37 protein-coding genes, 2 tRNA genes and 2 rRNA genes are annotated in these 46,547 nt (G+C 38.8%); 13 read left to right on the top strand and 28 right to left on the bottom strand.

Going from position 1 to position 46,547, the window contains the following annotated elements:
• From BM739_RS18335 to BM739_RS18325, 3 genes are all read left to right on the top strand, one after another.
• Positions 1-180: tyrosine-type recombinase/integrase (locus tag BM739_RS18335; RefSeq protein ID WP_175609549.1), on the top strand; the 180-nt coding region annotated here is incomplete at its 5' end.
• 296 nt (positions 181-476) lie between these two features.
• Positions 477-713 (top strand): hypothetical protein, encoded by a 237-nt coding sequence (locus BM739_RS18330; protein ID WP_076543086.1) that lies wholly within the window; start codon positions 477-479, stop codon positions 711-713.
• Positions 714-766: 53 nt separating this feature from the next.
• Positions 767-1,171, top strand: a complete 405-nt coding sequence (locus tag BM739_RS18325) for a hypothetical protein (RefSeq protein ID WP_076543085.1) — start codon at positions 767-769, stop codon at positions 1,169-1,171.
• Between the two features lie 193 nt (positions 1,172-1,364).
• On the opposite strand, the gene BM739_RS18320 is transcribed toward BM739_RS18325, so the two are convergent.
• The 4 genes from BM739_RS18320 to BM739_RS18305 all read right to left on the bottom strand — a co-directional run bounded on the left by BM739_RS18320 (position 1,365) and on the right by BM739_RS18305 (position 6,108).
• On the bottom strand, positions 1,365-2,831 hold the full coding sequence (locus tag BM739_RS18320) for a hypothetical protein (protein ID WP_076543084.1): 1,467 nt from the start codon (positions 2,829-2,831) through the stop codon (positions 1,365-1,367).
• A gap of 69 nt (positions 2,832-2,900) precedes the next feature.
• Positions 2,901-4,190: a DUF3644 domain-containing protein gene (locus BM739_RS18315; protein ID WP_076543083.1), complete on the bottom strand. Its 1,290-nt coding sequence runs from the start codon at positions 4,188-4,190 to the stop codon at positions 2,901-2,903.
• 72 nt (positions 4,191-4,262) lie between these two features.
• Positions 4,263-5,756: a DUF4041 domain-containing protein gene (locus BM739_RS18310; RefSeq protein ID WP_076543082.1), complete on the bottom strand. Its 1,494-nt coding sequence runs from the start codon at positions 5,754-5,756 to the stop codon at positions 4,263-4,265.
• A 4-nt stretch (positions 5,757-5,760) separates the two neighbouring features.
• Positions 5,761-6,108: a hypothetical protein gene (locus BM739_RS18305; protein WP_076543081.1), complete on the bottom strand. Its 348-nt coding sequence runs from the start codon at positions 6,106-6,108 to the stop codon at positions 5,761-5,763.
• A gap of 404 nt (positions 6,109-6,512) precedes the next feature.
• Here BM739_RS18305 and BM739_RS18300 point away from each other — a divergent pair, with 404 nt between their 5' ends.
• Positions 6,513-6,902, top strand: a complete 390-nt coding sequence (locus BM739_RS18300) for a hypothetical protein (RefSeq protein ID WP_076543080.1) — start codon at positions 6,513-6,515, stop codon at positions 6,900-6,902.
• Positions 6,903-7,463: 561 nt separating this feature from the next.
• On the opposite strand, the gene BM739_RS18295 is transcribed toward BM739_RS18300, so the two are convergent.
• Entirely contained in the window at positions 7,464-8,360 is an 897-nt protein-coding gene (locus BM739_RS18295; protein ID WP_254843585.1) for a hypothetical protein, read from the bottom strand.
• A gap of 789 nt (positions 8,361-9,149) precedes the next feature.
• Between BM739_RS18295 and BM739_RS18290 the strand changes: the two genes are divergently transcribed.
• From BM739_RS18290 to BM739_RS18280, 4 genes are all read left to right on the top strand, one after another.
• Entirely contained in the window at positions 9,150-9,371 is a 222-nt protein-coding gene (locus BM739_RS18290) for a hypothetical protein (protein ID WP_076543079.1), read from the top strand.
• A 254-nt stretch (positions 9,372-9,625) separates the two neighbouring features.
• Positions 9,626-9,751 carry a hypothetical protein gene (locus BM739_RS20675; protein WP_303046104.1) on the top strand — a complete coding sequence of 42 codons (126 nt, stop codon included), beginning with the start codon at positions 9,626-9,628 and terminating at the stop codon, positions 9,749-9,751.
• Between the two features lie 387 nt (positions 9,752-10,138).
• Positions 10,139-10,354, top strand: a complete 216-nt coding sequence (locus tag BM739_RS18285; protein ID WP_076543078.1) for a DUF4224 domain-containing protein — start codon at positions 10,139-10,141, stop codon at positions 10,352-10,354.
• Positions 10,347-11,357, top strand: a complete 1,011-nt coding sequence (locus BM739_RS18280) for a tyrosine-type recombinase/integrase (RefSeq protein WP_076543077.1) — start codon at positions 10,347-10,349, stop codon at positions 11,355-11,357. The genes BM739_RS18285 and BM739_RS18280 overlap by 8 nt, the downstream gene beginning before the upstream one ends.
• A 396-nt stretch (positions 11,358-11,753) precedes the next feature.
• Here BM739_RS18280 and BM739_RS18275 read toward each other — a convergent pair whose 3' ends face one another.
• From BM739_RS18275 to BM739_RS18255, 5 genes are all read right to left on the bottom strand, one after another.
• A complete protein-coding gene (locus tag BM739_RS18275) occupies positions 11,754-12,680 on the bottom strand; it encodes an NYN domain-containing protein (RefSeq protein WP_076543076.1) in 927 nt (308 codons plus the stop codon).
• Between the two features lie 14 nt (positions 12,681-12,694).
• Positions 12,695-13,609 carry a viperin family antiviral radical SAM protein gene (locus BM739_RS18270; RefSeq protein WP_076543075.1) on the bottom strand — a complete coding sequence of 305 codons (915 nt, stop codon included), beginning with the start codon at positions 13,607-13,609 and terminating at the stop codon, positions 12,695-12,697.
• A gap of 76 nt (positions 13,610-13,685) precedes the next feature.
• Positions 13,686-14,336 (bottom strand): hypothetical protein, encoded by a 651-nt coding sequence (locus BM739_RS18265; protein WP_139326914.1) that lies wholly within the window; start codon positions 14,334-14,336, stop codon positions 13,686-13,688.
• Between the two features lie 10 nt (positions 14,337-14,346).
• Positions 14,347-14,736, bottom strand: a complete 390-nt coding sequence (locus BM739_RS18260) for a hypothetical protein (protein WP_076543073.1) — start codon at positions 14,734-14,736, stop codon at positions 14,347-14,349.
• Positions 14,726-15,283: a hypothetical protein gene (locus BM739_RS18255; protein ID WP_076543072.1), complete on the bottom strand. Its 558-nt coding sequence runs from the start codon at positions 15,281-15,283 to the stop codon at positions 14,726-14,728. Before BM739_RS18255 ends, BM739_RS18260 begins: the two co-directional genes overlap by 11 nt.
• A gap of 393 nt (positions 15,284-15,676) precedes the next feature.
• Here BM739_RS18255 and BM739_RS18250 point away from each other — a divergent pair, with 393 nt between their 5' ends.
• The 3 genes from BM739_RS18250 to BM739_RS18240 are packed head-to-tail and all read left to right on the top strand — an operon-like array spanning position 15,677 to position 21,474.
• Positions 15,677-16,258 carry a hypothetical protein gene (locus BM739_RS18250; protein WP_076543071.1) on the top strand — a complete coding sequence of 194 codons (582 nt, stop codon included), beginning with the start codon at positions 15,677-15,679 and terminating at the stop codon, positions 16,256-16,258.
• Positions 16,248-18,458: a hypothetical protein gene (locus tag BM739_RS18245; RefSeq protein ID WP_076543070.1), complete on the top strand. Its 2,211-nt coding sequence runs from the start codon at positions 16,248-16,250 to the stop codon at positions 18,456-18,458. Before BM739_RS18250 ends, BM739_RS18245 begins: the two co-directional genes overlap by 11 nt.
• On the top strand, positions 18,451-21,474 hold the full coding sequence (locus BM739_RS18240) for a site-specific integrase (RefSeq protein WP_076543069.1): 3,024 nt from the start codon (positions 18,451-18,453) through the stop codon (positions 21,472-21,474). Before BM739_RS18245 ends, BM739_RS18240 begins: the two co-directional genes overlap by 8 nt.
• 25 nt (positions 21,475-21,499) lie before the next feature.
• On the opposite strand, the gene BM739_RS18235 is transcribed toward BM739_RS18240, so the two are convergent.
• From BM739_RS18235 to BM739_RS18225, 3 genes are all read right to left on the bottom strand, one after another.
• The gene (locus BM739_RS18235; protein WP_076543068.1) at positions 21,500-21,874 is read right to left on the bottom strand and encodes a hypothetical protein; all 375 of its coding nucleotides are present in this window, start codon (positions 21,872-21,874) and stop codon (positions 21,500-21,502) included.
• 397 nt (positions 21,875-22,271) lie between these two features.
• Positions 22,272-23,447: a DUF3596 domain-containing protein gene (locus BM739_RS18230; RefSeq protein WP_076543067.1), complete on the bottom strand. Its 1,176-nt coding sequence runs from the start codon at positions 23,445-23,447 to the stop codon at positions 22,272-22,274.
• Between the two features lie 11 nt (positions 23,448-23,458).
• Entirely contained in the window at positions 23,459-23,665 is a 207-nt protein-coding gene (locus tag BM739_RS18225; protein ID WP_076543066.1) for a hypothetical protein, read from the bottom strand.
• A gap of 124 nt (positions 23,666-23,789) precedes the next feature.
• On the opposite strand from BM739_RS18225, the gene BM739_RS18220 reads away from it, so the two are divergent.
• Positions 23,790-23,996 carry a helix-turn-helix transcriptional regulator gene (locus BM739_RS18220; protein WP_247663573.1) on the top strand — a complete coding sequence of 69 codons (207 nt, stop codon included), beginning with the start codon at positions 23,790-23,792 and terminating at the stop codon, positions 23,994-23,996.
• A gap of 408 nt (positions 23,997-24,404) precedes the next feature.
• On the opposite strand, the gene BM739_RS18210 is transcribed toward BM739_RS18220, so the two are convergent.
• From BM739_RS18210 to BM739_RS18190, 5 genes are read right to left on the bottom strand one after another with little or no spacing between them, the layout of a single operon-like run.
• Positions 24,405-25,694: an LlaJI family restriction endonuclease gene (locus BM739_RS18210; protein WP_076543065.1), complete on the bottom strand. Its 1,290-nt coding sequence runs from the start codon at positions 25,692-25,694 to the stop codon at positions 24,405-24,407.
• Entirely contained in the window at positions 25,681-27,639 is a 1,959-nt protein-coding gene (locus tag BM739_RS18205; RefSeq protein WP_076543064.1) for an McrB family protein, read from the bottom strand. The genes BM739_RS18210 and BM739_RS18205 overlap by 14 nt, the downstream gene beginning before the upstream one ends.
• Before the next feature lie 53 nt (positions 27,640-27,692).
• Positions 27,693-28,616, bottom strand: a complete 924-nt coding sequence (locus BM739_RS18200) for a hypothetical protein (RefSeq protein WP_076543063.1) — start codon at positions 28,614-28,616, stop codon at positions 27,693-27,695.
• The gene (locus tag BM739_RS18195; protein WP_076543062.1) at positions 28,616-30,208 is read right to left on the bottom strand and encodes an ATP-binding protein; all 1,593 of its coding nucleotides are present in this window, start codon (positions 30,206-30,208) and stop codon (positions 28,616-28,618) included. Before BM739_RS18195 ends, BM739_RS18200 begins: the two co-directional genes overlap by 1 nt.
• Positions 30,205-32,055, bottom strand: coding sequence for a DEAD/DEAH box helicase (locus BM739_RS18190; RefSeq protein WP_076543061.1), 1,851 nt, complete (start codon positions 32,053-32,055; stop codon positions 30,205-30,207). Before BM739_RS18190 ends, BM739_RS18195 begins: the two co-directional genes overlap by 4 nt.
• Positions 32,056-32,161: 106 nt before the next feature.
• On the opposite strand from BM739_RS18190, the gene dcm reads away from it, so the two are divergent.
• Entirely contained in the window at positions 32,162-33,499 is a 1,338-nt protein-coding gene (dcm, locus tag BM739_RS18185; RefSeq protein WP_254843584.1) for a DNA (cytosine-5-)-methyltransferase, read from the top strand.
• Positions 33,500-33,699: 200 nt separating this feature from the next.
• Here the strand turns inward: dcm and BM739_RS18180 are convergent, their stop codons facing one another.
• The 10 genes from BM739_RS18180 to BM739_RS18130 form a co-directional block, all read right to left on the bottom strand.
• Complete coding sequence (locus tag BM739_RS18180) at positions 33,700-35,196, bottom strand: hypothetical protein (protein WP_076543059.1); 1,497 nt, start codon at positions 35,194-35,196, stop codon at positions 33,700-33,702.
• Complete coding sequence (locus BM739_RS18175; RefSeq protein WP_076543058.1) at positions 35,196-36,725, bottom strand: DUF5710 domain-containing protein; 1,530 nt, start codon at positions 36,723-36,725, stop codon at positions 35,196-35,198. Before BM739_RS18175 ends, BM739_RS18180 begins: the two co-directional genes overlap by 1 nt.
• The gene (gene drmB / locus BM739_RS18170; protein ID WP_076543057.1) at positions 36,725-38,521 is read right to left on the bottom strand and encodes a DUF1998 domain-containing protein; all 1,797 of its coding nucleotides are present in this window, start codon (positions 38,519-38,521) and stop codon (positions 36,725-36,727) included. The genes BM739_RS18175 and drmB overlap by 1 nt, the downstream gene beginning before the upstream one ends.
• Position 38,522: 1 nt before the next feature.
• A complete protein-coding gene (locus tag BM739_RS18165; protein ID WP_076543056.1) occupies positions 38,523-41,672 on the bottom strand; it encodes a helicase-related protein in 3,150 nt (1,049 codons plus the stop codon).
• Positions 41,673-41,845: 173 nt separating this feature from the next.
• Positions 41,846-42,496: a HEPN domain-containing protein gene (locus tag BM739_RS18160; protein WP_076543055.1), complete on the bottom strand. Its 651-nt coding sequence runs from the start codon at positions 42,494-42,496 to the stop codon at positions 41,846-41,848.
• Between the two features lie 1,125 nt (positions 42,497-43,621).
• Entirely contained in the window at positions 43,622-43,927 is a 306-nt protein-coding gene (locus tag BM739_RS18155) for a bifunctional 2-polyprenyl-6-hydroxyphenol methylase/3-demethylubiquinol 3-O-methyltransferase UbiG (RefSeq protein ID WP_139326913.1), read from the bottom strand.
• 484 nt (positions 43,928-44,411) lie between these two features.
• Positions 44,412-44,488: transfer RNA gene (locus BM739_RS18150), tRNA-Trp, on the bottom strand.
• A 1,266-nt stretch (positions 44,489-45,754) separates the two neighbouring features.
• Positions 45,755-45,831 (bottom strand) — tRNA-Asp (locus BM739_RS18140).
• Positions 45,832-45,940: 109 nt separating this feature from the next.
• A 5S ribosomal RNA gene (gene rrf / locus BM739_RS18135) occupies positions 45,941-46,056 on the bottom strand.
• Between the two features lie 219 nt (positions 46,057-46,275).
• Positions 46,276-46,547, bottom strand: a 23S ribosomal RNA gene (locus BM739_RS18130); the annotation flags it as partial.

Genomic DNA, 46,547 nt, shown 5'->3' with positions numbered 1-46,547 from the left:
AAGCGCGTTACCGCCCATACTTTCCGCCATTCATTTGCAACATCTTTATTACTCAAAGGGCATGACATTCGTACCATCCAAGAGTTATTGGGACACAGTGATGTCAAAACAACCGAGATATATACCCATGTGATTGGTGGCCATCATACTGGGGTCATAAGCCCTCTTGATAGTCTTTAAGGCATACTACAAGACAAGTTACTAGGGCCTTATCTTTTGCTTTCCGCATTAGTAAATATAAGGCAAGCACAGAAAAAAAAAGTTCGAATGAGTAATTGCTCTAAATGATAAAGGGGCAWAAAYAAGCTAGGTAWGYTCTAAAATAGTGGCCAGTTTTCATTAACCATTACAATACGAGCCCGTAAACAAATAATAAATTGAAAAGGATTTTGCAGAAATAAAACGTACTTCCTCATAATTCCTCCAAGCTGTTTCTAGTTAATAAGGACAACACATCCGCATTAACGAGAAAAATCATGAACCAACATAAGCAGTTTACTCAAAAGACGAATAAGTTAGCTCTTCTGCTAGAAAAGCTCACAGCAGTGGTGAACTCAGAAGCACTGTATCAGGACATTAGTATTTATGAGGATGATATAGAGCTGGAAATACTTAACTTTCAAATTAAGCAGCACTTGAGTCGTCAAGGGGTGCAAGAATCGGACATTAAACTGGCAACTGATTTTGTTAATCAGTACATAAACAATAAGTAGTTTCCCAGTGAGGTTCTTAGTTAATGACGAGGACATAAACACTAGGAATTACTATGAACAAGTCAGAAACACAGCTAATTAGAGTCTATAAACGTCAATCAAAAAGTCCATGGGATGATCACAGCACAGTATTGCTGTTGGCAGACCACCAACTTGAGAACGATGAGATTCAACTGAGCTTTAATAACTACATTTATTTACATCGAAATGTAGCAGGCCAAAATATTGGCATCAGTATCAGCAAATCGCTGCTTGAAGAGCATGCTGAACTTGATAGTCAATATCTGATAGGTATTGATGCATATATGATGCTATTGATTTACATCGACGATATTGCCGCTTTTTGTGAACGGTTCAGAAATGAATTTATGAGTATTTTTGGGGTAAATCCGCATTATTACTTCGAAACAGCTGAGCAATGTTGGTCTGATTTGATTATTGCTGCTGACGCACTGTAATCGCCATCTAGCGAACCCTTTGGGTTCGCTTTCTTATGCCTTAAGTTTTGGCTAAACCCTCAATGCGGCTTATTAAGCAACTGGACAAAAGCGAGTTAGTTAATTTGTTTAATAGTGAAATCGTCCAAATTAATTTTCGATGAAAAGAGTGCGTTCAACTACAAATCAATGGCCAAGTTCGCTATACACTACATTAAGCTTTGCGGTGCCTTTCCAAATAACCGTTAGCATCATCAACCTTGCACTTTAGCTCTGCTAGTCTTTCATTAAACCACATATATTCATTTAGGTAGGGTAGATACTCTTTCTTCAACAGCTCGACACACCAAGGCAAATCATACAGCTTGTAAAGGGAAGCTAAATCATGAAAAAAAGTGTGATACCCCATTTTATAGAGCATCTTAATTGTTGCTGTAACTATATGATGTCCAATACCATATGAACCAACAAACGAGGTTATTTCAAAATCATCACGCTTTGAAGCACTAAAAATTTCTTTCTTAACCTTCTTAAATATTTCAAAAATAAATGTTTCATGCCGAGCATCATAGATTGAAAAAAGTTCTAAAATTTCATTCTCAGAAAGAAGTTCAATCAACCGACTTATTGCATTTCGTTCTTTCAACATATCATCCATTACGGTACATACATCTATCTCCTCAAGACTGTAATCACCCTCAGAATTATAATAATCTTTGAATGAATCTAATGACCAAAATTCAAAAACTACATTACAAAAAGTCATAAATGAATCAATGGTTAGATATTCGAATCCTACTTCTTTTCTTACAATGCTACTCAGATATTGATTTGAGCCAACAATGTTTAATAACTCCCCATATTCTCTATTAGACATAGGGTAGCTAGCCTTAACAGCATCACGATATTCATGCAGTTTAATTTCACCATTTAGTGACAAGGAATTGATAAGCATACATACATTGATGATATCAAAGTAGGATAAGGAATTAGTTTGCTTCGTCCAGCCGTACTCGTATTTAACTTCTTGGATGAGTGATTCTAAAAAATCAAATATCTCAACTAATGGCTCAAATCTATGCTTTAAAATCACAAAGTTAATCAGTGGAGTGTTAGCCAAATGTACCTGACTATCGTTACTGGCAGGGTAACGAAAAGTTTGACCTGTCGGGTCTATATTAGCGATATCATCAACATAACTATCAAGAATCGAAATAACCTCATCAAACCGACTATCTATAATGGGAGCATATTCTTTAATAAGTACCCAAAGACTATTAATATTGTGAGTTATTACTTGGTCAATCTTAGGGAAAATCTCCAAATATCCCTTTAAAGCTGGCTCAGCATCAAATTTAGCCTCTCTATACACTGTAAGTCTATGAGTCCGTTTGGTTGATAACAGTTCTAAATCAGTCCAGAACTTTTTTAATCTAAGCTCAACCGAGTGCCTCATATTAAAACAAACAGGATAAACAAGATAATCTACAGAGTGTTTAAACTCTTGACTCTTTAGAGCAGTTTTAATGAGCAAAAGAGATGCATTAGCATACCCTTTAGCATAATCGGTATTGGATCTCGGCTTTCCTTCTGGCGCAAAGCTGCCATTAAAACCAACCGTAGCATTTAACCTGCTAATGGCTCCGCTAGAAAATGTGTTGTTCTCATATCGTTCTTTCATTTACTACCAACGACCTCTCTAGCTATATTAATCTGAAACTGAGACTAAATATGGAAATAGATTGTCAGCCTACTTTCGGTTGAAATTTGCTTTTGCTTCCGTCAAAAATTTCTCATTTTCAGTAACCCGCTTAACTATCTCACGAACAGCTAATGGCGAGAAGATGTGCTTATCGGCAATGGATTGGTAATAGTGATAATCGTTGTTGTCTATTTTCCACTTGAGTTTCTGTAGGCAGGATTGGAAACAATTGCGGTTAAAACTAGGTTTACCACCCTTTTTTGCAACAAGGCAGCGATTCAACTTTGTTTCATCAAAATTCCCTTCCAACTCAGCTATAATATCTTTGATTGCTTTATCTTGAGTTAAAGGATGCGACTCTTCAGGGTTAACTGTTTTGTTGATAATTAGGGCATTTTTTAGATTCTGTAAATCTTCTTTATTCCCGCTTGCATTGGCAATAATCGTTTGCCCATCCTTGGCATACACTAGAGAGACGTTAATGGGTATTGCAAACTCAATGTCGTTAGAGTTTTTAATATCCTCTTCAGCGGCCATAGCCAGCTCCAGAATGTCGTCTGCCGCTAAGCCATAATTTGTTTTGAGAACAGAAGCAGGAGGGAGTTTGAAATCGCCTACCAAAGAAAGCATGCCGCTATGTTGCGCATGAAGGAAGGGGGTGTCACTAAACTGCTCAAACTTTGCCGAGTAGTTCAAGACTCCCGACTGGAATATTCTAGACGCTAAGCCTTGTAATTCTGGCATCAGCAGATGAACAGCGTTGTCCCTCCAGCCTGTTATTATCTCAATATTCTTTCTAATTGAATCGTTACCTTTAAATAGCCGTTCCAAAGCAACTCTTAAGGATATTGTCTCTCTAATGCCTTTTCTTGAGGGAGGCTTATAAATGCTGTCTTCACCATCTATTTCAATTAGCATAGCCTTTATCAACTGCTCCCAAGACATTGAGAACAGCACAACGAAACCATCCAGTTTATTTTCCAATGATGGTCTGTTGTAAAGCTCAAGAGCTAACATCATGTTGTCACGAGACTTCTTGAGCAAAGCTTTAGCAAGGCTAGATTTACATTTATGCCCTAGTTCTTGATAATGTTTACTTTGCGACAACCTTTTTTTGAACTCAACAAACTTGATATCAAGGGTATTTACAGCTTCAAATTCATCATCTGCTAATTTAACCACAAACTGCGTTATTTGCCCTTTCCCAAAGTAGGTTTTAAAGGTATCAGGCTTCCAATTAGTGGCTCTAATTACTTCAGCTTTATTAAACTTTTTTGCTGACTTTTGCTTATCTCGTAGAAATTCGAAGAAATTTTCCTGAGCTGTATTTTTACCCACATTTACATCCTTGTTTACATAAATAATTGAAGCCTTCATCTTTTACGCTGAAGGCTTTTTTGCTAATAGATATTATGCAGCTAACCGCTCTTGTAGACGAAGGCTTTCATAATAGTCTTCAGCCAAAGCCGTCATTTTAAACTCTGTATCCATACCACTAAGATTGTCAACGGCCTCTTTTATAGAGTTTAGGTCTACCTGAAAAAATTCTTTTCTCAGATTTACTGCATTGACACGCTGTGAGGTAAATTCACGATGAAGAGCCGCCTCAAGCGCTGGAGCATCTTCAGCATATATCATTGCATGAACATCAAATGTAAAAGGTACACTCGCCCCCCCTAGCTCTTTGACACGATCCATCGGCTCCAAACGCCTTGTGAGACCAATCTTGTAAACGTCCTCCCCAAATGATCCGATATTGCTAATAACATATACGTACCCCTTTCGAGTCTGTTCCGCCATACTTTTAGCTCGTTCTCCCCTAGTCTCAGCCTCAAGCAATTGTCGCTCAAGCTCTGCTATACGTTGTTCAGCGATAAATCTTTCGCTTTCTGAAGCACCCATCAATTCTTCTCGTGCTTTCTCTAACATATTCCTATAAATTTTTTCTTCTTTTTCGGATTCTGCAATTGCACGTTCATATTCTTTGATTGCGCGCTGCTCCTCTCTAATTCGTTCTTTAATGAGATTTTGCTCAGCTATTTCTTCCTGCTTTTTCAATGTATATTGATATTGAAGCTTGCACTCTTCAAATTTCAATTCCACATAATTTATATTAAAACCACATTCAAGTGTCGCAGCAGACTTCTCAAGAGTGTTCGCTAGCTTTTCTATACGTTCCAAAGTTCGCCCAAAGCTGCTTGGGCTAACTTTCCCAATAAGGAAATCACACTCAGTATTGAAAGCAGTTAACATTAGCTTCACTTGACCGTCTAAGATTTTTCGATTGAACGCTTTATCTTTTGAAATAACCGTCACCTCTGGATAAGTTACCGCATCTTTTCCTTTAATCATTTCTTTCTGCTGAAGCCTGACATCCTTAATTTCCTCAGCAAACCTAATAGAGGTTTCATAGAGATAATCTGGCATTTCAAAATGGCCAAATGACGTATACTCATCCAAGCGAGAATATAAATCCAACATAGCCATCAACTCTTTTCTATCTTCGCCAAGTTTAGATATATTTAGCTTAAGATTTTTTTCAATAACCTCGAGCTTGGCAGTATTTGATGTATGCAATTGAACATTCTCAAACATCCGCCTTTCATTTACCTTCAGCTTTTGTAGTTCAGCAGTCTCAATTCGTACATGTTCAAGCTCTTTGCTATCGGCCTCTAACTCATTTCGAACAAACTCTAATTCGTCTTCTATTTGAGCTAAAGCTTCATCAAGACTCTCATATTCATCTAATTTTGCATTAACACTACTTTTAAATTCGTCCAGCTCTTCATTGACCCTATTTTTGTGTTCGTTCAATTCTTTATTGAAGTGGACTTTAGCGATTAAATAGCTAACAACTATGGCTAAAAGAGCAATAGCTACAACTATTAATATGTTGTTATCCATATGACTACCTTAGTACAGCATTGACAAATTGTTTACGTAAGGCTGCTCTTTCAGAGCACCTCTCAGCATATTCTTCTTGGGCATCAATAAGAGAATCTTTGAACTGTTGCTTTGCTTGAGCAGTATTTAACTTTTCCGCTTGCCTAGCTTGGCTAACCCGATCTTTTTCCTGTCGTAATACATCTCGCTCACGCTCCCTTAATTGCTTTTGATACTCTCTCTCAGCTTTAGCCTCTTCTCTAGCTATTGCTTTTTGCCTACGTTCAGCTTCTCTAGCAGCTTGCTTTCCAGCCTTATCAATAGCTTTAGCTACTTTAATTACAGCTCTTAAACCACCACCTCTTCTTGCCACAGCCCCTCCCCATTAATGCCTTTAGTAAAAAATATATATAAGCATAATTACCTATTCAATTTCTACCTTTCAAGTAGCAAAATCAACCATTTAAATATAAAAAACATTGATTAAACTGGCTGACTTAACTTGACCTTTAAGACATCAAGTTCAATGAGTGTACTATCCAATGAAAATTAGCCACCGTTATAGGGCATGTATAGCTTATTTATGGGCAAAAGTGGGCTAAGCCCCCTGACCCATTCAAGGACAGAAAACTTCTAAGCAAGTGGCCCAATTCACCCAACTACTACAAGATTAATATTCTGGTATCCAGAACTGAATTAACCCAAGCATGCACTACATTCCATAATTATCCCATTGAGCACCTAGTTATTAGCGAGGACAATAACTAGGAGTCAATTATGGACCAATCTCAAGTATTTCGTTTATACCCTAAATCTAGCAACCGTATCACTGAAAACTACTCTCTATTACTACTGGCAAATGTTGACAGTGATAATGGAACTGCAAAATTATGGTTTGAACGATACATTTATCTACATTTAGATAAAGAAGGGCACATGCTTGGCATCAGTATTAGTGAATCGCTCTTATATAAGCACGCCAATTCAGGCGTTCAATACTTAACAGGAGTGGATATGATAAAAATAATACTAATGTATAAAGATGAGATTACTGCCTTTTGTGAGATGTACAGCCTTGAGTTTCAGACAATGTTCGGCTTATGCCCGACAGATTATTTTGAATTCGCAGCGCCACTTTGGGCAGAATACGTTAATGCATTAAATTAATGTCATTAGCAACCAACTCGCGGACCTGTATAGGTTCGCTTTTTTTAGGGGGAAGAATTCTAAAAAACATCAAAGTAGACTATAAATTGTCCTCCTTTTAAGTCATGAGGTGTATTGCATACGACTTAAACGACTAACCATAAAATCACGTCAACAAAAATCATGCTCATTGCATGATTTTTTACTTCAACTACCAAAATTATCCATAGTTGTTTGTATGTATATATAAGGCCCTACAACTACAGCAAAAAAGCCATAAAAACTGAAAATGCCTCGTCTCGAAGCCTAGCTATTGTTAGCTCACCATGCGGAAATCTGAGAACATATCGGTATAAGAGCTATATCGTTATAAAATTTTTTCAACTAAAGATGTTTAAAATATTTGGGGTGTTAGGACCGCAACAATAGCGGGAAAAAGGCATAGCGCCTTTTTTTCCGTTTGGGCGCCAAAGTAAAATGGCGTAGGTGAACCATCGTATTGTGGTTTATTGATGTGACTTAACACAGATGTGATGCTAGAAGCCTTCGTTTTAAAGGCACCTTTCGGCGCCTTTCTTGATATTATTGATAGAAAATCTTTTCTAATTCACTGCAAAAAACCGTTCTGTAAATCATTCTGCTTTGTAATAACTCGACGTCGGATTCTGTTAGTAATGGCTGGCGGGTCTTTTTATCGATTCTGGTACTCATCTCATTAAACAGTTGCTCATGTAATCGTTTTATATCGCTGAATATCTGCTGTGATTGCGAGAACAACATCACTTTATCGTAATAGCCATGATTGAGGCCGTGCAGCCATTTCAATAGAATAGTTTGCCTTGCCGCCTTACTCTTAAATGAATGCTCCATTTCAATCGCTGTAACGCTGCCAGACACTTCCAGCACAATACCGTCGACGTTTCTCACATCATAAGACTTAAATAGCCTTTTAAACTCCGGCTCAGTCACTACAGAGTGCCAAAACACATTGTCTTCACCATCCTTACTTTTATTATGTACGCCTCGTAGCTGGATATACTGCATCATCAAATCATGCATCACGGTATTCAAGTTAACTCTTAATGACGGGTTATCGCCTGAGCGAAAATACACGGCCACTGACAGTAACTCCTCAGCATATTTAGCCCCTGCATAATCGAGCACATAGACGCGATTATCTAAGGATCGATGAGTGATGACCATATTGACTAACTTCTCCTTCATGAGCTTGTTTAAATGCTCTAAGGCTTGTCGTTGAGAAATACCGTAAAGCCAGGCAATAATCGTCGGAGACGTCACCCCAAATCGGGCGACTATTTTGATGGTGAGTTCCCTTCGAGCTTTGCCCGTTTGATTATTGTTAGCGCCGCAGAAATAACGCATATGAATAAACAGATAAGGCTGAAACTTTTCAGCCTTATCCCCTGCCTCATAAACGCTTACGTTAATTGCATTCTGTAACGCTTGATGTGTGTGCATAGTGATATCCGTATTCTTTGAATTATTGATATCAATAAGTAGTGTCAGGCACTGCAAATTATCACCACATGTCTCGTAATTCATGCCGTTAAACTGATTTATTCCTGTCGGGATGAAAATAGCGATGAACATCGCTACCAAGCCAGGCCTTGCCTGATGAGCAACTTGCTTTGCAAATCACTCATATGTCATGAAGCGCCCGCCCACTCTGATGACTCGTCATCATCGCTGGCTTACGAACTCCGTTCTAGCACTTCAAGACATAAGCCGCGCATGCACCGAGCTACGCTCTGTACTAACCGCATTTCTGCCGCTGCCGATAGAGGGATGTGTTCCACATTTGTCCCCTCCGTCGCCGCTTAGCTTTTCTACCGAAAAGACTTGGGGTTTAGCCATGAATTTGTCCCAAATTAACGCCTAAATTTTGCTAGGGCAAAACTAAAATACGGTTAGTACAGACCAGCTGTACATGCGCGTGCTCCTTTGGGCGCTGACTTCGTCAACGCCCAAATACGCGCTTTGAAAGCTTGTTATCACAAGCCGTTTTGTCGCAAAAAATCGTGCCGACTTTTGCTGTTTAATGCCGAATTCTATCGAATAAAAGCGTACGAACAATGAGAAGTAATTAATTTTTTTGTGCGAAAAAGTGAAGATAATAGAAAAGGAAATAAGCAGAATTTAACAAACTTTTTGTTGCTGAGCGTTGCAGTCAAACAAGTTTGCTTTTTAGCATTTTTTCATTAACTTGTATAGAGAACTAAAAATAAAATCGATGAAAAAGGATAACTCATGACTAAATTAAACAGTGCTCAACCCATTGTAAATATCGACGGCACACCGATGATTTCAGGCTCACAAGTAGATATTAATGGTAATCCATACGGCGTAACCGAAACGACAACGAATCTCGGTTTTGATGACTCATTCTCATCCTGTGACTCTAGCTTTGAAAGTAGTTTTGATAGCAGCTTTGATTCTAGTTTCGACAATGATTTTGATAGTGGATTTTAATCATATGTCAGAACAATTATTAGCGAAACTAACACCCTATATTTTCATGTTGGTCGTCTCAATCATTTGTGGCTACCTGTATTTCACACTCAATAACAGCATCTACCTTGTACCGATAGTTGTTATGCATTTGAAATTTCAATGGGGTTTATATGTCTATGACAAAAAATACGATGAGCTAGTCAGTCCACCAAGCTGTTGGACTAAGTGCCAATATGTGTTTTTTAAATTTATCTAAACAATGGAGACATGAGATGGAATTTATCGTACCACTAGTTTTACTGATTGTTGGCTGTATATTTCTCGCACGCAGAGCATTAGCAGCGCATAGAGATGAAGCAAATAAAGATAAGGTAAATAAAAATAACAACAATAATTAAAACAGTTGGTAACAGATAGAAGGGTGACACTTTGATTTAAGTTAAATACTGAATTTAATATCACACCTTCTACAAAATCGATCCTTTCTGTAAACAGATCTTCTTGAGCCAATCACACATCAGCATTGAATTTAGTAAAAAACACGGCTGTTCTCAGCAATGAAAAGACATCCATATATAGGCAATGTAAAAATATTTTTTATTTTTTATTTTTTTTATTTTCACTTTATATCCACATGAAACTTAAAGTCTAAATTTCAACACGTTACAACTTAAAAGCAAAAAATATTTATTAGAATTCGGGCATAATCTTTTTTTATGGATTACGACAACAACTGAAATACTAGCTTCAACTTCAGCACCGTCAGTAATTGAAAAGGAGAAAAAATGTCACTACTAACTACAGAAGAACTTCAGAAACTCTCAGGTTTAACACAAGCAGCAGCCCAAGTTAAATGGCTTAAACGTCAAGGCATCAAGCATTACGTTCGGAATGATGGACGGCCATCTGTTACTTGGAAATTTGTAAACACACCTCACGAATCTGGGGTTCACAGTCAAAATAAAACCCTTCAACCAAATTTTGGAGCCATAAATGCGTAAACCTAAAATCTCTGGCTTGCCACCATCTGTTTATGTACATAAGCGTTCAGGAGTGCCTGAGAGCTTCATACTTAAACGACTTAACTCAACAAAGGTGCTATGTAAAATAACAGCAACACCAGCTGAAGTATGGGAGGCCTACGAACGCGAACTGCAAACCACGAGTTTAGACTACACCGTCAGTCGCCTAGCAATTGATTATTTAGGCAGCCAGAACTTTAATGACCTTGCAGCAAGAACGCAGAAAGACCGCAAAATAGAGATTAACAATTTGGTGAAAGTATTTGGTGAAATGAAACCTGATAATGTTGAGCCACGCCATCTACGTCAATATATGGATTCACGTGGGGAAAATAGTAAAACACAAGCAAATCATGAATTATCTGCAGCCAGTGTAGTGTTTGCTTGGGGCTACGAGCGTGGACGATGCAAAACAAATCCGGCCAAAGGAATTAAAAAATTTAAAATAAAGCCCCGTGACAGATACATCACCGATACTGAATACAATGCGCTAATGGCATGTACAGAAGCGCGCCTACGTATCGCCATCGAGATAAGTTACCTATGTGCAGCAAGACAAGGCGACGTACTTCAGCTCACTTGGGAGCAAATATATGACGATGGAATTTTTATTCAGCAAGGAAAAACAGGTAAAAAACAGATAAAAGAATGGTCTAACAGACTAAGAGCAGTAATTGATGAAGCAAAGCTATTGCACAAAGAGTTTGCCAGTACCTATGTCATCAATAAAAACAATGGTGGGAATCTTACTGCAGAAGGGTTACGTAGTGCATGGAAGCGAGCAATGCTAAAAATGGAACAAGATTACCCAAATATCGAACGTACGTTTACATTTCATGATATTAAAGCTAAAGGTATCTCTGACTTTGAAGGTACATTGTCACAAAAACAACAATTCTCAGGTCACAAGACTATGGCGCAATTGAACACATATGACCGCAAAGTGACTGTAGTGCCGACAATTGGCAGCAGTACGAAGTGAATATAAATTCGAAAATGAAAGTTTCATTTTCTACGCTATATTCTACAGAATTGAAAACGGCTCGCATATTTCTATGCAAGCCGTTGTTTTATTTGGCAGGGGTAGCAAGACTCGAACTCGCAACCATCGGTTTTGGAGACCGCTTAAAGACCAAATGCTGTTAATCGACATAAATTGAACACCATCAACATCAATCAACTTTTCCTTTTAAAACATAATGATAACCCAAACAAAATAGAGTTATAGAAATATCCAATTTACACCATTTAATGACTACTTGGTCACCACGAGTCATATTTTGGTCACCACATTTAGTGTAAAAAATATACTAGATAAATTTAACAAAGCTACATATCTACTTCGATGCGACCAAATAGTTAAAATTCAATAACTACTTTAACCATTCGAGACCAGAGTTACTAACCTTGCTTTCGGACATTTATTACTATCCCTATTCACTGTTGGAGCTGCATACTTTGCAGCCAAAAAACTAACCTCTGTTCCAACCTTCACATCCCGGCCATTCCACTCAATGATATCTTCAGCTTTAAAATAAAAATCGCCACTAGATGTCTCAATGAATCCACAATTTTTATTACCAAGCCAACTCCTAATCTTTCCATTAGTTATTTCACAACCTTCTTGTACATTGGAAGTTAAAGAAATAAAGCAGCGATCATTGCTTTCATTCACTACCTCAAACAAATGTTCGCAACCTTTAATTAACCTTTTCAAACTAGTGTAATGATAAGTTCTAGGGTCAAAAGAAGAGTCTAAACTTTTCAACATACTCCCTAAATCCCCTAAATACACAGGCTCGTTAGTATCAGCACAACGGTGAAATGCATTCAGCAATAAAGTATCTAAATCACTTTTATCTATGCTTTCCTGAGTTGACAATAAATTTTTCGATAAAACAAAATTATGACAAGCCTTACGAAAACGTTCAGGGGTATTTTCACGACCAATAGCCATCACATGTAACCCATACTCTCTCACTCTTTGGGCAAGGCTATAAAAACCACCATCGCTTGACACTATGCATACTGCATTTATACGGCTATTCTTTCCAATTAGCTCGATAGCATCCATCACTAATGCATGGTCTGCGGCGTCTTTTCCATAATGAAATTGCTGTTTAGGGCTTGAAGCTGTTTTATGAAGCAAACTTTGCCAACTTTTCTGATTAGGCATTGTCCAGTCCGCGTAAATCCACTTGATAGCAACTGTTCCATACCTCTCTACTTCATTAAGCATTGACTCATATTGATTCTGTGAAGCATTCTCTGCATCAACTAAAACTGCAAAAGTTAAGTCCGACATATAAACCTCCCTGTTTACTTTGTATTAGATGGTGTGTGTTGCGCAGATAGGTAGCGATGAGAAAAAGCATCAAAATTAAAATCAATTTGTGCGAAAGCAACTTCAACACCAACATCTAATATGGGCAAACTTTGGACATGCCCCCCTCCACTAGTCGTATTTTGGTAAAAGCAGCCTTCAGGGTTAATCATAAGATAAGACTGCCACATTGCATCGTTATCCTCTTCAACGATAAATTTAGACAACGATTGATGTCGAGTTACATAGGCATAGTATTGTTCGTCGGTGATAGTGCAGTTTTGATCTTGTACTGGAAGAACTCTTAGCAGTTTCCATTTATCTGGCTGAATCTGTTCAATTGCACCCAACAAGTTTTCACGCCAATTAAACGCATTAACAACGGTATTAACCTTTACTTTTCCTTGGGGGTTTAACATACGAAAATCATGACAAGTTTCGATCAATTTTTCAGGGGAAAACCAATCTCCCGTCCTATCTATTCGTCCTATGGATGACGCTAAAAGATAGTCGCCAGTATCAAAGCTAATACCTAACATATCAATGTGAGGAGCTATTTTATGAAGCATATGAGTATTTAAGAAATGACCATTTGTAATAATAGAAGTGTTAAAACCAAGAGATTTAGCATAAACAAGAGCATCAATGAATCGTCGCCCCAACATGAGTGGCTCACCTCCTGCAAAGTTGATTCTCACAGTATAATATTCTAGCTTTTGGTTTAATGGGTTTTCAGATAAGAAATGAGCCGCTAATTGGCCAAGTAGATCATTCACTTTTAAATTGTCGTGATGTAATTCAGATGAATTAACGTTGTCTTCCCAAGAAGCATAACAATAACCGCAGCTATAATTGCACGCCTCAGTCATATGGAAGTTGATAACGAGCTCTTGAACTTTAGTATGTGACATCTTTGAATCTCCGTTTGTTGTGAACAAACTCAGATTCACTTAGTGCACTGCACTAACAAGTAAAAATCTAATATTTTTACATTTTTTTCATTTGGTCGAGTAAGTCGTCAAATTCATTAGCTTGTTGTAATTCAATCTCGATTGATTGTTTAAGAGCTTTTATTCCTAATACTGAATCATCTAGATACTCACATAATTGCTTAGCCTTAATAAAATCCCTCTGAAGATAAGCCATTAATATTGAATCTGTCGAGGTTAGCGTTGAAGAATTAATCAATAGCGCATGTAAAATGCCAGTATTATCTCCTAGTGCGACCTGAGGGAGTGTAGAAAACGGGTTGGGCAATCTTGTTTTATAAAGATCCACATCTGAAGCAAAAGTATCAATGAATATCTGAACTTGATTACTTTGTAATGCTATTCCAGAGATATTATTATTTCCGCACAAAAGTTTTTCAATAGTCTTAGAGCACTCATTTCTGTAGCCCCTATCATCAAAAATTCGCTTAACTACTTGTGTGTCAGAAAATATCGCATCCAAAAGAAGAGCATTATGCAGAACGTCCAATTGGCTTAAATCTTTTATGTATACTTTCGCTCGTTGGACCCCTTCCTCTCTCACTGTTTGGATCAGTTGATTTCGAACAAAAGAATTAGCTTTATTCTTTAAAAAAATACTTTCCGTCGCGACACTAATTCCAAATAATTTATAAATAGCATCAGGCACAGTGATTCCACTAACCATTACAATAAACCTTCTCTAATAAAACCGAAGAGCTTGTACCGACTTGCATAGCATTGGAGCCAAAAGAAATGCTGGCTAGTGCTTCGGCCATCGGATACCAGTTAGTTTGTTTATAGCCACTGTAACGACAAGAGGAATTCTGCTTTATGTATTGCTGAAGAACACCTATACAATACCCAGCTCTAAGCGCTTCAGATGTCGATGTACTAATTGATGCTAATAATCTCTTTTCATCCCGCTTTTGAAAAATAGTAACGGCTTCCTGACAAGCCTGGACTAAGATCTCTGCATCATCGCCAAACAGAGAGTTTTTAGCTTGCAGTGGAGTCGTATAAAAAAGGAATACAATCGTTGTAATTAAAAAGCTATGTTTAAATACCATTTGGTTTTAGCTCCGTGTTTGAATCACTTTCGATATCCGTTTCCTCAGGAGTACCAACTGCAGCAAAGTTTTCGTCATCAGTAATACCTACCTGACGCTGAGTTTCAGTAGGGACTAACCCATAGAGCGTTACAATCAAAACTACTGAATTAAAGAGGAGAATCCAGTCATTGCTGTTTTCAAAATATGCAAAAGTAAGGTTGCCCTGTTCTTGTAAAAGGAAGTAGAAAAAGCAATATTCTATAAAGCCCAAAAACAAACTAGCTAAAGTCAGTAAAATGCATATTTTTTTTGTTGCAGCCCAATAACTTTCTCCGCAATCTCGAGTTTTCTTAACAAAACGCCAAAGGGCACCAAAGAAGAGAGCAATTAATGAAATTTCTAATAAATCAAGATCAGCTAGCCCTTCACTGTACTCAAAAAATGAAAATGGAAATAAAACTATGGATGTCATACCGATTAAGGCAATAAAAGCATAACCAACCATATGAATTAGCCACGCTACTACACGGGTAAAAAATAAATCCACTTTCGAAAAAAATGTCATTTCATCATCCTTGTTTGATACTTATATCACTGAAATATAATGTTTTATAATTCTAAACAAGACCCTGAGTTCCGTCTATAAATTATTTTGATATTCGAATAAAAATAAAGTGCATTCATACCTAAACTCCCTACCATTGCTTTTACAACTCAAGTAACAAAAATCACTGAAATAATGTCTGTAAATTTTTAAGTTTATAGATATAAATCCAACATAATTTAAAGCTAAAACCTTAAAAATAACAATTTACTTATGTGGTACTAAATAAGTCCACTTTTCACTAAAAAATCATAAGCTCATGATAACAAAGGAAATAAATAACAAAACACCTTGACTTTAATTCATGTTCTAAGCAATCTATTAAATGTCGGTTCATAAAATAATGAGGCTTTGATGACTAATTTTTTATCCAATAAGAACAGGAAAAAAATTTCCAAAATCAAGATTCATTCTGCTGCTATTCCAGCATTTGATTTTGTTAAATCTCTGCAATTCCTATTTTCTGACGCCATTAGAAAAGACTTGTTCAATGTAAAGCTGTTGAGCGAGGGTATTATCCTTCGAGCCAAGCTTGTTGAAACTGAACTTCAAATTTTTTCTGGCTTTGAATCAACCATATTTGATTTGTACAATCTAGACCTGTCTACACTTACCATAATCACCGATAAAGATATTTCTGACGAAGGCATTGCACTTTTTGCCTGGAAGGGGGTGATATCTAATACTCTATTAAATTCAATTTCAAGTGAGCATTTGGATCTAGTCCAGTCAAATATCAAAAACAAGATTCCTGCTGAAGTTGCCAACCAATTTTATGGCCAGCAACATCTAACTCAGCAGTTGCTAGCTAACATGACTGGTAAAACTAAAGATACGATTGCGAAGCAAAAGTCTCGTCACAATGCTTCTCATGCAGAAAAACATATTTCTATTTTTGAGCAGTTGATTAATGAGGATAGTGATAATGAGCTCTGACCTTTCAAGATTTGATACAGAAACAATTAAGCATGCTGTAAATAATGCATTCCCTGAAGAGTTAATTGATTATCATGCCACCATCGCCGTTGAGATAATTAACCTAACGAGGGTCTTAAGTCATCAATATCAAAGAGAATTCCCTGAATTAACGGCGATAAAATCATTAGCTAAAATTAAAATAACAAATCCATTTACGTCTACTGAAATACATAAACAAAGCCTCACATCTTTATACCGGGAATTGACCAGCAAAAAGCAATTAGAACAATATTATTTCACAGCTTTTATATCCAGTGTCATGCTCTCCCCTTCGCAAGACCAAAAGCAGTTTGAACAATATAAGGCTATTACACTCTTTGTTTGTGCAAAACTATACATGATGGGACGTCATGAGTCGGCTATCAAATCTGTTTGCAATGAAATAAGACAGTGGTCTTTAGGTAAAAGAAATGAGCTATCTAATAACCTTCCCGATGTCATTACTATCGAAATGATAAAATTGCTTGAAGCTCTCGACTCCAAACGCAAAGAAAAACTTGAATACAGCAATAAATCTAGAATTGGACGACAAATTTCCAATATATACGTCCCTTACAATGATTGCCATACTGGTAGTGAAGGTATTTTACGTAAGACCACACTTCGAGATCCTGGAGCTACACCCACAAGACTTATTGCCACGCCAGTTGAAAATGAAGACGGGGATATTATAACTGAAATCAAACAGGTCAAAGTTAGTAATGAAGGGTGGGCACTTGAAGAAGCTGCATCAGATCAGAAGAAGTCCCTTCTTATATCAATGAAAAAGCCAAGTAAAAATGGTTATGCTGTACAAAAATTAATGGCCCAAGCAACAAGCAATAGATTACTAAAAACCAAAATGCGACTCCCTTGTGATATTTATCAAGCCACGAATTTTGAAATTAGTACATTACTGAAATACTGTATGGACCACACTATAGTTTGTGAAAAAACACGATCCTTTATTTTAGCATCTTTGACCTTAGGTACATCATTGCAACATATTAGCCAACGAGATTACAACCTCTCAAAAAACACTCTGGAATTTGAACATATACTACCAACCCAATCTCAACGTAAACGCATAATTAAATTAATATCCCCGATTCAAACGCTACTTGTTATTCAATTACCAAACGACATCAAAACTCATTTATTGAATGATTTAGAGCAATCAACATTAGATAAAATATCCAATCTACTAAAGCACATCAACAAGCAGCATAGAACAAATTTAAGCACACAAAAGATCTCGAATTATTTAGCTCAAAAACTAAAGCAAGAAGCAATTGATCCAACTATTATCGCATTAATTCAAGGCCAAACAGCTGATGAGATCCCAGCACTTTCATATACACACTTAGCAGAACAAACAGTAAACAAAACATACCAGCGTTTTTTAAAGTTCTTAGAGAACTCCTCAATAAAATTTGAATATATATTGAAGTTTGACTATTCAATAGAGCATGAGAAAAACAAAGTGATTGGAAGTCCGCTCGTTATAGGCGATGAAATTCTGGCTAAATTTTTTAACACCATAGAACAAAATATATCCGACATTTCTGATCTTTATTCTCATAGTCGACATAACCTCATCACTTACTATGTACTTTTCACTCTTGCAATATCTTCTGGTTACCGCCCTGTGACTGGCTGGCTTGGAAAAATCACTGATTATAATTTATTAAATCACACCTTATGGATCTCTGATAAAGAAATGCATCAGTCCATATCAGGTAGAGTGATCAAAATCCCTGAGATTGCAGTTAGTATTTTAGAGCACTACAAGCAATACTTGAAAGCTGGGAAAGTTGAATTTATGAACCGAAAAATAGCGCTATCACAACGCTATGATCATGCAATCACTGGCGAGGAGCATTTGTTTTTCTTTATCACTGATAACAAAATAGAAGAGGTAACACCTAAGACAATGACAGATCATTTTGATCGTGTACTCCCTCTACCATTGAATTGGCATCGCCACTATATTAGGTCGTTACTTGTTCGTGAGGAAATAAATCCAGAATTAATCGCAGCTTGGATGGGACACTCTGAGTTAAATGAACCAGCATTTACACGGTTTTGTTCATACTCCATCAATGACTTAAGTATCATTAGCGATTATATAAACAAAAAATTGGCCTCTGTAAATTGTAGGGGTATCAACTTTGTCTAAATCCATTGGTGTAGAGAAACGTAATAAAGACAGAGAGCGTCATAGACGTAATCTAAAAATTAAGGCAGATAAACTTGTTGAAAAACACTTTCCAAGTGGTGCAGCATTTCCCCCCCTTCAGGATTTTAATCTTACATGGGGGCGACTAATTGAGGATTTACCGACTGTATTTACATCAATAAGAGATCTAAAGTCAGGCTTTAATCGATGTAATTCAGTCGTAACTAAACGAGCAGAACCTAACAATATCAACCTAACAATGCCATCTTTTATGGTAACGCAAAAAGCCGAAAAAACGATACACTCTCAGGCATTAATACAAGATGGGTTAGTATTTCAAAAACTCTATAACCGCTGGTTTACAGAGCTATCTTTAAATGGCCATTGCGATAGTATTGCTAAGGCTTATCGGTCTATTATCTTTTCATTTATTTGCCACTCAGGTTGCCTTAATCATCATTTAATAAGAGCCTTATCTGCGCAGTTAAACACCCAGCTCAATATTTCAACTATCGATAATTTACCCTTTATCAGCCTCATAATTGATGAACATGGTTACCATACAAATGTTACAACCGAAGAATGCAAAACAACGGAGATGATCTGGTATTTATCTCCAATAACAATTAGCTGTATTAAGCATTTTCTGCAGCTAAAACAGCATAATCCAAATATTCACTGGCAAGCCCCCTTAGACAATAAAACTATTCATGCTTTGCTTATCGATGAGTATGAGGACAAGGAGCTTCTCCCAACAAACCTAAAAAGGTTGGTAAAGTCAGCAATATCTATTATACAATTTTTGCCTAATGTCAGAATAAATCAAGCAATGCTTGAATATGCAATGGGAAGAAACAAAGCTTATAGTCTACCTAAAGACAATTTAGCGAGGTTAGTTACAACACCTATTGTAACTAACCCAAAACTTAACTTTTATAGTCCAGTTAGAAGCATCGAACCTAAAGGGTTACGCGATACAATACCTACTTTGCCATGTTCAAAATTCTTTCAAATACTGTCCCAGACCTTAAAAGAAACAGGTAATAAAAAACTGACATCAAAATCGTTAAAGCAACATTTAAACACGCTAGAAAGTACACTTGAGATATCAATTGCTCAGGAAGTACTATTAAAATGGTATATCCATAAACTAAAAACATGTAAGCCATCAACCATACGTACCTATCACTCCACCCTATCAAGAAAGTGGCTTTATACAACAGAATCAATTGATTTAACAGACGCTGATGAGCAAGATTTTCAAGACCTATACAATGAACTGATTGAGCTTACCAAAGGCTTAGCAACCAAAACTCAACTTGCTTGTCGCTTGAGTGATTTTCATGCCTTTAGCGTTCAAAACTTTGGATTCCCACTTCTACTTGAGCCCATTAACAAAGGATCGAAATATAAGCATCATACTAACGCTGGTTTTGTTGATGAAACACTATTTAAGGCATTACTGGATACTGTTGATGGAATAAGTGATTTAGACTTTAAAAATAAGGCGACCATAAAAAGTATATTAATTATTTCATATCGGTGCGGATTACGAATTAGCGAAGCCATCAAGCTTAGACTAAAAGATATTGAAAGCTCTCCTGAGCATTGGATCGAAATAAGGAGCAATAACTTTTCTGATAACAAAAGCACTTCATCCCTTCGAAAAGTACCATTCTATGCTTTATTACTTGAACATGAAAAAGAGATTATCGACGAGTCACTAAAAATAGCCCGGCAGGAGCAATCAACAGCACCAGATACTTGCCTAGCCTTTACGATTGGCCAAGATATTAATAAACCAATAGATAAATTTTTGTTATCTAACTTCACCAAAACGGCACTAAGGCAGCTTTCAGGCATTGATAATTTGGTTTTTCACCACTTAAGGCATAGCGCAATATCTCGCTTGCAGTTAATTTTTGAATTAAATGAAGACAGTGCTAAGCACCCAGAAATCGTTCCCTATTCAACCCAACAAATCCATAAGATCATCAATGTATTGGCAGGTAAGACACAACGTAATAAATACTATGCGATTGCTGCATTTGATGGACACTCATCTCCTGAGACCTGTTTTAATCATTACTTCCATTTTTGTGATTTAGTACTGTACTCTAACTTGCTTTCAATGAAGCTAAAGGCAACTAAAAAACAGTTACTTAACTTAAACCTTGGTTCACGCAGAAACTTAAGTAATCAGGCCAAGTTGAGAGGCATGGATTACCATTGGACAGTTTCAAGCTTTCTTGATTTCACTGTAAAAAAAATAAACATTATTCCTATTCAAGCTCCAAAGCCAAAGCAATTAACCACTATTAAACTAGAACCTAAATCTAAATCTAAACTCATTGCTAATATTGATACTTGCTACCTTATTTTAAAACAAATTGAGCAAGGTTTAGACCCTATTGAATTAGCGTTTAAATATCATATTGAATCAAGTGATATCCAAAAATGGCACAAAAATGCTATTAAATTAATGGCAATAACGACTAACTACGACAACCCAAGATTGCAAACCCAAAGTACCGCTTATAGGTTCCTCCCCTCTAAACCTAAATCGGCATCTGAATTAAAGTGGCTTTCATCAATCATCACCAAAGTGAGACAGCAATTTCCAAACGATAAGCACAACATAAAATGGGCTCTCGATTACGGTTTAAATAATAAAAATAGCAGTAAATCTGGTATCTACTTTTCAACGCCTAAAGAGTTAGAACATTTTATTGAAGCATTCTCTTTTGCTATACCTAAAAGTAAGTGGAGAATACAAACTATTTCAATAAATCAAAGCCCTATGCGACAACTATGGGAAAGTGCTTATCGCGGCATTCAAACTCAAACGAGTAAGCTATCATCCCATAAAGGGCGTCAGGGACATGGTGCTGTATGGTTGGAGCTAAGGCATTCTGATGAGAAAAAAATAATGAAAGCAAGGAAGCAGAAAAAGTACTCTTCAAACACCGTTATTTTTCTTATTCATATGATGGGGATAATGATGAAGAGCTACTAATAGAAGAGTTAAAGCATTAGCTGTACTAGCTCCCCCAAGATAATGATACTACGTGTTCCATAACAGTTTTCAGCCCGTCCACCTCTTGATTAAGCGCTAAATCTAAAGGCATCAAGCCATTAAATGGTGCATTGAAGTTCATCATTGTCATAAAGCCATATATGTTGTCATTGTTTGAAAATATTGTTCGTAACCCTGCATGTATATTAAGAATATAACTTACTCTAAATAGCTGTTCTTCATTCAAGTGAACATCTGACATAAAATCAATAGTTGCTAGTTTTAAGCTTAGTAACCGCTCTTTCTGGGTAGTACTACATTGCCACTTGTCTAAAATAAACAGTACGGTCTTCAGTCCTACCAAGTGCACTTTTGGATCATTTAAATACTCATCATTCATAATAGTCTCATTATCTTATCAATCTGAAAGCTATTCGAGTTCTTTTAACGGCACATAGAAATAGTTTTATGATTAATGTTTTCATTAACTTCCGTAAGCAAAATACACCTGTCGATAATGAAGGTGCATTTTGCTTATAAAAGTTAACTCAAGTTAATCATCAAGAGTATTTACAGGTGATAGCCTTTAGACTCTAGCTGCCTTTGCAGTCGCCTCTCCCACCACAATAAATCATTACTTCGTTCTTGATAGTACAATTGATTAATCCATTCAACCAATGCTGACAAATTGTTAGAAGAACTTGGCAAATCTAAAGCACAACTTAGCTCCCTTCCTGTAGGTTGGCAATAAAAACGCTGGCATAAGTAGTGAGCTAAGTTAAGTCGAGTGTCATTATTCATGATGTTTCTCCTGTCAGTTTTTGATTTAAAAATGCTTCAAAGGCACTGCCGTCACGGCGAGTTAAATTAGGCACATAGCGTGAATACACTGTAAAAAGCATATTGGTATTAGCGTGACCCATTTGCTTAGCAATCCACTCTGGTGACTCACCAGATGCTAACCATAAGGTGGCTGCTGTATGTCTAGTTTGATATGGATTTCTGCGCGGGATATTTAAAATATCTAGTGTTGGGTACCAAACACGATAAGACATGTTTTTGTTGTTCATTGGCTTGCCACCAGCGGTTTGAAATACAAAACCATGGCCATCTGACTGCTTATAATGCTGGGTTAAAGACTCATAAACCAACTCATTCATATCAATCTCACGTAATGATGTTTTGGTTTTCACTGGGCCAAGTTTATTTCGAACCCAGGACTGGCGAACGAGTATTTGTCTGCGTTCGAAATCTATATTCTCCCACTGCAAACCATCTATCTCACCGGTTCGAAGGCCGCTGAAAAAGCGTGTTAAGAAATAACAACGAAAGTCCGGTCTAACAAAGTCTAGGAACTTAAAAACTTCATCTAAAGTAAATGGGTGAACAGGCTTACGATTAACTGGTAGTGGCTTGATTGACTTCCAAGGGCTAGTAAAGTCATATCGCTCCGCCGCATCATTCAACACTACACGCAGTGGCGATAATATTTGATTGATGCGTGAAGCTGATAACTCTTTTCCAAACGCACTCCCATCCACTAAATCTGCACGAAACTTTAAAACTTCTGACTTTGTTATCGAATTTATGGCTCGTTCACCAAAGCGAGGCAATATATACAAAGTCAGAATATCTTCAATCGTACGAAGTTGAGATGGACGCCATTCAGCTTTACGCTCAAGCAACCATTGATCAACAAACACTCGAACCAAATCAGAACCAGGCGCCCCACTCCCTTTACCTTCAGCAGCAACTTCATAAGCTGCAAACTTCAGTGCATTTTTACTATTAGGAAAGTGTCGAGAGTACTCAAACTGATTTAACTGAATTTCAGCCTCTATTCGCTTAAGTACGGCGGCAACTCTTTTACGATTTGCAGCTGTATCTTCTAAAGTGGTCATCTCACGACAGCGAACACTCTTAAACCGAAAATCGAGGTATAACTTGTTATTACGCGCATTTACACTACCCATTGCGCACCTCGCTATTTAGTTGGCAAAACGTCTGAATAACCAAACAACATGAGATCTTCAACACTCTCCCAGATGAACAATATTTTGCGACCACCAAATGGTCTAATGTAATGGATCCCTTCTAGAAAAATGGCATCTTTTAGTTGGTCACGAATCGTTCTCGCATCATATTTAATGCGTACAGATAACTCTTCAGCTGTTAAATAAGTATTAGACATAATATACTCTCCGATAGGTCATTTGATTTCACAGAAAGCTTTTTTGCTCTCCTGTAGAACAAATTTATGCTCATTTATTATCTTTTGCAAGCTTTTTTAACCTGCAGGAGAACATTTTTTATTATTGGAGCTCATTTTGAAGTGTAATCTTTCCAGAATACTCGGTGAGAAGAGGCTTAAAGTTTCTGATGTGGCAAGGGATACAGATATTAACCGAGGTACTATTACCCGTCTCTACAATGAAACGGCCACTCGTGTTGAATTAGATGTTTTAGAGACGCTATGCAAGTATTTAGATGTGGAAATTGGTGAGTTACTGGAAATTCAATGAAGAATTTTAAATATTGAATTAGATCTAGCAGTATTTCTGAGTTCACCATCATAAAGACTACTAGGAAGGCGTAGATGCTTTATAAAAATGAATTTGGTGCTGGTTTTAACTTAGGTTTCAACTTAAGCGATTACCCATATCTTAACGATAAAAGTTGGCACAATGACGTGAGTCCAAGTTTTAATTTTAATGTAGGATCTCAATACTACGTCCTCTGGGTTGTTATCAGACCCAGCAGAGCGTGAAGACTCAAACTCCCGATACCTAATACAAGCAGCAACCAATGAAGGGGATGGAGTACCCCTTGAAGTTTACAGCTCAAGTTATGACATTATTTTTGAAAGTGAGAACACTACAACTATAATTAATTTTATCAGTAACTTATTGAACAATGTTAATAGCCAACACTTAAATTAGATGCTTCTGTAAAATATCATCAGTTAACTTAGTTAACTTTGCGCCTCTTACAAAAACATCTAACAGTTCAATAGGGTCTTGATAATGACAATGGATAGTAGGATACAATTCGCTCATACAATCACTTTCTGATTTGACGATTCTACTTCTCTCAGCAACATGAACAGCCTTGAGTTTCATACTATGTCCTGGAAACACGAAATGATTAGTTACCAAGGCCGTATCGCCTTCTAAAAGAGAAACTGCTTTCTGATAATAAAATTGCTTAACCAGATCTGACCATCCTGGGGCAGTGTTAGGTGAGCTTGCTTCATAGTACTTTGCATCTACAACTGCAAACCTATTTTCCTCGTGATGTTTAAGTACTGTGTCTGTTCTTTGCCCTTTCTGTGCTACTGGCACAAAGTCCTCATTTAGCAACTGATATACAGGAACTGGTAATTTACTATTTACTGCATATTTACCAATCAAGCATTCATCGAGCATCGACTCCCAAAGATTATGAAACTTACGAACACCAATTAGTATATTATTTATGTTGATACCCTTCTTGATACGCAAGTACTGAATTAGACCCTTAATTAAGAAAATATCTCGCTCTGAGTAACTCAATTGTAGTTCTCGTTGTAAATAAGCTATTTGCACATTGACAGTACCTGATGGTTTAGGCATTAGCTCTAACCGTTCATCAAAAAACCTAGGCAGCCCCAACCATAGCATTCCATAGTCCTTGAATAGTTCTTTGATAATTTGAGCATGGATTTTTGCGGTTTCACAATTTGAAGTATACCGTGAACGAGATGTCGACAAATCGAAATACATCGGCCCACTTATAGTTGGGTAAGCTGAACTGCGAGTTATGGTTCTAGCCCAATTCACTTTGCCATTATTGGTTAAACGTTCTTTAACTCTTCGTACATATAAACTATTTGCTTGATAATCATTTAGCAGCGAAACAGCTAATGATAAAGCTCTACCACCAATGACTTCCTCACCACTTTCTTGTGCATAAATACCACTATCTTTGCTTTGATAATATTTCAATAAAGCTTGAAGTAGAAGATGAGCTGCCGAAGCTCTATCTTCAATTCGTGCTTCGTGGTTTCTAGGTAAAAAAACAGCTAAGCCATCGCTGTAAGAAACCACACCACAAAAATGTACCTTTACCATATCCGGTGCAACAAGGCCTAGACTGCGCATTTCACTAAGCAAAGATTCAGGGATAGTCTTATCGCTGACCAATAGTCGATCAGACAAATAGAGAATATTACTCACCGGCATCTTCCGCTGCCTCTGGCACCTCGGCGATTTCGCCCTTCACTTCAATAACTCCTTCAATTGCAGCACTGAATACTGGAAGCCCTTTATTGAAAGCTGCTGAGAGCCCCCCAAACGTTTTGTAAGAAGAACTAAATACTTTGTGCTGACCGATATGGCGCAAAACGTCGTCCCAAAGGTACACAAATAGTTTGCCGTTCAGCGCGTCGTTTGCAGAGCTAGGATCACTAAGCTCTTTCGGGTTGAGGAAAAATGGACCAATGAGGCGATCTTCGGCGATACCAGTTTCCATCAACACATCGTTAATTGCTTTGGCTAGGTCAGGCCACTTAATAGCATATTTCCCATTACCTGTAGAAACTTCAATTACTGTTTGAGGTACTGCCGAATTGCTAAAATCAATCCCTAAGTATTCAAAGCTCCAGCGACGTTTAAACGCGGTATCTAAGGGCATTACAGCCTGATCACTGCTGTTCATTGTTGCTAGGATAGAGAGATTAGATGGAATTTCTAGCTGTGTTAGCTCTGGAACACCTGATACGCGAAGTTGCTCATTGATATACAGCAGCATATCAGGGTCTGCAGCATCAATTTTGTAGGTACTCTCCCCAGTGGCATTCCTATCAAGTAATTGAAATAGTTCACCGAACACCGCGGCAGCTGGCGCTCGATTTATTTCTTCGATAACTAAGCAGACGTGTGTGCTTGGAGATCTTTTAGCTTTAACAAGCGCATTAGTAAATGGCCCCGGTCGGAACTGATAAGTAACAGTAGGATTTCCTGCGAGATCTGTTTGCATCATCGGCTTTAAAGCACCGACAAAGTCGTTGTACTGTGTGTCTGGATGGAAAACAGTTACAACCTTTTCTGCACCTATACATTCTACAGTATGGATCTTATGGCTCTTTCCTGTACCAGGTGCACCATAAAAAATTTTGTTACTAGCACCGTCAAAACCTATCCCCTGAGAATCCGAACGACATGAAGCTCTAAAGAAAAGCTCTCCCTCGCTTCTATGAACAGCCATATTAGGCCAAAGTATCGAGATAAGTAGAGAAACAGAGTCGATTAATTCATCTGTTTCCAATAAACCTTTTTTTACATGTACATATTGGGCTAGTGAGGTTGAATAATGAACTGGTTTTTCAGTATATAGCGTGTTCCCTGAAACAGGTGTCGTACTCAACAAAAAGGCATTATCAATCTCCCCCCAAGAGCAATATCGGCCACTAGTTGAATTTAATATTGAGTCAAGTAATCCTTGCCACCCCAATGTTGATAGGATCATTAAAAGCAGCTCATCGCCATCTGTAGAGCGGAATAGATGAGGAAGGTAAGCATTATAATTAGCTGTTAAATGTTGTAATGCTACTTGCGATTTAGAGAAGGCGCAGACTAATCGACTAAGCATTTCTGAACTGTTGTCAGGAACAGGTAAAGCTTTCAATACGACAGAGCGAAGAAAATCATCACTTGGTCGGATCGTTGTGGCACTAGTCTTACCGTAACCGTTAATAATTTCTTTTGCTTTTAACCTCCTTTCTGCAGTCAAAACATCAAAAACATCGTAGAACTGCTCAAGACTATATGAGTCAATTCCTGTTAGTTCTGAAGGCGTCGCGTTTTTGTTTGTTATGAATGTCCCTACAGCATCTGCATCAGGTAAAGCTTGTACTGCCCTCTCAAAATACGCTATATAGTTTTTAACAAGCAACACTAATGGGGCTAGCTTAATTGCATATAAGAAGTAGTGGCTTGGGATGTAACAGTGATTGTTGTTACTTGAAACATTAATCTTTGCTGAGTGGTCAAATATTTTGATTTGTAGGTCAAGTTCCTCTTCAAAAATATCTTTCGATCTTTCATCAAACCTAATCTCGCCAAAATTCCAGCTTGATTGAGTATCTAGCTTTGACCATTTACCAACCATATTCAATTCAGATAGCATACTTTTCCTAGCCTTAATAAAAAACACAGCCGCTGCTTAGCGGCTGAAAACTGTTAGTCGTGCTTAATCCATAAGCTACGTGAAACTTCTTGGCGCAGATTTTCAATGAGCTTTTTATTCGTTTCTGAAAACTGCCCATTTTCAAACTCACCAAGGAAAAACAAGAACTCAGCCAAAGGTTGTGATTCACCTTCGGACAAGTTTCTTACTAAAGGATGCTCACTATTTAGCGTGATGTAATGATCATCTTCGTAGCCCGGCTCCCAAAGCGAACCATCTGATGTTTTACCAAAACGTACATCAATATCTTCAATAAGTGGCGTGATAACTCTGAATTGATTTAGATGATCTCCTCGACCTGAGCATAGGATACGAAAATCAAGCAACCCATTAAAAATAGCAACTAAAGCATCACCGAAACCTGCTCGATAAATACCATAACGATCAGCAATAATGTTGCCAAACATATCGGTATTGTCTTGCCCAACACTATCAACATCGGAGATACGATTGAACAATACTCTCACTTCCGTGGGCATGAAAATTCTGGCGTACTTCTTACCTTGATGTTGCAATGCAGCAGCTACTTTTTTTACAGAAAAAATAAAATTACCTAGACCCAAAATATCGGCAACCTCATAAGCCATGTGTGGTACGGCTGAGTTACTCGGTAAATGTTCTGTTAACCATCCCTCTAAGAGTTTGTTTTTTTTCTTTAAGTCATTTTTGGGTAAATCAGTTACAGCTATCGAAAATTCACTTTCAAATGAATCTCGATGACTGAATACAACTGCACTAGCGGCTAGCTGATATACATAGTCAGTAACAATTTGATCAGACTCATTGAAAATTCGGTTAAACAAATCTATCGGTAGAGGAATAGTGGTCTTCCAGAAGATAAGACCATCCACTCGATACTTAGAGTTTTTGTCATTCAAGTAACGTTTAAAATCGGATAAATCATATTGATAACTCATTAGTCTTCCTCTGTATCAGGTAGTTCAATGCTCAAGTAACGTAACGTTTGACTCACTTTTTGACGAAACCCTTTTAATGTGTGTTGGTTTGCTTCAGAGAACTCACCATGCTCTGCGTTTGATAAGCTCCACAGCAACATGTCCAAAGCCTTCATCGCTTCAACGTTATCTTTGCAAACGTTATACATTTTGTGAAAGTACGGATGAGACTTGCCTAACGTAACGCAAGTATTACCTTCTTCATCACATGATGGCTCCCACAAATCATCACCTAACAAGGAGTTTTCTTCATGAACTCGAACCGTTTTATCGTCATAAACTCGGATGCCTTCAATCACGGTCGGCTTCATTTGATTCTGATTTCTAATAGTGACAGTGTCACCATCCACTTTGATTTCTGAGTTTTTAGTATGCTTCTTGTGCTTATCAATTGCCTTGTCTGCAGGACCATGTGCGCGCTTTGTATTCGCTGCAACTAATCGATTTTGACCCTTAAGAAGCTCTTGCCTCCATGGTGCAATCAATCGTTTAAGTTCTTCTCGGATCTCAACAGGTATAATGACTCGGCTTTTTCTGAAGTCGATACTAAACACATCATCAAGTTCATGAGTGAAATTAAGCTCGACTCTAAGGCGGGTGATCTTACTTTCTTTCTTATACATTCGATGAGGCCACCCATCATGCCAGATAAGTCGGCCCTCACGATAAATATATAAACCTTGATTATCAAGACCATAACGAACGTAATCTATTTCATCCGCATCAAGATCATTTTGAGATGGAATAACCCCACCTTTTACTGTAAACGACAGATTTTTTCCTTGATGCTCTACAGACACAGCTTTTTCTTTTAACACTCGAGAGCGAGCGCCTTCACTAGAGCGATTTAAATCCGAAGAAAGAGGATCCCACCCTATTAGGTTAACTGCTGGCGCATCACCAACCTTCATGGAAATAGTAACTTCTTCAGCCTTTAAGAACTTAAAGAATACGGCGCTAAGATCCAAAGATAGCTCTTCACCAAGAGCTCTTATTTGGTCTCGCATTTGTTTTTCACTGCCCGCCTTAACTAAACGGTCAATGTTCTCCCAAATTATCATTGTGCCACTGGTTTCTGAAAAGTCTGAAAGCGCTTCATAATCTTCGTAATACTCATTAGAATCTGGGGTTTCAAGCTCCCATCGATCAGAAGCAATAATTTTATCAATGTCCCATGCACGACCAGAACTGGTGCCATTTTGCTGTGATAACACAACCAATCGACGACAAAATGCGGTTGAAGCTGTCTTTAGTCCCATGCCAAACTTCCCCAATGACTTAGGATTATTCCGCCTTGGGGAGCCGTACCGCATCGCACTTCTAAGTTGCTCTTCTGACATGCCATCACCGTTATCAGTAATGATCACTCTGAACTCTCCCATCATATATTGAAGTTCAACTTCAACTCGGGTTGCATTCGCTGCAATTGAGTTATCAATGATGTCAGCAAAAGCCGCTTCTTTGCTATAGCCTGTATCTCGTAAGCTCTCGACTAAACGAGCCGCAGACGGACGAAAGTCATCGTCTTCGAGTAAATCTATTTTTTGACTCATAATCCTAATTTTTCCAAGTAAGCAAGCATGATTTGCTTGTCTGTTTCTTTATCATCTGTCACCGAAACAACCCGCTCACTAAGCTGCCGTTTTAACCGAATTCTTTCATCAATTTTTTCTTCGATGGTATTGGCATAATACATGTAATACACATTCACGACCTTATCTTGCCCGTTACGCCATGCTCGAGCTGTGGCTTGCTCTTCAAGAGCTGGGTTCCATTGTCGGCAGTAGTGGATAACATTCGTTGCGGCCGTAATATTTAAGCCCATCCCCGCCGTTTTGGGATGCAAAAGTAATACATCAAACCCTTCAGATGTAGAAAAACTATCAATTAAAGGTTGTCGTTCCTCATTCGGCGTTCTACCATCAATCACACTCGGTACTAGTCCAAATCTTTCTTTTACTGCACCTTGAATGAGATCGATCACCTTTTGGAAAGTCGCAAAAATAATTACCTTTTCATTTGCGTTGGCTATGTTGTCAAGCTGAAGAGTGAGCAGTTCAAATTTCGCACTGTGTGCTCGAAGGCTTCTTACATCTTTATCAATCGACGGGTCGAGTAACGCTGGATGCGCCGTAAACTGCTGAAGTTTATTGATCAAAGGAAGGATACCACCACCACCACTCTTGGCATCATCCTTCATCTCATCAATTATTGAGTCGTAGCAAGCTGCTTCTTTCTCACCTAGCGATACTGCTGTGTGAATATCTAGTTTTTCAGGAAGTTGCTTCAATACGTCTTTTTTCATTCGGCGTAACGTAATTTGGCGAAGGCTGCTTTCTAACTCTTCGAGATTCTTGTTTAACGTCTCTGATAAGTCAGAGTGAACGTAAGTCTTCTTGAAGCTGCTTTGAGAGCCTAAGAAACTAGGGAAAACGAGATCACTTAAAGACCACGCATCCATTAGACTATTCTCTACTGGGGTACCCGACATGGCGACTGTAACACCAACATCTAAACGCCTAGCAGAGAGAGAGCGACCTGAGCTAGGGTTCTTCAACATACTGGCTTCATCAAATAGCGCTAGGTCAAAGTGCACATCTTCAAACATAGTGATATCTGACGACATCGTCGTATAAGGGGTAATGATCACATTGCTACCATCGAATGCCGAAGCAACCCCTCTACGCTGATTACCATAATGGAGATAAGGGGTAATACTGGGGGCAAAAAAGCTAAACTCCCGAACCCAATTATCTAGAAGAGGGTTGGGAACAACAATGAGAATTCTACTATTGGGGTTCTTTTCTAACACATCGCAGCATAAAGCAATAACCTGTGCTGTTTTCCCAAGCCCCATATCATCTGCCAGAATAGTTCCCACCGAGTTTTCAACACAAAAGCTGAGCCAATTAACCCCCGTCTCTTGATAAGGATAAAGTGATTGAGCAAATAATTTTTTGTGGTGAGACTCTTTCTGCTGATTAGCTCTTAGTTGCTCAATGAGGTCTGATGGGATCTTGGTTATTAGTCCCTCTTGAAAAAGAGACCTAAGGAGTTTGATTAATTTGGGTAGAGGTAAATCCCCGAATGCCACATCCAAATGTTCAGTCACTCTTGAGCTAACAAAACAGACTCGCGAGTTATCTAAGATAAAATAGCCACAACTGACTAGCGCTGCACTCTGTGTGGCATCTAAAGCCAGCCCTCTAAACTTTAAAGTGAAAAAGGGCTCAGGTGAAAGTTCAAAGATAAATTGTATTTGAGTAGGCCGTTTGGAAACAACAAAATCAGTATTAATGCCATCGACTAAAGCTGTGAACCTGCCTAGCTTAAACACTGCCTCTGGCGGAACTTTGCTACCGTGCTGTTCAACAACACCATCGTTAATTATGTAGTTCATTTACAAGTCCCATATATATACCAGGTCAAAAACCGGATAATCCTTGCTTTTTAGTATGTCTCTATATACAGTTACGCCATCACCGGGGCAAAAACCGGATATTTAAATGAGTGTAATGGTGCAAAAATTGAATACATCAAACTATATCAGAGAGTTACGAAAAAAACTTGGTCTAGGTCAACGTGAGCTAGCAAATTTGATAGGTTTAGGAAAAGACGGCGAGCGAACAATTCGAGGCTGGGAAGCTGGCGAACATAAGCCTTCAACCTTAAAATGGGGGAAAATTGTAGATCTTGAAAAAGAAATGCAGAATTTCTATGATAACGCCCCCCTAAAGCAAGGAAACATAAATGCTGCTAACTTTAGGTTTATCGATCTTTTTGCTGGTATTGGAGGTATCCGCTATCCTTTCCAACAATTAGGAGGCCACTGCGTATTCACTTCTGAATGGGATAAATTTGCTCAAAAAACATACTTAGCAAATTACGGTGACATGCCAAATGGGGATATCACAAAAATAACAGCCAAAGATATCCCTGATCATGAAGTTCTTCTTGGTGGTTTTCCATGCCAATCATTTTCACAAGCAGGTTTAGGAAAAGGGTTTAGTGATACTCGCGGAACGATGTTTTTTGAAGTGCAGCGAATTTTGGCAAATAAAAGGCCAAAGGCTTTTTTACTTGAAAATGTAAAGCAGCTTAGGGGGCATGACAAAGGTCGCACGCTCAAAATGATAATGGAAATATTACAGGGACAGCATGAGCAAGAAATCCCTGAAGATATACCGATGAGCGAAGAATCACGCCATGCTTTAGCGGTAAAATTAAATTATTGGGTTGATGTCAGAGTACTAAGAGCTGGTGATTTTGGAGCCCCTCAAAATAGAGAGCGAGTCTTTATCATAGGCTTTGATAAAGACCAGTATCCAAATGTAAATTTTGATAAAGCTTTTTGCTGGCCAGAGCCTCCAAAGACACCAACTCGAGTTGGAAATATCCTGCAAACAAAGGAAGAGTTAGAAGAAGATAGAGAAGAATACGGGAAAGACAGATTTACTATTTCAGACAGGCTTTGGGAAGGACATCAAAAACGCAAAGCTGAACACAAAACAAAAGGTAATGGTTTCGGTTACTCATTATTCAATGCTGATAGTGAATACACCAATACGATTAGTGCACGATATTATAAAGATGGTTCTGAAATACTAATGGATCAAAGCCATATAAAGAAAAACCCTCGTAAACTAACACCACGTGAATGTGCTAGATTGCAAGGGTTTCCAGAAAATTTTATAGTTAATGCAGTATCGCAAAATCAGATTTACCAGCAATTCGGTAACTCTGTATGCATGAAAGTGATTGAGGCAGTTGCAGAACAAATGGTAAATGCTTTATCTACCGCTGAAAGCTTAAGCCAAGATACCTCACAAACTAAAGCGGGTTAAATTATGAAGCCTCTTAAAATGTTCTTTTTGACATGAAAGGGGCCTTACTCAAAAATAGCTATTTCGATAATGGCTCAAAGTGCATATGAGAGCGTTCAATATTCTATGTCAGGCTAATTTTTAAATTTCTAGCACGCTGTCTAAACACCCTCATAAAAACAGCAAGCTTTTCTAGCTTGCTGTTTTAGTTTTTCTATAGGTCAAAAGCTGCTTTTTCTAGCATTAACAGCTTTTACAATAGAGAGATAGTCTTTTATCTGCACTAGTGCTTGCTTCAACTTGTCCGCACCATGAATATCTGCCGACAGACGCAGGAACACACCATTTTCATCTACTTCAAATCTATAATCTGAAGGTAAATTTGACTGAATTTGCAACAAGTCGATACCTAGTTTTCCTTTGTATTTTCCATCGCCGCCTCTTCTGTCAATTAACCAATAATAGAGCTGTGATGTTTTCTGCTCTTCGAGTAATATTGCGACAAAACCAGCGTTAGGAACCAAGCCATTTATCGAATAAGCATTGAAGCCCTCTAGTCCTTCCTCTGTTTCTGTGACGAAATCGACACTCGACAATGCGAATTTAGATTCAATCACCTCGATAACAGTTTCATCTCTCTGTTGATAAGAAGCCTCCTCGACAACACTCTCTTCAATAACTTCGCTGTCACTCGTTTGGCTGAATGCTGAAAAGTCTTCATTATACAGCGCAGCATTTAAGTCTTGTATGAAAGTACGATTAACACCTAAACGTTCACGCTGATGAAAATCCAGTAGGCTATACCCTGAGCGCAATAACACAAATGATCTAGCAATATTAAATACACCATCACCTATATTTTCTCCCAGCTGAGACTTGATCGCTAAAAGCCCCTCCTGCTCTGGATTCAACAAAACGAGGATTATTGCTCTTAGAACATGAGAGCCATTATCGTTTAATGGAATATCTAGAGCTCCTGCACCACTAACTAAAGCATGTGCTTTTTGTGACCAAACTTCGTACTGGTGGTAGCTTGTAACTGACGTGCTCAACTGCTCGTTTAAGGAGCTAAGAATAGAGTATGTATCCCAACCAGAATCTAGACTGTTCTCTATACATAATTGAGCAAAAACCCTTTGCACCTCATGCTCCAGTGGACTAAGCTCCTTTGAATCTAGTAAGTAATCCAGTAGACCATCTAGAGTCTGCACCGATAAAAGTTCGGCTTTCATTGATGTGATACTGTTAGGTTCCGACAGTATCTGCTCATATGCTAGAGCTAAGATACCGTCTTGCTTTACCAGATCAAATTTGCTCACAGAGCTTTCAGGTTTGTCGATACTCAAAGCTTCAGGAGAGACGCCTATTTGTCCCGCGCTAACCACTTCGCAATTAAGATGCTCAACATCATAGTTCTCGTAGCCCCTATCTATAAATAATTCTTTAGCATCTTGAGTTGCAAACCACACGCTCACTAAACCAGACAATGGGTAAGCTCGTTTAACACTGGTATATGCAATCTCTAGAAGCACTAAATCATCAGCAAAGTTACCTCCAGAAACAAGACTTAAGGCGGTGCTAGCATTGAAAACTGTCGAGTCATTTATGCGATAGCATAGCGAATTTAGAATTACCTCATAGGGTAAAACTATTCTTGATAAATGCTTCCTCGTTATAACCACGTAGGAAGAGTCTGAATTGAATAAACTTGTCGTCATTATAGTTCTCGATATTCCATTAAACCTGAACTTTCACTTGGTAAATACTTCAAAATTGGAGCTGGCGCAGTTCTCGTTTTAACATACATAAGGACTAACTCTGACCGAGCTCGAGAACACATCACGTACATGTTCATGTTAAATGTGGTTAGTTCCGTATCACTGAATGAGAAATTTTGTAAATCAGGAATAAATACAGTATCAAACTCCAAGCCCTTACAGCTTCGACGATTCAATATAGTAATAATTCCCTGCTTATCAAATGCTAACAATTCACTGGTTTGAGGTTTTGAGCTTGAATAATACTGCACTTGATAATTTGGTAGTGCTTTATCTAGTTTGTCTAAATAAAAAGCTCTGTCTAAATCTGAGTCTACTATTATTGCAACTTCTTGGGCACCTCGTAACTGTAGAAAATTCTTGATAAAGTCAGCTTGTTTTGTTTGTTCATAGGTTGCTATTAATTTCGGCTTACTACCTGTTTTTTCAGGTACCTCTGGTACCCCTGTAGGCAAACCGGTATAGAAATGTTTTGCCATCAATGCGATAGGTTGAGTATTTCGAAAGTTTTTAGTTAACTTGAACTCTCTGTCTTCTTTCACTCTTAGGTTACGGCGTATCTCATCCAAAGAAGAGTTTTGCCCTTCATGAAGACGTTGATTTTCATCAGCTAGGATAGTTATGCCACCTTTGTCCATCATTCGACCAGCAGATCGCAAAAACTTAAACATATCAGGCGAGAAGTCTTGAGCTTCATCAATAATCAAATGCCCCCAATCAACAATATTTTCATCAGTTAACTCTACGTATTGATCAAGCATTGTCTCCCAGTCGTAATGCCATTTACTTATCTCTGGGGGAGCAAGCTTACAACTACAGCCTAACCACTTTTCGAATCTTTCTGGGGTTTGATTCACCTGTTCTTGAGTAACCCACCACTGCTTTTTAGATGCTTCATATTTAGCTCCGGCTTCTCTTACTTCTTTTCGCTCGTTATAGTTCGATTGAAGATAAACACGATTAGGATGTTTTTGGGTCGAAGAAGAATCAAACTCAGGCCACTTAGCAAATTTGTCAGGCTCACCATCATATATTTCTCTTGGTACGAACCACTTTTTAAGGCTTCCGTCCCATCGACCTCCCGCAGCTTTGACTTCATCTTTATCTGAATATGGGCTATTCAAATAAACTTTTGATGACTTTTGTTCGGTCTCAATACTAGTATCTTCATCTTCACGAGCAATCCGATGCTTCTTCCACCAATCTGGAAGCCAGCTGTGCATAGTCTTTGACGACACCTCGCCTTGAATATCTTTAGCCACATTTTCCGTGTAGCGTCTTAATACTCGGTTATACATCAATACAGTAGCAGGCGTGCTTTTTCGAGTTAAAGCTTGAGCTCGCAAAAAGGCAATCACCGTTTTACCTGTTCCCGGAGGGCCCGTTACCAGTACATTACCGGTAATTGGTGCCTCTTCAAAAACGTCTTGCTGTTCCTCGCTAATTTGACGAGCATTAGGCATGCGCATTAGCTGTATTCCTCACAAATTTTCTTCATTATTTGACTAAACAATCCTTGCGCACCATCATCACCAATTAGTAATTTTCGGTCTAACAACAAGTTATTGTGTTCGCAGCTAGTTTCGGAAACTAGGGAGCATGAGTGACAGGCGGCCTTATTCAGCCCCATAACACCTTGAGATTCCATTTCACTGCACACTGGGTCATTAGAACACCAGTTAGCGGTTTCGAGTGCTGCCACGAAAGCGGGGAACAAGCGCAGAGGTTCACCTTGTTGGACCAACCCACCTAGGCTACCTTCTGAATCTCCGTCTGCTGTATAGATTAATATACCAGCTTGCCCCTCATCGGCATAAATTCGCTCACGAAGAGAACCACTTGAATAACCACTCTCGAAGCTCAACTGACGAATAATTAAATGAGCAAAAGTATGTAGTGCCATGAATTTCGCCGTTGGCTCAGGCAAATAACTTGAGGTCACGGAAGCATAGCGCCTTAAAACACTCTCTAATCTTGGCCTGACAAACTGGTCAGCTTGGTGTTGCCACTCATCTATCATGGTTTGACTAAACTCGATAAATATACCTTCACCGTATACTTCACATGCTGGTAACCATGATTTTTGACCATCAGCTGATCTCATCAGAACTGGGTTATCATCAGGCTTAACCCTTTCAAAACCACAGAAAGCTCTTACTTCACGAAGTTTGTCGAGTAAGACAATCTTTTTGATGTATTTATCAAAGCCAAATGCTTTAGAGCTATCAATTAGTGCCGCTCGAGTTTTGAAGTTGTCACTTTGTTTATCATTAATATTTGCAGCACTCAGGACGTCCCACTCAGCGACACGCAGATCTTTATCATCAGGGATACGAAATTCTCTTTTGGGCTCACCACCTGAACTTACCGCTTCTAAAATATCATCTGCAGAGAAGCCAAAATCATCCGCTAAATCATCTGCACATTGAGCAGCCCGTTTTGACTTCCCTCTTTCTAATGCTCTTAATAAATCATCGTAATCTTCGGTGTCTTTTATAGCATCGATAATGCTGTTTCCCTGAGAGCTAGACTCATAGGGAATATCTAGAGCGGAACGAATTATGGGATAGTAAAGGTTACTTGCACCTCTTTGCAATACGCGTAAAGTTTCCTCACAGCTTGAACTAAAGTCTTCTTTATACTCCCAAGGTTGTTTGTCTAAACAGCGGGAGCGTAAAGCGCCTTCTTGCATGATGTTTCCCAGAGAGTTAGTTGCTCCACAGTTTTTACAATGGACCTCTAGCGCATCAAGACCACTTCCTCGATTACTATTTGTTATAAAATAGAGCTGGTCTTTGGGCATCGAGCATTGCTCTGGTTGATTTTGGTGTGCCCACCGGTCCCAAGGAACATCTTGTAAATGTCCATGATTACATGCAGCAACAAAACGCATTGGAACTAATATCTTGTTCTTACACTTGCTGTTTTCACAAGTCGGTACACCATTTTCATTGACAGGGTCTTCTCTACTCCAACGCTTTAGTCTCCGGCAGCGAGGGCAAAACATCCATGTAGGAAAACGATGAGTCATCAGCGAGTTATTCTTGTGGATGCTCTCCCAGCGGCTGTTTAATACAGGGGGCTTTTTAAGCGCCCACACCCCTGCTTCTTTTGTTAAACGGTCAAGCTTTATCTCTTCAAGCTTCGTTGGCCACTGTTTTATATCCATAAGAATTAGGGATTCATTCCCAATATCAATAATTGAGCCTGGTCCAAACGGACTAATAAGTTGTGAGCTTCTATAACTGCGATTAGCACCAGACATCTTATTCTCCTCGAACCAAAATATGGGTTTCTGTATCAACGCTGCGCATTGAATTCAAAGTATTCCATGCATCTGCATGCTCACTCACGTTGTCATCAAACGACTTAAACAATGGTCTAAACTGCTTTCCCGCCCCTCCCGACTCGTACAGGCTAATTGGCTTGTCATCACTGTTTGCTTTACGATGCCACTCGTCAATTATTTGGTCCAAATAGGACAAAACCTTAACTTGCTCTGATGTATCCATTCCACTCATTGATTGCTTGATTCTGCGAGTAAATACCTCACGAATCTCAACGAACTCATCATTTTCTTTGTCGAAAAACTTCGCATTCTTGTTTTCTCTGAGATACCCTGTCATCCGAACGACAGCAATCAATGACGCGTGTAACGCCCTTTCTACCGCCGGCATAGCCCAAGGAGTGACACTTGTCGGCTCTACATAGCGGTACAAAGCTTGGTGATAACTTTTAAACGACTCATAGTGAGAACGGTCCCTTGGCTTAGTGGCAGAATATTGTGTGAATACTATGCCTGGTGGACGAGTTTTCTTACGTCCTACGCGGCTAGACGCCTGAATGTATTCAGCCGTTGCTTTGGGTTGTCCGGCAATTAGCATCATACCTAACCGGCCAATGTCGACGCCTACTGAAATCATATTGGTACAGGGTAATACATCTACTACTTCATCACCGGACATCATTTCCTTCTCTAGCTTGGCGAGAATTTCAGGAATTCTAGGGCCTTTGACGCTTGCACTTAGCTCTTCAACTGACTGGATATCTCGGGCTTCTTGTCCCTCTTTTGTAATGACACCAACACGCGCAGGTATATCATCTCGAGCTAAGGTCATTGTTTTACCCAATTCTCTTCGTGAGTTGTGATATATAGGCAATGTCCAGTAACTGTCTTGTGTTATATTCGAAAAGCCAAGGTCTTGAGGCGCTTGAAGTAAAGCAGCTCCTAATTGAACCAAACCAGTCTGCCCTGTATGACCAGATGGCATTACACCGACGTACATTCGTCCGGGATTGTCTAAGTCTTCTTTTGAAAAGAACGAATCTGCTTCGTCAGTACCTGATGGAGGAAAAATAGCAACATTGCGACCAAACAACCGGTTAACTTGTTGGTTCGCACTTCGAATTGTTGCTGTGGCTGCTATAACTTTAGGTTTGTGCCCTAGAGTCTCCATGATACTGTCAAAACCAGTTTCATATATCCCAGCTATTGTTCCTAGGGGCCCAGAAATGAGGTGCAACTCGTCTTGAATGATCAAGCTAGGAGGTCTCTTTGAGCTCTTACCGAAAAAGGCTGCGGCTTCGGCTTTCCATGTCAATCGTGCAAATTTGTCTATCGTTCCAATCAATAGGCTAGGTGGTGCGTCATATAACGCCTCATCAACTACCTGAACTGGTAAGTGACTATGGAACTCACAATCACTGGATGGACATATAAACTCGAACTTGGAGTATTGATCACAATTCACACCATAATCAGCAGAATTATCAGAGTGTCTATGTGGGAATACTGAGGTACCACACCAAGGGCAAACTTGGAGCTGAAATGGATTTTCTGGTTGATCTGCCTCTCGCTGCTCTTTATATTTTTCTGCTGCAGACTTATAATCATTTGGCGCACTTGCAGAACCAACCCACAACCCCAAGCTAAATCTCTCGGTCCCTAGCTTTAAAGGCTCTCGCTGGCGTAATACTTCTAATGCACAAATCAAGCTGCCCGCTCGCTGAAACTGTTGGGAGGTCAACAAGCGCAGTGTATAACGCTTGATTACTGATGTACCACCACCAGCTTCTCCATATTTCAAACGGCGATAAATCATTTCCCAAGCTGCAACAGCAAGATACGCCTCAGTTTTGCCTCCACCAGTAGGGAACCACAACAAATCTACATCTTCATGAGAGTTAGAAAATTCACCTTTATCGTTTGGAATGAGTGACTCTAAAACCAGCAATTGAAAGGCCAACTGGAACGGACGCCAGTTGAATTTACCGACTATTTCTTCAGCGAAATAATCTGGTGTTTTGTATCCCCAGTCTCTAGATTTTGCAGTCCCAGAATAACTCCCACCTGAATGAATCATTTGCATCAGCATCGCTTCATTTGCAAGACGGAAAGCTTGCATAGCCAGTGCATCAGATCTTAATAGATCTATGCCCGCATTCATTCGATCTGCTGCAGCTCGCAATCTATTTATTACTCTGTTTTTTGCCCCATCATATCTGGGAGCTAGAACTTCTCTATCTAATTCACTAACCCAACCTTTGTAGGCATCTATCAAACGTTGATAATCATTTAGTAGTGAGTCTGATGATGTCGATTTAGTATCCGCAACACGATGAATGCTCAACATTTCATCAGTTAAATAGGGAAATTTTTCTTTGTCTAGATCTGTGGTAAAGCCTTTCACCTCGTGACTTGGAATTATTTCTGTATGAAGTTCAAATGGGACTCTATCTCCTTCATGTTTATTCCAACTTACAGCGACACCGTGTCCCACGCCCCAGGGGACTCGGTTCCTGTAAGTTAAAGCCAATTCCTTTTGCTCATCATCGAGTTTAAAGCGATCACTGCTCGGGTATTCAGCAAACTTGCCTTCTTTCGTAGTTACAGATATTTGGCACTGATAGAAACAGTCTTGAGGCCTGAGGTTTTCACCCGATTTAGTTTGATTAGAAAATGCAATAGTAACAATGCGGCCTGAAATATAAGGCTTAATTGCAACATCTAGGCGGGCATTTTCATCAAATATGGATGTCGATGGGAGACTCCCTCTAGCAAGGTCAATCTCCATAGAGTAATCAAGTGGTGTTCTTTTCCAACCTGACTGCTGGTCTCTCGAATATCTTGCCGCAGATATATGAACCTCAAACGTTGATGAACTTTGAGCTGCAAAAGACAACGCCATAGAGGATGGCTTAAAGTCGTTACTCAGCGCTTCGGTAGTAGAGTCCTCTCCCAGAGTCTCATCAAGCTCGTCTCTGGAAGCTGCTGGAGGAAATAGTGTTCCTGCTAAATAACGCTTGTGTGGTGCGTCTTTTATTTCTTCTTCAGGTCCATCAACCGGACCTATTAACTGTAGCCTTACATACTCGAGAAGCTGCTTTCGAGCAGACTCAAATTCATTTGATGACATTCAATTTTCCTTTCAAAGCAAGAGAAAGCAACCTGCAATCAGTTCGCGCTTTGTCTAGCCTATCACACATCAGTTTATTGATATTTAACTCATGATTTGTATTGATGAAATTATTGCGACTATTCGAACTGATTTCTGCTGTTAACATAAACATTGCACTCTCTCCTTCCGATTTAACTATTCAAGGCAGGATAATTCGCATCTCCCCATAGCTCATTGGGGCTATCCATCATGATATTGATAATGATTGGCACTAGCTTTGATAAGAAAGCAACACCGTCACGGATTTGTTCACGGTTTGCCGAGCTATTCCAGGTTGCACCACCATGGATAAGCTGATTTCTCAGAGTATAGAGCCGTTGCAAGACGACAAATATCAAGGTATCGGTTTTTTGGCATGAAAGCGCGACATTTGCTTTTGATTTGGCATTTGAAAAAAGCTGTTGCCACTCACTCTCGGTGATCTTCCCTGCTTGGAAGTCCCAAAAGGGCTGAAAGACATATTGGTTATCTAACAATACTCTTATGCTGGTAGAAAACTCAGACCATATCAGTGAGTAAAGCTGCTTATCCGCATCCAGCTCAACTAATTTAGACATAAATAATGAGAAGGCTTCTGACTCTGTGTGCCTGAGTACTTCGGTGTCTTGAGAGTAAGCCGCATTAAATGCGATCCATAAGAAAATGAACTGGCTGTCTTTGTCATCTTCACATTGCTCTGACTTATTTAACCAACTCAATGCGCGGTGAACTCTTAACGCTAAACCTTCAGGAAAGTCATCACGTATTCTTCTTTGCTTACTTTTTAAATTATCGAAATCCATTTCTTCTCCCTTAAGCCATTACTCAAAATCTAATTGGCTCTTGCACTTAGCTCAGGGTACCGTCCCGTAACGGGATGGTTCGCCACAGTTGATGATATAAACTTACAAATTAAGCAGTATTGGATATCAGATAAAGGAATTCAGACTGAAACACTAGGTAGAACAGTTATATTGCCAGATGTCATGTGCGCTATTCTTTTGAGTTACCTACTATTCCTGCATCCAAATTTAAGAGTATTATTTCTGAATCACGCCAATAGGATTGCCAAGATTTATGTACATCAGGAGAGATCTGCGTTTTGTATTTGAATACTTAATTTTTGACATTTTAACGAAAAAAGTCAGGCATGCTTAGCCATTTTATAAAGTTTTACTTCGACCTCAGTTTGTAACAAATATTAAGAGTCAGGGTGAGGTGATAGCTTAAAATAATTGATATTGATGGTTTAACACTTAATTGGTGAAGGATTATATGGCCCCATTCCATTAACCCTAGAATACTTTTCTTTATAAAAATTTCATTGAGTAACAGTTAACCGATAACAAAGTCTTAAATTTACTGCATATAAAGCTATGGTCACCATTTTTGATATAAAATTTATACTGGACTTACAAAATAATACCGTCGTAATCACTCAATCCTAACTAAACACAACCACTACAACCAGATGAATTCCGTGCCAAGAGGCTTGAACTAAAGTAAGACAACTTTCTCTTACTTAGCTAACTGATATTGAGTACTGCGATGACTTTATGATGAGGTGTATTAATCACATCGTTAAAATGTCCACCGAGCATTGGAATTAGCACAAGCTTTAATACCATGCACCTTTTACGTACAGGGTATTAAAACGGTGAGTATGGGATGAAGTATTTATGGAGTGATATCTGTTGCTGCTGTTGCAACAGCTTTCGTTTCACCATTACTCCACAGCACGTTAATTTGAACTGTAATGGCTAGTTAAAACTGGCCACTCACTTAATTCTTAGCTAGCTCATTTTAGGACAAAAGCTTCATAAGGTTAATGCTAAAAGCGCTCTAGTTCACATCTCAATAAATATGACTAAAATAACGAAAACTAATTGAGGTTAACCTTCAAATAAATGGCCAATTTAACTAAACCACTACACTAAGCTTTGCACGTTTTCAAGAGCAGGAAGTGAATCATTAAGCCAAGTGACTTCTGGGCCTGTACTTTGTAGCCCGATTTGACGCAATGCATCATTTGGCTCTACGGCGATGACCTCACAACCTTGCTCATTCATCCACTTAGCATCACGCCCAGAACCAGCACCAATATCTAAAACATTCGATCCTGATTTTGGCCAATATAACTTCCACGATTGGTGTACAGACTTAAAATCAAGACCATTATATTGTTCAGCGAGCTCTATAGCATTCTGACTATAAAAAAGAGAGGTTGAGTTCATGAAAATGCGCCATATGTCCTTGTTAACCCATGATATACGGCTAGGTTACATATGGCGATAGCTTAGTAAAGAACCGTGATTTATTTTTGATTAAAGTCTAAGTGCTTAATAAGTTATTAATAATGGAAGGTTAGATCGCGGGTGATTTTCTAAAAATATAACTGACAAAAGCGGTGTGGATTTCCCAGATTAATAATAAGAAGGTTCTTATTTATTAATGTAAAGAGTCTTCCCAAGCTAACTATCTAGTTTCGATTATCGTTATTAATTTTGAAAAAATTTTACACTAGGTGTTAGTACTAAACTATCACTAGAAAAATTGGCTGCCTCTAAAAAGCTATGGTCACCATTTGGTCACCATTTGGTCACCAAACAGAAAATACTGAAAAATATGAGTATGAGTTTAAGAGTGATTTTAAGATAGGGAAATGAATAAAAGCCAGAAAAGACAAAGGCCTAGCATTTCTGCTAGGCCTTCTAAATTTGGCAGGGGTAGCAAGACTCGAACTCGCAACCATCGGTTTTGGAGACCGCTGTTCTACCAATTGGAACTATACCCCTGTTGACGAAATGCATTATGCTAAAACCACTGCCAAAGGTAAAGCATTATTTATCACAAACGTACTGACTGTGGGTTTTTCAGCCAAGTATATCAAATTTTAATCTACTTTAAGTTTGATAATTACTTCCGCAAATAACAATACGTGAATTAGCATTTTTGAGATCACTATTCTTGCAGTGAAGACAACGAAATACTTTGTCGCACTATCAGATTAATTTAAAGGTAAAGTTCACTCTAACAGGCTCTGAATACGTCTAGGAGCTAGAAAATCAATAAACCTTCAATGTTAAAAAGCTTCTACATTGCACTTAAGCTTAAAATAAATACTTTGTACTTTGTGCTTTGTGCTTTGTGCTTTGTGCTAGCAGAGCCTACACACTCTTATCAGGCTCTTAATCGCAAGCTTCAGCTCACGAGTCCAGCTGCAGCTAATATCAGTCGTATGATTAAATCAGAAACAACTTGAACTAGCACCTTTAACACTTTTAGCTTAATAGGGGTTAGACTACAAATCAAAAAGCGCTTAACCCACGGCCTTTGGCGTACGACATGGCAACGATTTATAACAAAAGCGATATTCTAAAATCACAGTAACAGAACAGTCGCTTTAGGGCTGATAATTTATTAAATTCCACAACAAAAAAGCCTCTACATTGCTGTAGAGGCTTGCGTCTTTGTGTTGGCGGAGCGGACTTACTCTTATCAAGAGAGGAACCCACGCCCCCCGGCGTGACAGGCCGTTTATCTCTAATCAAGAGCCTAAGCAACTGAATTACCGCTGCTTTAGCAAACCACTTTCCCATGTCACTATTATTCATTCTTTAAATAACAGAGACGAAAAAGCCCTGCTATTGCTAGCAGGGCTTATCGTAATGTTGGCGGAGCGGACTTACTCTTATCAAGAGACGAACCCGCGCCCCCGGCGTGACAGGCCATTTATCTCTAATCAAGAGTCTAAGCAACTGAATTACATCTGCTTTAGCAAAGCACTTTCGAATGTCACTATTTATTCATTCTTTAAATAACAGAKACGAAAAAGCCCTGCTATTGCTAGCAGGGCTTATCGTAATGTTGGCGGAGCGGACTTACTCTTATCAAGAGACGAACCCGCGCCCGACGTGACAGGCCATTTATCTCTAATCAAGAGTCTAAGTAACTGAATTACAGCTGCTTTAGCAACCCACTTTCCCATGTCACTATTATTCATTCTTTAAATAACAGAGACGAAAAAGCCCTGCTATTGCTAGCAGGGCTTATCGTAATGTTGGCGGAGCGGACGGGACTCGAACCCGCGACCCCCGGCGTGACAGGCCGGTATTCTAACCAACTGAACTACCGCTCCTTTAGTAAATTGCTTGCACAGTATACTAAATTCTTTTTAAGTCGCTAACGTGTCAAAGTTAGTAGACTTGCTTTATTGTAATAAAGCGACTCTTTCGAGTAAATTAGGCGCTTGGCGATGACCTACTTTCACATGGGGAGACCCCACACTATCATCGGCGCGATTGCGTTTCACTACTGAGTTCGGGATGGGATCAGGTGGTACCACAATGCTATTGTCACCAAGCAAATTGGGTTGTTAACCGCATAAGCGATTAACTAAATTCGGAAAGCTGTTTTTTACTTTGAGTTCGACAAGTACATGGAGGTACTTGATGTCATAAATGCATGGAGCAATTTTATGACCACTTCATTAAGCGCTATMTATTCTTCACTAAGTCTTACCTTTAACAGTAAGTAATAAATCTAGTTACCATCAWCTCAGATAAAAACTCATCTGGGTTGTATGGTTAAGCCTCACGAGTCATTAGTACAGGTTAGCTCAACGCCTCACAACGCTTACACACCCTGCCTATCAACGTCCTAGTCTCGAACGGCTCTTTAGAGAGATTAAATCTCTAGGGATGACTCATCTTAGGACTCGCTTCCCGCTTAGATGCTTTCAGCGGTTATCGATTCCGAACGTAGCTACCGGGCAATGCTATTGGCATAACAACCCGAACACCAGCGGTTCGTCCACTCCGGTCCTCTCGTACTAGGAGCAGCTTCCTTCAATCA

Origin of the sequence: Shewanella sp. UCD-KL21 (genome assembly GCF_001957135.1) — a bacterium.
Taxonomy (GTDB): Bacteria; Pseudomonadota; Gammaproteobacteria; order Enterobacterales; family Shewanellaceae; genus Shewanella.
This window is presented reverse-complemented; position numbering and strand designations above follow the sequence as displayed.

What these genes read in the sequence shown, in the direction of transcription:
- BM739_RS18280 (WP_076543077.1), top strand. Translation starts at nt 10,347, where the DNA reads ATGCGTAAACCTAAAATCTCTGGCTTGCCACCATCTGTTTATGTACAT.
- BM739_RS18235 (WP_076543068.1), bottom strand. Translation starts at nt 21,874, where the DNA reads ATGAATGATGAGTATTTAAATGATCCAAAAGTGCACTTGGTAGGACTG.
- BM739_RS18155 (WP_139326913.1), bottom strand. Translation starts at nt 43,927, where the DNA reads ATGAACTCAACCTCTCTTTTTTATAGTCAGAATGCTATAGAGCTCGCT.
- BM739_RS18245 (WP_076543070.1), top strand. Translation starts at nt 16,248, where the DNA reads ATGAGCTCTGACCTTTCAAGATTTGATACAGAAACAATTAAGCATGCT.
- BM739_RS18275 (WP_076543076.1), bottom strand. Translation starts at nt 12,680, where the DNA reads ATGTCGGACTTAACTTTTGCAGTTTTAGTTGATGCAGAGAATGCTTCA.
- BM739_RS18190 (WP_076543061.1), bottom strand. Translation starts at nt 32,055, where the DNA reads ATGAACTACATAATTAACGATGGTGTTGTTGAACAGCACGGTAGCAAA.
- BM739_RS18320 (WP_076543084.1), bottom strand. Translation starts at nt 2,831, where the DNA reads ATGAAAGAACGATATGAGAACAACACATTTTCTAGCGGAGCCATTAGC.
- BM739_RS18300 (WP_076543080.1), top strand. Translation starts at nt 6,513, where the DNA reads ATGGACCAATCTCAAGTATTTCGTTTATACCCTAAATCTAGCAACCGT.
- BM739_RS18330 (WP_076543086.1), top strand. Translation starts at nt 477, where the DNA reads ATGAACCAACATAAGCAGTTTACTCAAAAGACGAATAAGTTAGCTCTT.
- BM739_RS18165 (WP_076543056.1), bottom strand. Translation starts at nt 41,672, where the DNA reads ATGTCATCAAATGAATTTGAGTCTGCTCGAAAGCAGCTTCTCGAGTAT.
- BM739_RS18195 (WP_076543062.1), bottom strand. Translation starts at nt 30,208, where the DNA reads ATGAGTCAAAAAATAGATTTACTCGAAGACGATGACTTTCGTCCGTCT.
- BM739_RS18180 (WP_076543059.1), bottom strand. Translation starts at nt 35,196, where the DNA reads ATGACGACAAGTTTATTCAATTCAGACTCTTCCTACGTGGTTATAACG.
- BM739_RS18205 (WP_076543064.1), bottom strand. Translation starts at nt 27,639, where the DNA reads ATGCTATCTGAATTGAATATGGTTGGTAAATGGTCAAAGCTAGATACT.
- BM739_RS18290 (WP_076543079.1), top strand. Translation starts at nt 9,150, where the DNA reads ATGACTAAATTAAACAGTGCTCAACCCATTGTAAATATCGACGGCACA.
- dcm (WP_254843584.1), top strand. Translation starts at nt 32,162, where the DNA reads ATGAGTGTAATGGTGCAAAAATTGAATACATCAAACTATATCAGAGAG.
- BM739_RS18200 (WP_076543063.1), bottom strand. Translation starts at nt 28,616, where the DNA reads ATGAGTTATCAATATGATTTATCCGATTTTAAACGTTACTTGAATGAC.
- BM739_RS18285 (WP_076543078.1), top strand. Translation starts at nt 10,139, where the DNA reads ATGTCACTACTAACTACAGAAGAACTTCAGAAACTCTCAGGTTTAACA.
- BM739_RS18295 (WP_254843585.1), bottom strand. Translation starts at nt 8,360, where the DNA reads ATGCACACACATCAAGCGTTACAGAATGCAATTAACGTAAGCGTTTAT.
- BM739_RS18210 (WP_076543065.1), bottom strand. Translation starts at nt 25,694, where the DNA reads ATGCCGGTGAGTAATATTCTCTATTTGTCTGATCGACTATTGGTCAGC.
- BM739_RS18160 (WP_076543055.1), bottom strand. Translation starts at nt 42,496, where the DNA reads ATGGATTTCGATAATTTAAAAAGTAAGCAAAGAAGAATACGTGATGAC.
- BM739_RS18230 (WP_076543067.1), bottom strand. Translation starts at nt 23,447, where the DNA reads ATGGGTAGTGTAAATGCGCGTAATAACAAGTTATACCTCGATTTTCGG.
- BM739_RS18310 (WP_076543082.1), bottom strand. Translation starts at nt 5,756, where the DNA reads ATGGATAACAACATATTAATAGTTGTAGCTATTGCTCTTTTAGCCATA.
- drmB (WP_076543057.1), bottom strand. Translation starts at nt 38,521, where the DNA reads ATGTCTGGTGCTAATCGCAGTTATAGAAGCTCACAACTTATTAGTCCG.
- BM739_RS18325 (WP_076543085.1), top strand. Translation starts at nt 767, where the DNA reads ATGAACAAGTCAGAAACACAGCTAATTAGAGTCTATAAACGTCAATCA.
- BM739_RS18175 (WP_076543058.1), bottom strand. Translation starts at nt 36,725, where the DNA reads ATGCGCATGCCTAATGCTCGTCAAATTAGCGAGGAACAGCAAGACGTT.
- BM739_RS18255 (WP_076543072.1), bottom strand. Translation starts at nt 15,283, where the DNA reads ATGACATTTTTTTCGAAAGTGGATTTATTTTTTACCCGTGTAGTAGCG.
- BM739_RS20675 (WP_303046104.1), top strand. Translation starts at nt 9,626, where the DNA reads ATGGAATTTATCGTACCACTAGTTTTACTGATTGTTGGCTGTATATTT.
- BM739_RS18225 (WP_076543066.1), bottom strand. Translation starts at nt 23,665, where the DNA reads ATGTCTAATACTTATTTAACAGCTGAAGAGTTATCTGTACGCATTAAA.
- BM739_RS18250 (WP_076543071.1), top strand. Translation starts at nt 15,677, where the DNA reads ATGACTAATTTTTTATCCAATAAGAACAGGAAAAAAATTTCCAAAATC.
- BM739_RS18270 (WP_076543075.1), bottom strand. Translation starts at nt 13,609, where the DNA reads ATGTCACATACTAAAGTTCAAGAGCTCGTTATCAACTTCCATATGACT.
- BM739_RS18260 (WP_076543073.1), bottom strand. Translation starts at nt 14,736, where the DNA reads ATGGTATTTAAACATAGCTTTTTAATTACAACGATTGTATTCCTTTTT.